At 67.6% G+C, this 56,210-nt stretch carries 54 protein-coding genes and 1 pseudogene (2 of these 55 only partly in view); 28 read left to right on the top strand and 27 right to left on the bottom strand.

The annotated features are described in order from the left end of the window. Positions 1–117: the final stretch of a winged helix-turn-helix transcriptional regulator gene (locus ACGFNP_RS34495; protein WP_393325772.1), read on the top strand. It extends 825 nt beyond the left edge of the window; the window shows 117 of its 942 coding nt (coding positions 826–942); its start codon lies beyond the left edge, outside the window; it ends in the stop codon at positions 115–117. Here the strand turns inward: ACGFNP_RS34495 and ACGFNP_RS34490 are convergent. Then, positions 95–1,657, bottom strand: coding sequence for a class I adenylate-forming enzyme family protein (locus ACGFNP_RS34490; RefSeq protein WP_393325770.1), 1,563 nt, complete (start codon positions 1,655–1,657; stop codon positions 95–97). The genes ACGFNP_RS34495 and ACGFNP_RS34490 overlap by 23 nt on opposite strands. A 78-nt stretch (positions 1,658–1,735) precedes the next feature. Between ACGFNP_RS34490 and ACGFNP_RS34485 the strand changes: the two genes are divergently transcribed. From ACGFNP_RS34485 to ACGFNP_RS34465, 5 genes are all read left to right on the top strand, one after another. After that, on the top strand, positions 1,736–3,169 hold the full coding sequence (locus tag ACGFNP_RS34485; RefSeq protein ID WP_358331704.1) for a carotenoid oxygenase family protein: 1,434 nt from the start codon (positions 1,736–1,738) through the stop codon (positions 3,167–3,169). Continuing rightward, a complete protein-coding gene (locus ACGFNP_RS34480; protein ID WP_393325767.1) occupies positions 3,166–4,119 on the top strand; it encodes an LLM class F420-dependent oxidoreductase in 954 nt (317 codons plus the stop codon). Before ACGFNP_RS34485 ends, ACGFNP_RS34480 begins: the two co-directional genes overlap by 4 nt. A 62-nt stretch (positions 4,120–4,181) precedes the next feature. Continuing rightward, positions 4,182–4,706: a hypothetical protein gene (locus ACGFNP_RS34475; RefSeq protein ID WP_393325765.1), complete on the top strand. Its 525-nt coding sequence runs from the start codon at positions 4,182–4,184 to the stop codon at positions 4,704–4,706. 112 nt (positions 4,707–4,818) lie between these two features. Continuing rightward, complete coding sequence (locus ACGFNP_RS34470; protein ID WP_393325763.1) at positions 4,819–5,619, top strand: alpha/beta fold hydrolase; 801 nt, start codon at positions 4,819–4,821, stop codon at positions 5,617–5,619. Then, a complete protein-coding gene (locus ACGFNP_RS34465) occupies positions 5,619–6,842 on the top strand; it encodes a PP2C family protein-serine/threonine phosphatase (protein ID WP_393325761.1) in 1,224 nt (407 codons plus the stop codon). The genes ACGFNP_RS34470 and ACGFNP_RS34465 overlap by 1 nt, the downstream gene beginning before the upstream one ends. 6 nt (positions 6,843–6,848) lie before the next feature. On the opposite strand, the gene ACGFNP_RS34460 is transcribed toward ACGFNP_RS34465, so the two are convergent. From ACGFNP_RS34460 to ACGFNP_RS34405, 12 genes are all read right to left on the bottom strand, one after another. Further along, the gene (locus ACGFNP_RS34460; protein ID WP_393325759.1) at positions 6,849–8,243 is read right to left on the bottom strand and encodes a GH1 family beta-glucosidase; all 1,395 of its coding nucleotides are present in this window, start codon (positions 8,241–8,243) and stop codon (positions 6,849–6,851) included. 1 nt (position 8,244) lies between these two features. Continuing rightward, positions 8,245–10,518 carry an alpha-xylosidase gene (yicI, locus tag ACGFNP_RS34455; protein WP_358331686.1) on the bottom strand — a complete coding sequence of 758 codons (2,274 nt, stop codon included), beginning with the start codon at positions 10,516–10,518 and terminating at the stop codon, positions 8,245–8,247. A gap of 25 nt (positions 10,519–10,543) precedes the next feature. Next, positions 10,544–11,383 carry a carbohydrate ABC transporter permease gene (locus ACGFNP_RS34450; protein WP_219527979.1) on the bottom strand — a complete coding sequence of 280 codons (840 nt, stop codon included), beginning with the start codon at positions 11,381–11,383 and terminating at the stop codon, positions 10,544–10,546. After that, positions 11,380–12,276 carry a sugar ABC transporter permease gene (locus ACGFNP_RS34445; protein WP_358331683.1) on the bottom strand — a complete coding sequence of 299 codons (897 nt, stop codon included), beginning with the start codon at positions 12,274–12,276 and terminating at the stop codon, positions 11,380–11,382. The genes ACGFNP_RS34450 and ACGFNP_RS34445 overlap by 4 nt, the downstream gene beginning before the upstream one ends. Next, positions 12,273–13,598, bottom strand: a complete 1,326-nt coding sequence (locus tag ACGFNP_RS34440; protein WP_393325755.1) for an ABC transporter substrate-binding protein — start codon at positions 13,596–13,598, stop codon at positions 12,273–12,275. Before ACGFNP_RS34440 ends, ACGFNP_RS34445 begins: the two co-directional genes overlap by 4 nt. Further along, positions 13,591–15,648 (bottom strand): beta-galactosidase, encoded by a 2,058-nt coding sequence (locus ACGFNP_RS34435; RefSeq protein ID WP_393325753.1) that lies wholly within the window; start codon positions 15,646–15,648, stop codon positions 13,591–13,593. Before ACGFNP_RS34435 ends, ACGFNP_RS34440 begins: the two co-directional genes overlap by 8 nt. Beyond that, complete coding sequence (locus ACGFNP_RS34430) at positions 15,645–16,670, bottom strand: LacI family DNA-binding transcriptional regulator (RefSeq protein WP_358331674.1); 1,026 nt, start codon at positions 16,668–16,670, stop codon at positions 15,645–15,647. The genes ACGFNP_RS34435 and ACGFNP_RS34430 overlap by 4 nt, the downstream gene beginning before the upstream one ends. A gap of 132 nt (positions 16,671–16,802) precedes the next feature. Continuing rightward, the gene (locus tag ACGFNP_RS34425; protein WP_393325750.1) at positions 16,803–17,909 is read right to left on the bottom strand and encodes an ABC transporter permease; all 1,107 of its coding nucleotides are present in this window, start codon (positions 17,907–17,909) and stop codon (positions 16,803–16,805) included. Continuing rightward, positions 17,902–19,503, bottom strand: coding sequence for a sugar ABC transporter ATP-binding protein (locus ACGFNP_RS34420; RefSeq protein ID WP_358331668.1), 1,602 nt, complete (start codon positions 19,501–19,503; stop codon positions 17,902–17,904). The genes ACGFNP_RS34425 and ACGFNP_RS34420 overlap by 8 nt, the downstream gene beginning before the upstream one ends. Then, the gene (locus tag ACGFNP_RS34415; RefSeq protein ID WP_358331665.1) at positions 19,500–20,537 is read right to left on the bottom strand and encodes an ABC transporter substrate-binding protein; all 1,038 of its coding nucleotides are present in this window, start codon (positions 20,535–20,537) and stop codon (positions 19,500–19,502) included. Before ACGFNP_RS34415 ends, ACGFNP_RS34420 begins: the two co-directional genes overlap by 4 nt. Before the next feature lie 97 nt (positions 20,538–20,634). Continuing rightward, positions 20,635–21,822, bottom strand: coding sequence for a hypothetical protein (locus ACGFNP_RS34410; protein WP_393325747.1), 1,188 nt, complete (start codon positions 21,820–21,822; stop codon positions 20,635–20,637). 61 nt (positions 21,823–21,883) lie between these two features. Continuing rightward, positions 21,884–22,855, bottom strand: a complete 972-nt coding sequence (locus ACGFNP_RS34405) for an SDR family oxidoreductase (protein WP_393325745.1) — start codon at positions 22,853–22,855, stop codon at positions 21,884–21,886. Positions 22,856–22,929: 74 nt separating this feature from the next. Between ACGFNP_RS34405 and ACGFNP_RS34400 the strand changes: the two genes are divergently transcribed. The 4 genes from ACGFNP_RS34400 (at position 22,930) to ACGFNP_RS34385 (ending at position 26,074) form a co-directional block, all read left to right on the top strand. Continuing rightward, entirely contained in the window at positions 22,930–23,514 is a 585-nt protein-coding gene (locus tag ACGFNP_RS34400) for a helix-turn-helix domain-containing protein (protein ID WP_358331656.1), read from the top strand. A 99-nt stretch (positions 23,515–23,613) separates the two neighbouring features. Continuing rightward, the gene (locus ACGFNP_RS34395) at positions 23,614–24,834 is read left to right on the top strand and encodes a cytochrome P450 (protein ID WP_358331653.1); all 1,221 of its coding nucleotides are present in this window, start codon (positions 23,614–23,616) and stop codon (positions 24,832–24,834) included. 83 nt (positions 24,835–24,917) lie between these two features. Next, positions 24,918–25,703: an ArsR family transcriptional regulator gene (locus ACGFNP_RS34390; protein ID WP_393325742.1), complete on the top strand. Its 786-nt coding sequence runs from the start codon at positions 24,918–24,920 to the stop codon at positions 25,701–25,703. Further along, positions 25,700–26,074: a VOC family protein gene (locus ACGFNP_RS34385; RefSeq protein ID WP_393325740.1), complete on the top strand. Its 375-nt coding sequence runs from the start codon at positions 25,700–25,702 to the stop codon at positions 26,072–26,074. The genes ACGFNP_RS34390 and ACGFNP_RS34385 overlap by 4 nt, the downstream gene beginning before the upstream one ends. Before the next feature lie 16 nt (positions 26,075–26,090). Here ACGFNP_RS34385 and ACGFNP_RS34380 read toward each other — a convergent pair whose 3' ends face one another. The 3 genes from ACGFNP_RS34380 to ACGFNP_RS34370 all read right to left on the bottom strand — a co-directional run bounded on the left by ACGFNP_RS34380 (position 26,091) and on the right by ACGFNP_RS34370 (position 28,042). Beyond that, a complete protein-coding gene (locus tag ACGFNP_RS34380) occupies positions 26,091–26,795 on the bottom strand; it encodes an expansin EXLX1 family cellulose-binding protein (RefSeq protein WP_393325738.1) in 705 nt (234 codons plus the stop codon). Positions 26,796–26,894: 99 nt separating this feature from the next. Further along, positions 26,895–27,671, bottom strand: coding sequence for an SDR family oxidoreductase (locus ACGFNP_RS34375; protein WP_393325736.1), 777 nt, complete (start codon positions 27,669–27,671; stop codon positions 26,895–26,897). 188 nt (positions 27,672–27,859) lie between these two features. Continuing rightward, on the bottom strand, positions 27,860–28,042 hold the full coding sequence (locus ACGFNP_RS34370; RefSeq protein WP_358331638.1) for a hypothetical protein: 183 nt from the start codon (positions 28,040–28,042) through the stop codon (positions 27,860–27,862). 247 nt (positions 28,043–28,289) lie between these two features. Between ACGFNP_RS34370 and ACGFNP_RS34365 the strand changes: the two genes are divergently transcribed. Beyond that, positions 28,290–30,785 carry a polysaccharide lyase family 8 super-sandwich domain-containing protein gene (locus ACGFNP_RS34365; RefSeq protein ID WP_393326276.1) on the top strand — a complete coding sequence of 832 codons (2,496 nt, stop codon included), beginning with the start codon at positions 28,290–28,292 and terminating at the stop codon, positions 30,783–30,785. 145 nt (positions 30,786–30,930) lie between these two features. After that, the gene (locus tag ACGFNP_RS34360; protein ID WP_358331635.1) at positions 30,931–32,085 is read left to right on the top strand and encodes a glycerophosphodiester phosphodiesterase; all 1,155 of its coding nucleotides are present in this window, start codon (positions 30,931–30,933) and stop codon (positions 32,083–32,085) included. On the opposite strand, the gene ACGFNP_RS34355 is transcribed toward ACGFNP_RS34360, so the two are convergent. After that, complete coding sequence (locus ACGFNP_RS34355; protein ID WP_393325733.1) at positions 32,076–32,711, bottom strand: TetR/AcrR family transcriptional regulator; 636 nt, start codon at positions 32,709–32,711, stop codon at positions 32,076–32,078. The two genes, ACGFNP_RS34360 and ACGFNP_RS34355, sit on opposite strands and share 10 nt — an antisense overlap. A 69-nt stretch (positions 32,712–32,780) precedes the next feature. Here ACGFNP_RS34355 and ACGFNP_RS34350 point away from each other — a divergent pair, with 69 nt between their 5' ends. The 3 genes from ACGFNP_RS34350 (at position 32,781) to ACGFNP_RS34340 (ending at position 36,143) form a co-directional block, all read left to right on the top strand. Next, positions 32,781–33,146: an SgcJ/EcaC family oxidoreductase gene (locus tag ACGFNP_RS34350; RefSeq protein WP_393325731.1), complete on the top strand. Its 366-nt coding sequence runs from the start codon at positions 32,781–32,783 to the stop codon at positions 33,144–33,146. An 85-nt stretch (positions 33,147–33,231) separates the two neighbouring features. Beyond that, on the top strand, positions 33,232–33,936 hold the full coding sequence (locus ACGFNP_RS34345; RefSeq protein WP_393325728.1) for an SDR family NAD(P)-dependent oxidoreductase: 705 nt from the start codon (positions 33,232–33,234) through the stop codon (positions 33,934–33,936). A gap of 167 nt (positions 33,937–34,103) precedes the next feature. Beyond that, a complete protein-coding gene (locus ACGFNP_RS34340) occupies positions 34,104–36,143 on the top strand; it encodes a GxGYxYP domain-containing protein (protein WP_393325726.1) in 2,040 nt (679 codons plus the stop codon). Here ACGFNP_RS34340 and ACGFNP_RS34335 read toward each other — a convergent pair. The 6 genes from ACGFNP_RS34335 to ACGFNP_RS34310 all read right to left on the bottom strand — a co-directional run bounded on the left by ACGFNP_RS34335 (position 36,110) and on the right by ACGFNP_RS34310 (position 41,862). Then, positions 36,110–37,576 (bottom strand): serine/threonine-protein kinase, encoded by a 1,467-nt coding sequence (locus tag ACGFNP_RS34335; RefSeq protein ID WP_393325724.1) that lies wholly within the window; start codon positions 37,574–37,576, stop codon positions 36,110–36,112. The genes ACGFNP_RS34340 and ACGFNP_RS34335 overlap by 34 nt on opposite strands. 1,034 nt (positions 37,577–38,610) lie before the next feature. Next, positions 38,611–39,390 (bottom strand): macro domain-containing protein, encoded by a 780-nt coding sequence (locus ACGFNP_RS34330; RefSeq protein ID WP_358331617.1) that lies wholly within the window; start codon positions 39,388–39,390, stop codon positions 38,611–38,613. Between the two features lie 122 nt (positions 39,391–39,512). Beyond that, on the bottom strand, positions 39,513–40,397 hold the full coding sequence (locus ACGFNP_RS34325) for a hypothetical protein (protein ID WP_358331614.1): 885 nt from the start codon (positions 40,395–40,397) through the stop codon (positions 39,513–39,515). Beyond that, the gene (locus ACGFNP_RS34320) at positions 40,381–40,881 is read right to left on the bottom strand and encodes a protein-export chaperone SecB (RefSeq protein WP_358332257.1); all 501 of its coding nucleotides are present in this window, start codon (positions 40,879–40,881) and stop codon (positions 40,381–40,383) included. The genes ACGFNP_RS34325 and ACGFNP_RS34320 overlap by 17 nt, the downstream gene beginning before the upstream one ends. An 87-nt stretch (positions 40,882–40,968) precedes the next feature. Further along, positions 40,969–41,412, bottom strand: coding sequence for a helix-turn-helix domain-containing protein (locus ACGFNP_RS34315; protein WP_393325721.1), 444 nt, complete (start codon positions 41,410–41,412; stop codon positions 40,969–40,971). Positions 41,413–41,523: 111 nt separating this feature from the next. After that, positions 41,524–41,862, bottom strand: a complete 339-nt coding sequence (locus tag ACGFNP_RS34310) for a hypothetical protein (RefSeq protein WP_358331608.1) — start codon at positions 41,860–41,862, stop codon at positions 41,524–41,526. A gap of 801 nt (positions 41,863–42,663) precedes the next feature. Between ACGFNP_RS34310 and ACGFNP_RS34305 the strand changes: the two are divergent. The 3 genes and pseudogenes from ACGFNP_RS34305 to ACGFNP_RS34295 form a co-directional block, all read left to right on the top strand. Then, positions 42,664–42,846, top strand: a pseudogene (locus ACGFNP_RS34305) (hypothetical protein); the annotation flags it as partial. Positions 42,847–42,854: 8 nt separating this feature from the next. Beyond that, complete coding sequence (locus ACGFNP_RS34300) at positions 42,855–43,088, top strand: hypothetical protein (protein ID WP_393325719.1); 234 nt, start codon at positions 42,855–42,857, stop codon at positions 43,086–43,088. Between the two features lie 171 nt (positions 43,089–43,259). Further along, a complete protein-coding gene (locus ACGFNP_RS34295) occupies positions 43,260–43,436 on the top strand; it encodes a hypothetical protein (protein ID WP_393325717.1) in 177 nt (58 codons plus the stop codon). A gap of 236 nt (positions 43,437–43,672) precedes the next feature. Here the strand turns inward: ACGFNP_RS34295 and ACGFNP_RS34290 are convergent, their stop codons facing one another. Beyond that, positions 43,673–44,899 carry an RNA polymerase sigma factor gene (locus tag ACGFNP_RS34290; RefSeq protein ID WP_393325715.1) on the bottom strand — a complete coding sequence of 409 codons (1,227 nt, stop codon included), beginning with the start codon at positions 44,897–44,899 and terminating at the stop codon, positions 43,673–43,675. Next, positions 44,896–45,267, bottom strand: a complete 372-nt coding sequence (locus ACGFNP_RS34285) for a YciI family protein (RefSeq protein WP_358331596.1) — start codon at positions 45,265–45,267, stop codon at positions 44,896–44,898. Before ACGFNP_RS34285 ends, ACGFNP_RS34290 begins: the two co-directional genes overlap by 4 nt. Positions 45,268–45,453: 186 nt before the next feature. On the opposite strand from ACGFNP_RS34285, the gene ACGFNP_RS34280 reads away from it, so the two are divergent. The 4 genes from ACGFNP_RS34280 (at position 45,454) to ACGFNP_RS34265 (ending at position 49,437) form a co-directional block, all read left to right on the top strand. After that, positions 45,454–46,947 (top strand): MFS transporter, encoded by a 1,494-nt coding sequence (locus ACGFNP_RS34280; RefSeq protein WP_393325712.1) that lies wholly within the window; start codon positions 45,454–45,456, stop codon positions 46,945–46,947. A 45-nt stretch (positions 46,948–46,992) separates the two neighbouring features. Beyond that, on the top strand, positions 46,993–47,250 hold the full coding sequence (locus tag ACGFNP_RS34275) for a CopG family transcriptional regulator (protein ID WP_393325710.1): 258 nt from the start codon (positions 46,993–46,995) through the stop codon (positions 47,248–47,250). Then, positions 47,247–47,669 carry a hypothetical protein gene (locus ACGFNP_RS34270; RefSeq protein WP_358331587.1) on the top strand — a complete coding sequence of 141 codons (423 nt, stop codon included), beginning with the start codon at positions 47,247–47,249 and terminating at the stop codon, positions 47,667–47,669. Before ACGFNP_RS34275 ends, ACGFNP_RS34270 begins: the two co-directional genes overlap by 4 nt. A 217-nt stretch (positions 47,670–47,886) precedes the next feature. After that, entirely contained in the window at positions 47,887–49,437 is a 1,551-nt protein-coding gene (locus ACGFNP_RS34265; protein WP_393325707.1) for a carbohydrate-binding protein, read from the top strand. Here the strand turns inward: ACGFNP_RS34265 and ACGFNP_RS34260 are convergent. After that, positions 49,434–49,559, bottom strand: coding sequence for a hypothetical protein (locus ACGFNP_RS34260; protein WP_393325705.1), 126 nt, complete (start codon positions 49,557–49,559; stop codon positions 49,434–49,436). The two genes, ACGFNP_RS34265 and ACGFNP_RS34260, sit on opposite strands and share 4 nt — an antisense overlap. A 345-nt stretch (positions 49,560–49,904) precedes the next feature. Here ACGFNP_RS34260 and ACGFNP_RS34255 point away from each other — a divergent pair, with 345 nt between their 5' ends. Together ACGFNP_RS34255 and ACGFNP_RS34250 are read left to right on the top strand one after the other, a co-directional pair. Next, positions 49,905–50,735, top strand: coding sequence for a potassium channel family protein (locus ACGFNP_RS34255; protein WP_393325703.1), 831 nt, complete (start codon positions 49,905–49,907; stop codon positions 50,733–50,735). 247 nt (positions 50,736–50,982) lie between these two features. After that, positions 50,983–51,459 (top strand): inorganic diphosphatase, encoded by a 477-nt coding sequence (locus ACGFNP_RS34250; RefSeq protein WP_358331571.1) that lies wholly within the window; start codon positions 50,983–50,985, stop codon positions 51,457–51,459. Between the two features lie 991 nt (positions 51,460–52,450). On the opposite strand, the gene ACGFNP_RS34245 is transcribed toward ACGFNP_RS34250, so the two are convergent. Next, the gene (locus ACGFNP_RS34245) at positions 52,451–52,975 is read right to left on the bottom strand and encodes a GNAT family N-acetyltransferase (RefSeq protein WP_393325700.1); all 525 of its coding nucleotides are present in this window, start codon (positions 52,973–52,975) and stop codon (positions 52,451–52,453) included. 97 nt (positions 52,976–53,072) lie between these two features. Here ACGFNP_RS34245 and ACGFNP_RS34240 point away from each other — a divergent pair, with 97 nt between their 5' ends. From ACGFNP_RS34240 to ACGFNP_RS34225, 4 genes are all read left to right on the top strand, one after another. Next, the gene (locus ACGFNP_RS34240) at positions 53,073–53,342 is read left to right on the top strand and encodes a hypothetical protein (RefSeq protein ID WP_393325698.1); all 270 of its coding nucleotides are present in this window, start codon (positions 53,073–53,075) and stop codon (positions 53,340–53,342) included. A gap of 50 nt (positions 53,343–53,392) precedes the next feature. Next, positions 53,393–54,490, top strand: coding sequence for a serine hydrolase domain-containing protein (locus ACGFNP_RS34235; protein ID WP_393325696.1), 1,098 nt, complete (start codon positions 53,393–53,395; stop codon positions 54,488–54,490). A gap of 109 nt (positions 54,491–54,599) precedes the next feature. Further along, positions 54,600–55,280: a hypothetical protein gene (locus ACGFNP_RS34230; RefSeq protein WP_393325694.1), complete on the top strand. Its 681-nt coding sequence runs from the start codon at positions 54,600–54,602 to the stop codon at positions 55,278–55,280. Between the two features lie 318 nt (positions 55,281–55,598). Continuing rightward, positions 55,599–56,210, top strand: the 5' portion of a protein-coding gene (locus ACGFNP_RS34225; RefSeq protein WP_393325692.1) for a DUF1963 domain-containing protein. Its footprint extends 195 nt past the window's final position; 612 of the gene's 807 nt are visible here — the first part of the coding sequence; it begins with the start codon at positions 55,599–55,601; the stop codon falls past the right edge of the window.

The raw sequence follows: 56,210 nt of genomic DNA, 5'->3' as shown, positions 1-56,210 counted from the left end.
GCGTGCGGGCAGCCGTTCCGCCCCTGTCTACGGTGCCGGTCGTGCGGGCAGGCGCTCAGCCGGACCGAGGTGCACTTCGTCATCCCCGAGCGGATCACAGCTTCAGCTCCCTCTTGAGCACTTTGCCGACGGGGTTCCGGGGCAGCGCCTCGACGATCTCCAGCCGCTCCGGGAGCTTGTACGAGGCGATGCCCTTGTCCCTGAGGAAGGCGACGACCGACTCCAGGTCGATCTCCCCGTTGGGGACCACGACCGCGCAGACCTTCTCGCCGAGCACGTCGTCGGGGTAGCCGGCGACCGCCGCCTCGGCGATCGACGGGTGCCCGGCGAGCAGGGCTTCCAGCTCGGCGGGAGCGATGTTCATGCCGCCGCGGATGATGATGTCCCTGGCGCGGTCGATGTAGCGCAGGTACTGGCCCTGGTCGCCGGCGATCTCGAACAGGTCGCCGGTCCTGAGGTAGCCGTCCTCGTCGAACGGGTCCGCCTCGGCCGTGCCGGGCAGGTAGCCCGCGAAGACCGTGGGGCCGATCAGCCGCAGCTCGCCGGGGATCCCCGGCTCGGTGATCTCCTTCCCGTCCGGAGTGACCAGCTTGGTGCGTACGCGGTCGAGTAACTCCGGTGCCCCCGGCGCTCCGGGACGGGGGAAGAAGCGGGCGCGTACCTCCGGGTCGGGCATGTGCGCGGGGTCCGACAGCAGGGCGATGCCTTCGTTGGAGCCGAAGAAGTTGATGATCGCGATGCCGTGCCGGTCCTGCCAGCCGCGCACCATCGGCGGCGGCAGCGGGACGGAGCCCGAGCCGATGCGGGTGAGCGAGGAGATGTCGGCCTCGGCCAGGATCGCCTCCTGGTGCAGCAGCAGGGTGAGCAGCGCGGGCGGGGCCAGGGTGTAGGTGACCCGCTCGGCCGCGATCTGGGCCAGGAAGGTGGGTAGGTCGAAGGGGTGATGCTGGACGAGCGTGGCGCCGACCCGCAGCCACGGCAGGAAGACGCCGCCGATCCCGGCCATGTTCACCATCGGGAACGGGTTGAGGATCACGTCCTGGTCGGTGAGCGCGGGTGCGGCCGTGCAGATCGCCTCGACCGCGAGCCAGTCGTAGTGGCACCTCGGCACGCCCTTGGGAGTGGCCTCGGTGCCGGAGGTCCAGCAGATCGTCACCCGCTCGGCGGGGTCGGCCGCACGCCGCGGCGCCTCGGCGCCGGTCACGCCCTCCAGGTCGCCCGGCCACGACAGCGTGGGCGTGCCCTCCGGCGCTCTGGACTCCCGGCCGGTGATGAGCAGCCCGGCGCCGGACAGGGGTAGTAGTTGGGCCAGCTCGTACTCGCGGTACTGCACGGGGAAGGGTGTGACGGTCGCGCCGAGCCGGACGATCGCCAGGAAGCTCACCGCCAGCTCGACGCTGTTGGGCAGTTGTACGGCCACCACGTCGCCGGGGCCGATCCCCCGCGCGTGCAGGACCCCGGCGACCCGGTCCACCTCCGCGCCGAGCTGCCCCCAGGTCAGCCGCTTCACCGGACCGTCGAGCTTGTTGAGGGGGTCCACGATCGCCGTGTCGCCGGGCCGGGCCGCCACCTGCGTCGTGAGGAGCCGGTCAATCGTGTCACCGGTCCACCAGCCCTTGGCGGTGTAGCGGGCGATCCGGTCGGCGGAATGCGTCATCGCGACTCCCGTGGGGGTGATGGCCCCAACAATACGCCGTCAATTGACTCCTGACTTCGCTTATCGTAGCTTCCAGATATGGCCGAAAGTGTCGTGATGGTGGATGAATCCGGCGAGTCAAACCCGTACCTGCTGGGCGTCTACGCACCGGTCCAGGACGAGGTCACCGCGGACGAGCTCACGGTGATCGGGCAGATCCCCGCGGACCTCAACGGCGTCTACTTACGCAACGGGCCCAACGCCCGCTTCCCGGTCAAGGGGCGCTACCACTGGTTCGACGGCGACGGCATGGTGCACGCCATGCACTTCGAGAACGGCCGGGCCCGCTACCGCAACCGCTGGGTGCGTACCAGGGCCTTCGAGGCCGAGTCCGCCGCCGGCCGGTCGCTCTGGACCGGCGTGATGGAGAACCCGAAGGGCAACCCGTTCGGCAACGCGCGGGGCCTGCCTTTCAAGGACACGGCCAACACCGATCTGATCTTCCATCGGGGCAAGGTGCTGGCCTCGTGGTACCTGTGCGGCGCGCCGTACGGTCTGGACCCGCTCTCGCTGGAGACGCTCGGCGTCGACACCTTCCTCGACACGCTCAACGGTGACTTCATGGCGCATCCGAAGGTGGACGAGCGCACCGGTGAGCTGTTCTGGTTCGACTACGGGCCGCGCCCGCCGTACCTGCGCTACGGCGTGGTCGGACCCGGCGGCGCAGTGGAGCACTGCGTGGAGCTGGACCTTCCGGGGGCGCGGCTGCCGCACGACATGGCGATCACGCGGGACCACGCGATCCTCATGGACCTGCCGCTCTACCAGGACCTCGACGCCGCCCGGCAGGGGCGCTACAAGCTGACCTTCGACCGGGAGCTGCCCGCGCGCTTCGGCGTGATCCCGCGGCGGGGCCGGGCGATTCGTTGGTTCGAGGCGAAGCCGTGCTACATCTACCACGTCGTCAACGCCTGGGAAGAGGGCGATGAGATCACCCTGGACGTCTGCCGGGTCTCGCGCCCGACGCCTTCCACGACCGGCTCGCCGCTGGCGCGGATGATCTCCTATCTCAAGCTCGACGCGCGGATGTACCGCTACCGCTTCGACCTGCGGACGGGACGCACGTCGGAGGGGTACGTGGACGCCGACCAGAACACCGAGTTCCCCTCGATCGACGCGCGCTCCACCGGATACCCCACGCGGTACGCCTACAACGTCACCGTGGCCGACGCCGAGACCAACCTCTTCGACGGCCTGGTCCGCTACGACAACGTCACCGGCGCCAAGGAGACCTACCGCTACGGCCCCGGCCGATACGGCAGCGAAGCGCCCTTCGCCCCGCGCGACGGCTCGACCGCCGAGGACGACGGCTACCTGGTCAGCTTCGTCACCGACGAGCGGGAGGGCCGCTCCGAGGTGCAGATCCTGCACGCCGCCCGGCTCGCGGAGGGACCGATCGCCCGCGTGCTGCTGCCGCGGCGGGTCCCGCTCGGCTTCCACGCCACCTGGGTACGGGCGGAGCAACTGCGGTGAGCCCTTCGCTCGGCGTATCTCTTGGGTTGTGGCAGGACCGGCCCGCGGAGGAGGCCCTGCTGACGGCCCGGGCCGCCGATGAGCTGGGCTATCCGTCGCTGTGGATCGGGGAGATGGCCACGTACGACGCCTTCGCGCTGGCCACCGCTATCGGGCTGGCCACCACGCGGATCGGGCTCACCATCGGGCCGCTGGCGGTGGCCGTACGCGATCCGATGATGATCGCCATGGGCGCGGCCTCGGTCGCCGGGCTGACCGGGCGGCAGGTGGACGTCGCCGTGGGCACCTCCAGCCCGCTCGTCGTGGAGGGGTGGCACGGGCGGTCGCGCGCTCGATCCGCGACCGCGTTGCGGGAGGCCGTCGAGGCCCTCCGCCCGTTGCTGGACGGCGAGCGCTCCGACTTCGCCGGATCGTCCGTGGCGAGCAGCGGCTACCGGCTCCGCCTGCCCGCCCCGCGGTCACGGCTGTCCGTCGCGGCCTTCGGGCCGTCGGCCGTCCGGACCGCCGCCATGGCCGACCGTATGGTGCTCAACCTGATCACGCCCGCGTCGGCCGGGCGGCTGGTCGCCCAGTTGCGTGCGGTGAACCCGGCCACCTCCGTGACCGCCTGGGTCACCGCCGCCGTGGATCCCGACCGCGAAGCCATCGATCGGATCCGCCGGGCCGTCGTCGGCTACCTGCCCGCTCCGGGGTACGGAGAGATGTTCGCCGAGGCCGGCTTCGGCGACGTCGTCGCCTTCGCCCGCACCCGGCCGCATCCCCGGGAACTGCTCGCCGCCGTGCCCGACGAGCTGGTCGCCTCGGTCGCGCTGCTCGGCGATGTGGATACGGTCGGTGCGCGGTTGTCCGCGTACGCCGAGGCCGGGGTGGATGAGGTGGCTCTGGTACCGGTGAGCACGGACCGCGACCCCGGCGGCACGGCCACCCTCAAGGCTTTCACCGGCATCTAGGCGATCGCGCCGGGCTCTTCTATGTTCGGTCTGAACGTACGCCCTCCAAGGAGATGTTCACTGTGAAGAGACTTCTCGAAGGAACCCCGTTACGTGCCGGTGTCGTCGCGGCCGTCGCGCTGGCCGGTGGACTGCTGGTCGCCGCCCCCGCCACCGCAGGTGAGCGTGCCGTCGTTTCGGGGGTGCAGACGGCCGCCGCGGCGCGCCCCGGCAATGGCAAGATCCTTTACCACCGCCTCGGCGGTGGGCTGGGCACTCTCAAGATCAAGAACGGTACCCCCAGGGACGGGGTCGTCACGCTGGTCAAGGGCAAGGCCAAGGCGGTCAGCATCTACGTTCGCGCCAGATCCACCGCCAGCGTCAAGGACGTCAGGGACGGGACGTACCGGGTCTACTTCACCACCGGCTCCCGGTTCAGCACGTCGAAGGGCAGGTTCAGCCGGAACGCCGTTTACCAGCGGTTCAACGATCGGCTGAAGTTCGCCACGACCGCTACCTCGACGAGCATCTGGACCCTGACCCTCAACCCGGTCAAGGGCGGCAACGCGCGGACCAGTTCCATCAATCCGAAGGACTTCCCGGCTTGACCGCGGTAGATAGTCAGAGACCGTAACTTGTCCCCGGTTTGATGTGAAAAGTCACTGCCGGGGGCAAGGGGGTTCCAGCGAGTGTTCTCCTGCCGGCGGAAGGGTGACCGTTATGGGGGATATCGGAGCCAGGAACCATGTGGTGGTGAGCGGCCGTACGGATGGGCCCACGGTGATGTTGGCCCACGGGTTCGGCTGCGACCAGAACCTGTGGCGCCTGGTGGCGCCGGCGCTGGCCCGTGACTTCCGGGTGGTGCTGTTCGATCATGTGGGGGCGGGCCGGTCCGATCTGTCGGCCTGGCGGCCGGAGCGCTACGCCACGCTGGACGGCTACGCCGAGGACATCCTGCGGATCTGCCGGGAGCTGGACCTGTCGGACGTGGTCTTCGTCGGTCACTCGGTCAGCGCGATGATGGGCGTGCTCGCGGCGATCCAGGAGCCACAGCGGTTCGCCAAGCTGGTGCTGCTGGTCCCCTCGCCCTGTTACATCGACGACGAGGGTTACCGGGGCGGGTTCAGCCGGGCCGACATCGACGAGCTGCTGGAGTCGCTGGACAGCAACTATCTGGGCTGGTCCGCGGCGATGGCGCCGGTGATCATGGGCAATCCGGACCGTCCCGAGCTGAGCGAGGAGCTGAAAAACAGCTTCTGCCGTACCGATCCGCTGATCGCGCGGGCGTTCGCCCGGGTGACGTTCCTGTCGGATCACCGGGCCGAGCTGGCCAAGGTGAGTGTGCCGACGCTGGTGATCGAGTGCGCGGAGGACGTGATCGCGCCCCGCGAGGTCGGCGCGTTCGTCCATGCCCAGATCGAGGGGAGCCGGCTCGTCACGCTGCCCGCGACCGGTCACTGCCCGCAGCTCAGCGCTCCGGAGGTCACCATCGAGGCGATCGCCTCCTTCGCCGCTCGGTGATGAACGCGCCCGGGCACGGCGAGCGGGGGGAGGCGGTGGTGTTCTCCTCGCTGCTGGAGGACAGTGCCGAAGACCTGTACGAGAACGCGCCCTGCGGCTACCTGTCCACCCTCCTGAACGGCCAGATCGCCAAGGTCAACGCCACCCTGCTGGGCTGGCTCGGCTACGCCCGCGAGGAACTCGTCGGCCGCCGAACCTTCTCCGACCTGCTCACCGTCGGCGGCCGGCTGTACTACGAGACCCATTTCGCACCGCTGCTGACGATGCAGGGCGAGGTCGGCGGGGTGGCCCTGGAGCTGCGGACCGCCGACGGCGAACGAATGCCGGTGCTGGTCACCTCCAAGGTCAAGTCCGGCGCCGACGGACGGCCCCAGGTCATCCGCACCACGATCTTCGACGCCTCAGACCGCCGCGCCTACGAACGCGAGCTGCTGCGGGCCCGCCAGGAAGCCGAGCGCGACCGCGAGCGGCTCCAACGGCTGGTCACGACCCTGCAGCGCAGCCTGTTGCCGTCCTCGCTGCCGCAGGTGCCCGGCCTGCGGGCCGCCGCCCACTACCACACCGCCTCCCGCGACGAGGTCGGCGGCGACTTCTACGACCTGTTCCCGCTGAGCTCCGAGCGGTGGGGCTTCTTCCTGGGAGATGTGTGCGGTAAAGGCGCCGGGGCGGCAGCGGTGACCTCGCTGATCCGCTACACCCTGCGCGCGGCCGCGGTCTACGACTCCGACCCGGTGACCGTACTGGACACCCTCAACACCGCCCTGCACCAGGAGTATCGCGGTGACGACCCCCGCTACTGCACCGCGATCTTCGGGATCCTCGCCCCTGACGGCGACGGCTTCTCCATCACGCTGGCCAGCGGCGGCCACCCTCCGTGCCTGCTGCTGCGCGCCGACGGCACCGCCGACTACCAGCACACCCCGGACGGCCTGCTCATCGGCATCCTGCCCAGCGCCACGTTCACCTCCAGAGTGATCCACCTGGGACCGGGCGACACGCTGCTGCTGTACACCGACGGTTTGACGGAGGCCCGTACCGGCACCCCCGACGGCCGCTACGGAGACGAAGCCCTGCACGCCTTCGCCACGGGCCTCGCCCCCACCACCGCGAGTGCGGCCGTCGCCGCCCTGGCCGATCTGCTCGAAGGCTTCGGCACCGGTCTGGACGACGACACCGCCATCCTCGCGCTCAGCGTCCCTTCGCCCGAGGAACCCCAGCCGTGACCGGGCTCAGCTCACCGGCAGCTTGCCCGAGGCGACCACGTCGCGGTACCAGTACGCGCTGTCCTTCCAGGTGCGCTCCATCGTGTCGCGGTCCACGCGGACGATGCCGAACCGCTTGGCGTAGCCGTGCGCCCACTCGAAGTTGTCCATCAGCGACCACACGAAGTAGCCGCGCACGTCGGCCCCGCCGGCGATCGCCTCGGTGACGGCCGTCAGGTGGCGGTGCAGGTAGTCGATGCGCCGCTCGTCCCTGATCCGGCCGTCATCGTCCACGACGTCGGCGAACGCGGCGCCGTTCTCGGTGATCATCATGGGCAGGTCAGGGTGGTCGCGGTGCAGGCGCAGGAGCAGCTCGGTCAGGCCGGTCTCGTCGATGTTCCAGCCCATCTCGGTGTACGGGCCGGGCTGGCGGACGAACTCGATGTCCGCGCAGGCGATCCACGGGGAGGCGGCGCCGTCGGCGTGGCCGTCGGCGGTCTCCCGTGAACTGACCCCGTCCCACTGGCGTACCAGGACGGGGTTGTAGTAGTTGACGCCGAGCAGGTCCAGCGGCGCGCACGCGGCGGCCTCGTCGCCGTCGCGGACGAACGACCAGTCGGTCACCGAGGCGGTGTCGGCGATGAGGTCACGCGGGTAGGCGCCTTCCAGCATCGGGCCGAGGAAGGCCCGGTTGGCCAGCGCGTCCGCGCGCCGCACCGCGTCGGAGTCGCGCTCGGACACGCCGCGTACGTGGTGCAGGTTGAGCGTGACCGACATTTTCGCGGCCGGGTCGGCGACCGAACGCAGGGCCTGGACGGCCAGGCCGTGGCCGAGGTTCAGGTGGTGCACGGCGGCCAGGGCGGCCGCGGGGTCGGTCCTGGCCGGCGCGTGCACGCCGGAGGCGTAGCCGAGATAGGCCGAGCACCACGGCTCGTTCAGGGTGATCCAGGTGTGGACGCGGTCGCCGAGCGCCTCGCCCATGAGCGTGGCGTAGTCGGCGAAGCGCAGCGCGGTGTCGCGGTGCGGCCAGCCGCCCGCGTCCTCCAGCTCCTGCGGCAGGTCCCAGTGGTAGAGGGTGGCCACCGGGGCGATGTCCCTGGCCAGCAGCCCGTCGACCAGGCGCGAGTAGAAGTCGAGGCCGGGCCGGTTGACGGCTCCGCGACCGCCGGGCTGCACGCGTGGCCAGGAGATGGAGAAGCGGTAGGCGCCGACGCCCAGTCCGGCGAGGAGGTCCAGGTCCTCCTCCAGGCGGTGGTAGTGGTCGCACGCCAGGTCGCCGGTGTCGCCGTTGGTCACGAGACCGGGCGTGTGGGAGAAGGTGTCCCAGATGGAGGGGCCGCGGCCGTCCTCGTCCCAGGCGCCTTCGACCTGGTAGGCGGCGGTGGCGGTGCCCCACAGGAAGTTCTCGGGGAAGGTGGGCATGTCACTCCTTCGAGCTGAGGGTGATCTCGATGTGGTCGGTGTCGGAGGCGGCGTGGACCCCTGCGTACCGGAGGTTCCAGGGGGCGGGCGCGCCCTGGACGCGGCGGGCGTGGACGCGGTCGCCCGTGCGGGCCACCTCGAACACGGCCCCGGTGCCGCCGTCCATGGCGGGCACGGTAACGGTACGGGACGCGCCGTCGGCGAGCTCGTAGGCGGTCAGGGTGACGCCGTCGGCGTAGTCGTAGTCGGGCCGGTCCGCGCGGGCGCCCGTCGCCAGCACCGCTCCTGGCCGCACCAGCAGCGGCAGGCTGTCGAACCCGTGCCGCTCGGTACGCCAGCCGGGCCCGGTGACGGTCTCGCCGTCGAGCAGCCGGGTCCACACGCCGTTAGGGACGTAGTAGGAAATTTCACCATCCGCCGACAGCACAGGGGCCACCAGCAGATCGGGCCCGAGCATGTACTGGGCGTCCAAATGGTCGCAGGCCCGGTCGCCGGGGAACTCCAGGTGCATCGCCCGCATCATCGGCAGGCCCTCCTGGACGGCCTGGACGGCGACACCGTACAGATAGGGCATCAGCCGCAGCTTCCGCTCGGTGAAGGAGCGCAGCACGTCGACCGACTCCTCGTCGAACAGCCACGGCACCCGGTACGACCCGCTCCCGTGCAACCGGCTGTGCGACGACAGCAGCCCGAACGCGACCCACCGCTTGAAGACGGCAGGATCCGGGCGCCCCTCGAACCCGCCGATGTCGTGGCTCCAGAACCCGAACCCGGCCAGGCCCAGCGACAACCCGCCGCGCAGGCTCTCCGCCATCGCCTCGAACGTCGACTCGCAGTCGCCACCCCAGTGCACCGGCAACCGCTGCCCGCCGACCGTGGCCGCCCGCGCGAACAGCACGGCCTCGCCCGCGCCCCGCCGCTCGGCCAGTACGTCGTGCACGGTCTGGTTGTAGAGCAGGCTGTAGTAGTTGTGCATCCGCTCGGGGTCCGAGCCGTCGGCGTAGACCACGTCGGTGGGGATGCGCTCGCCGAAGTCGGTCTTGAACGCGTCCACCCCCAGGTCGAGCAGCCCGCGCAGCTTGTCCGCGTACCATTCGCGGGCCGCCGGGGAGGTGAAGTCCACCACCGCCCGCCCCGCCTGCCAGTGGTCGTCCTGCCAGACGCGGCCGTCCGGGCGGCGCAGCAGGTGACCGGCCGCCGCCCCCTCGTCGAACAGCGCGGACGCCTGCCCGATGTACGGATTGAGCCACAGGCAGACCCGCAGCCCGCGCTCCTTGAGCCGGGCGATCATCCCCGCCGGGTCCGGGAACACCTCGGGATCCCACTCGAAGTCACACCATCGGAACTGCCGCATCCAGAAGCAGTCGAAATGGAACACGCTCAGCGGCAGCCCCCGCTCGGCCATCCCGTCCACGAACGACGCCACGGTGGCCTCGTCGTAGTCGGTCGTGAACGACGTGGACAGCCACAGCCCGAACGACCACGCGGGCGGCAGCGCCGGCCGGCCGGTCAGCGCCGTGTACCGGCGCAGGATCTCGGCGGGCGTCGGCCCGTGAATGATCAGGTACTCCAGATCGTGGCCCTCGGTGCTGAACTGCACCCGCGACACCGTCTCCGAGCCGACCTCGAACGAGACCCGCCCCGGATGGTTGACGAACACCCCGTAACCGCGGTTGGTGAGGTAGAAGGGGATGTTCTTGTAGGCCATCTCGCTGCTGGTGCCGCCGTCGTCGTTCCAGATGTCGACCGACTGCCCGTTGCGTACCAGTGCGCCGAACCGCTCGCCCAGCCCGTACACCAGCTCCCCGGCGCTCAGCCGCAGCTGCTCGACCATGAAGTGCCGTTCGTCGGCATCGTGCATGACGCCCAGGCTCTTGCCGGCGCTGCGGGTCAGCTCCCGGCCGTCCGCGCTGAAGGACATCTCCCACGGCAGGTCCCTGCGCACCTTGACGGTCAGGGCGCCGCTGGTCAGGCTCGCCTCCTCGCCGTCCACGGTGATCTTCACCGCGGGCGCCTCGTCGCGTACCTCGAAAACCGGCGCGGCCGGTACGGACCCCGCGAAGTGCACCGTACGGACCCTGATCACGTCCGGCATGGGAGACGACAGGTCCACCCGCAGGACCGGTCCGTCGATGGTGTTGCCGCGACGGGTGATCGGCCTGGTCGGCGCCAGCACCCGCAGCGAGGCGGCGTCCGCGGTCACGTCGTGGGCCGCGGTGGCGTAGTCGCCCCGCACCCCGGGACGCATCCGCCAATAGCCGTCTTTGAACTTCATGATGATCCGTCCGTGAGTGGGGTGGTCAGCCCTTGACGCTGCCGGCCACGAGATCGAGCCGCCAGAACCGCTGCAGGAACAGGAACAGCGCGATGATCGGGATGATCGACAGCAGCGAGCCACTGATCACCAGGCTGTACAGGGCCGGCTGCGAGGCCCCCCGGTTGAGCAGCGAGTAGAGCCCTACGGTGAGCGGGAAGCGGTCGTCGTTCGCCAACATGATGTACGGCAGCAGGAAGTTGTTCCAGATGCCGATGAACTGCAACAAAAACACCGTCACCAGCCCCGGCGTCATGATCGGCACACCGACCGACCACAGCAGCCGGAACTCGCCCGCCCCGTCCACCCGCCCGGCCTCGAGGATCTCGTCCGGCACGGCCGCGGCGGCGTAGATGCGGCACAGGTAGATGCTGTACGGGCTGATGACGCTGGGCAGGATGACCGACCAGTAGGTGCCGACCAGCCCCATGTCCGACAGCAGCAGGTACTGCGGGATGGCCAGGGTGATCTGCGGCACCAGCACCCCGGCCAGCAGCGCCCCGAAGATCAGCCGCTGCCCGGCGAAGCGGAACTTGGCCAGGGCGTACCCGCACGCGGCCGACACGACCACGGTCAGGAACGCGCCGCCGCCGGCGTAGATGAGGCTGTTGAGCATCCACAGCCAGAACCGCCCGTTGCCGTACGCGCTGAGCGCGGCGATGTTCCCGGTGAAGCCGCCGTTGAAGCTGGGCCAGCCGGAGAACGTGGTGAACAGCTCCTCCGGGCCCTTCGTCGCCGCGATCACCACCCACAGCAGGGGCAGCAGGGCGTACACGCCGCCGAGCGCCAGGATCAGCGTAGGCACGATCTTGGTGCGCGCTCTCATCGATCGCTCCTCACGCTACGGGTCCTGAAGACGGCCAGCGCGCCCAGCGACAGCAGCACCGTCGCGCCGGCCAGCAGCACCGAACTGGCCGCGCCCAGGTAGATGTCGTTGTCCACGAACGCCTGCTGGTAGATCCGCATCAGGGGCACCCAGTCCTGGCTGATGGCGTTGGTCATCGGCCGCAGCGTGGCCGGTTCGCTGAAGACCTGCAGCATGCCGATCAGGGTGAAGACCGAGGTCATGGTGAGCGCCGGGCGCAGGAGCGGCACCTTGATCCGCAGCGCGATCCGCCACTCACTGGCGCCGTCGAGGCGGGCGGCCTCGTACAGCTCCTTGGGGATGGCCCGCAGCGTGGTGTAGAGCACCACCATGTTGAACCCGACCGAGCCCCACACGGCGATGTTGGCCACCGAGAAGAAGATCGAAACATCGCCGAAGAAGTCCGCGGCCGGCAGTCCGGCCCCCTTCAGGGCGGCGCTGATCGGGCTGACCGCCGGCAGGTAGATGAACCCCCACAGCAGGCTGGCGATGACGCCCGGCACCGCGTACGGCAGGAAGATCGTGATCCGCGAGGCGCGCTTGCCCCCGACCCTGGGCGCGTCCAGCAGCAGCGCGAACAGCAGGGCCAGGCCCATGGTGGCGGGCACCATGATCACGCCGTAGCCGAGCATGCGCCGCATCGCCTCGTACAGCGCCGCGTCCTGGATCGCCTCCAGGTAGTTCGCCAGGCCGATGAACACCTCGGTCCGGATGCCGAACCCGGCGCCCCGCACCCGCATGGCGTGCAGGCTCAGCCAGATGGCGTATCCGATCGGCACCACGATGAAGACCGTGAACAGGATGACGGCCGGCGCCGCCATCAGGTAGGGCGCGCGTTTCTGCCTTCCGGTCATCCGCCGACGACCTGGTAGCCCTGCTTCTTCAGGTCGGCGACGCTCGCCTGCTGCACCTGCGTGGCCACGGCCGCGAGGTCGGCCTTGTTCTTGACCGCGGTCGGCAGTTTGTCCTCGAACTGGCCGTAGGTGACGTTGGTGTTCGGCCCCCAGCTGTCGAAGCCGCGCGCCGTCTTCGAGATCTTCGAGGCCGACTCGTAGTAGTCGGGCTGGCCGGTCATGTACGCGGGCGCGGCGTCGAGCCCGCCGGAGGTCTGGCCGAGCGTGGCGGCCGGATAGAGGCCGATCTCGACGAGCACCTTCAGCGCCTCGGGGTCGGTGCTCAGCCACCTGGCGAACTTCGCCGCCGGCGCTTTCTGCTTGGAGGTGGCGCTCACCGCGGTGGACGAGCCGCCCCAGAAGCCGGTGACGTTCTCGCCCGCGCTCCACTGCGGCAGCGGGGCCATCTTCCACTTGCCCTTGCTGGAGGGGGCGACGCCCGCCAGGACGCCGGAGCCCCAGACCGCGCTGGGCCAGGCGATGATGGTGCCGTCGTTCATCTGGCTGTTCCACTGCGGGGTGTACATCGGGTCGCCGAGCACCGCGCCCGAGTTGACCAGCCCACCCCAGAAGCTCAGCACCTTGCGGGTGGCCGGGTCGTCGATGGCGACCTTCCACGCCTCCTTCTGGTTGGACCACCAGTTGGCCCCGGCCTGCTGGGCGAACCCGGCCACCCAGCCGGCGTCGCCGGGGGAGAACGTGGTCAGGTAGCGCTTGGGGTCCTTCTGCCGGACCGTTTCGGCGAGCGCGCCGAACTCCTCCCAGGTCTGCGGCACCGCAAGGCCCAGCTTCTCGAACAGGTCCTCGCGGTAGAAGAGCATCATCGGGCCGACGTCCGCGGGAATCGCGTAGGTGGCGCCGCCGAAGGAGGTCAGGTTCCAGGTGCCTTCGGGGAAGGCGGACTTGACCGGGGCGATCGAATTGGTCAGGTCCTGCAGGGCGTTGTTGGTGATCAGGGTCGGCAGCGACTGGTACTCCGCCTGTAGGACGTCGGGCGCGTTGCCCGCCTTGACCGCGGTCAGGAACTTGGCGATCAGCTCGTCACTGGCGGCCTGCCCGCTGAGGGTGACCTGCTGGGTGGGGTTCTTCTTGTTCCAGAGGTCGACGACGCGCTGGATGTTCTCCGCCCAGCTCCAGAAGACCAGGGAGGCCGCGGCGTTCTCGTCCCCGGCGATGGGCGAGGGAGCCGGGGCGGTGGCATCGGAGCCGGAGTCGTCGGTGCTGCCGCAACCGGCCAGGAGCAGCGTGGCGGCCGACGAGGCGAGGAACGTTCTTCTACGCAAGGGGATCTCCAAACGGTGGTTGAACTCGGGGGCGCAGCGCGGCGACCGCGCGCGGCGTGAGCGTGACGTGGCCCGTCGCGGGGGATCCGGTCAGCAGGTCATCGGCCGCGTGGGGGATCGGCACCCGTACGGTGGCGGTGCCGTGGTTGAGCAGGAACAGGACGTCGCCGCGGCGTACCGCCTCGACGCCCGGCGGCAGGTCGGGCAGGACCCCGCGCACGTCCGCGTCGGCCAGCAGCCGCCCGGCCAGCGCGCCGAGCGCGGCCGGCTCGGGCATGGTCGCCACGTACCAGGCGACGCCCTGCCCGGCGCGGTGCCGCAGCACGGCGGGGTGCCCGGCGAGGTCGCCCTCGGCGAATTCGGCCACCGTCTCGGCGCCCTCCGCCTCGACCAGTTCGGTCCAGGTGTGCGCGGTGAACTCGGCGCCGCCGGTCAATGCGTGCGCGGCGAACTCGCCGCCGGTCCACCGGCAGTGCACGGGCCGGTCCTCGGGCGCGGGCAGCCACTCCTCGCCGGACGCGCCGAGCACCTCGCGCAGCGGCGCGGGGAACCGCCCGGTACGCACGTGCGCCCGCGGATCCACGATCCCGGAGAACGGCCCGACCATCAGCACGCCGCCGCCATGTACGTACGCGGTCAAGGCGGCGGCGTCCTGATCGCTGACGAGGTAGAGATTCGGCACCACGACCAGCGGGTAACCGCTCAGCTCGGCCGAGGGTGGCACCAGGTCCACGCTCACGCCGCGTTCCCAGAACGGCAGGTAGTAGCTCAGGAGCTGGTCCGGTGCGTTGAGGCGGTCACTGGGCCGCCCGCGCTCCTCCAGCGCCCACCAACTCGCCCAGTCGAACACCATCGCCACCCGCGCCGGCACCGGCTCGCCCGCCACGGAGGCGAGCTCGCGGAGTTCCTGGCCGTGCGCGCGGACCTCGGCGTGCAGGCGCGTGTCCGGGCCCGCGTGCGGCACCATCGCGGCGTGGAAGCGCTCGGCGCCGAACCGCGAGGCCCGCCACTGGAAGTAGCAGAGCCCGTCCGCGCCGCGGGCCACCGCCTGCAGCGATTCGAGCCGGAACTGCCCCGGCGGCTTGGGCAGGTTGTGCGGGCGCCAGTTGACGCCGTTGGTGGCCTGCTCCATCAGCAGCCAGGGCCGCCCCTGGCCGAGCCCGCGCATCAGGTCGTGCGTGAGCGCGGTCCGCGCGGGGGAGAGCGGGTCCGCCGGGTCGGGGTAGCAGTCGTTGGAGACGATGTCCTCTTCGCCGGCCCACGACCAGTAGTCGACCGGCTTGAACAGCCCCATGAAGTTCGTGGTGACCGGTGTGCCGGGGGTGCGGCCGCGCAGGATGTCGCGTTCGGCCTGATAGTGGGCGAGCAGCGCGTCGGAGCAGAAGCGCTGCCAGTCGAGCCGCTGCGTGGGATTGATCAGGTACGGGGCGCGGCGCGGGGGGATGATCTCGGCCCAGTCGCTGTAGCGCTGGCTCCAGAACGTGGTGCCCCACGCCTCGTTGAGCGCGTCCAGGTCGCCGTGGCGGTCCTGGAGCCAGGTGCGGAACGCCGCCGCGGACTCGTCGCAGTGGCAGATCTGGCCGTACTCGTTGCCCACGTGCCACAGCGCCAGGGCGGGGTGGTGGGCGTACCGGTCGGCCAAGTCGGTCACGATGGCCAGCGCCCGCTCCCGGTAGACCGGCGACGACGGGCAGAACTGGTTGCGCGAGCCGTACCAGAGGCGGTGCCCCGACTCGTCGACCGGCAGCGTCTCCGGCCAGCGGTGTCCCAGCCACGGCGGCGGCGAGGCGGTCGGCGTGGCCAGATCGACCGCGATCTCGGCCGAGCCGAGCAGGTCGAGCACCCGGTCCAGCCAGCCGAAGTCCCGCGCGCCCGGCTCCGGCTCGATCCGCGCCCAGCTGAACACGCCGACGGTGACCAGGTTGACCCCGGCCGCCTTCATCAGCTCGACGTCCTCGGCCCAGACCGCCTCCGGCCACTGCTCGGGGTTGTAGTCCCCGCCGAACAGCAGCCCACGCCCGTCGGTCAGCGTGTGCGTTCCCAGCCTCATGGTGTCCTCTCTTCGCGAGGTGGTGCGGAGCTGTCGCCGATCACCAGGCGGCAGGGCACGAGCCGCTGCTGTGGCGGGCCGTCGCCCTGCAGCCGGTCGATGAGCATTTGCGCGCCGAGCCGGCCCAGCTCGGCGCTGGGCGGCTCCAGCGTGGTGAGCCTGGGGTGGAACATCTCGGCGACCCGCGCCGACGACAGCACCAGCAGCAGCGTCAGGTCCGCGGGGATCCGCCAGCCGCGCGCCGCCACGGCGGCGATCACGCCGACCGCCGCGTGATCGTCCATCACGGCCAGCGCCGTCACGTCGGGATGTGCGGCGACCAGCTCCTCGAACGCCTGCCGGCCCTCCTCGGCCGAGCCGGGGCGGAAGTCGTCCACGTAACCGATCCCGGCCGCGCGGGCGGCCCCGGCGAACTCGATCTCGGCCCGGATCGCGGGCCCGTACTGGGCCGCGTACGTGTCGGTCGACAGGTTGAAGAAGGCCAGCTTGCGATGCCCCAGCCCGGCCACGTGCGCCACGGCGTCCCTGGCCGTCGCCGCGAAATCGATGTCGGCGTAGTCGATCGAGCCGGGCTCGCGGGTCCGCCCTATCATGCTGAACGCGACCCCGGCCGCCGACAGGAACTCCGGCCGCTCGTCGTCGAGGCCCACCTCCATCAGCAGTACGCCGTCCACCAGCCCCAAGCCGGTGAGGTGGCGCAGCTCCTCGATCGGGTCGGCGTTCTCGGGCGAGAGCAGCAGGTGATAGCCCAGCTCGCTGGCCGCCTCGGCGGCACCGGTGGCGAACTGCATCTCGGTGAGCCCGAACCCGCTGCGCGGCGCGGGGAACAGCAGCGCCAGGATGCGCGTCCGCTTGCTCTGCAGGCCCCGGGCCAGCAGGTTCGGGCGGTATCCGAGCTCGGCCGCGGCCTGCTCGATGCGCCGCTTGGTCGCCGCGGCCACCGGGCGGGTGCCGTTGAGCGCGGCGGAGACGGTGCTGACCGCCACCTGCGCCCGCTCGGCCACGTCATGTATCGAAGACATTCCACTCCGGCCCTGTGCCCGGCCGCCGATGACCGGCCTGTACGGTTGTCGAAACGTTTCGCACAACCTAGAGTCCGTTTTGTGGAGATGTCAATATCGTTAAATCTGCTGTCCTAAATACGGCTTGCGTGGTCAGCCGCTCGCGGCTGACCGCCTGGTGTTGAGCTGGTCGAACCCGACCGCGACGAGGATGAGCACGCCGATGGCGATCTGGAGGTAGAAGGCGTTGATCGCCAGGAGGTTGCCGCCGTTGTTGAGCACGCCCATGATCAGCGCTCCGGTGGCGGCGCCGATCGCGCTGCCCTTCGCGCCGAACAGGCTGGCGCCGCCGATGACGCAGGCGGCGATCGCGTTGAGCTCGAAGCCGGTGCCGGCGGTGGGGATGCCCGCTCCCAGGCGGGAGGCGAGCAGCACCCCGCCGAGACCGGCGAGCAGGCCCGAGATCATGTAGACCGAGATCGTCACCATCCGGACGGGGACGCCCGCGAGGCGGGCCGACTCCGGGTTCGAGCCGACGGCGTAGATGTAGCGGCCGAAGACCGTCCGGGCGAGCACGAACCACATCACGGCGGTGATCGCCGCGGCGATGATGAGGAGGTTGGGGATGCCCAGGATCGTGCCGTTGGCGATGACCTGGAATGCGTCCGGTACGCCCTGAATAGTCTGGGCGTCGGTGGTGACCAGGACCAGTCCGCGGGCGATGCCGAGCATGCCCAGCGTCGCGATGAACGGCGGCAGCAGGGCCCGGGTCACCAGCAGGCCGTTGACGATCCCGAGCACGGTGCCGATCGCCACGCCGAGCAGGATCGACGGCAGGATCGGCATGCCCGCGACCAGGAACTGCGCGGTGGAGGCGCCGGACAGGCCGAGAATCGAGCCGACCGACAGGTCGATCCCGGCGGTCAGGATGACCAGGAGCTGGCCGACCGCGATGATCCCGAAGATGGCGACCTGACGGGCGAGGTTGGCCAGATTGTTGCCGGTGAGGAACTCGTCGCTGGCGAGCGTGAGGGCGCCGATCGCCACGAGCAGCACGACGAGCCCGCCGCTCTCCCGTCCGGCGATGTCTCCCAGCGTGATGACCCGTCGCTTGGGCTCGGCCGTCGCCTCGGCCGCCTGCCTGGGCTGCGGCACCGTCTCCAGCGCGGCCGCCTGGTCTGTTTCGCCTGTTCCGGCGGTGGGTGGCCGGTTGGTGATCGTCGTGGTCTCGATCGGCTCGCGCCAGATCAGCTTAGGCATCTCGGCTCACCTCTCCTGGGTCGCCCGTGCTCTCGCCCGCGGTGGCCGGACTCTCGTCCGCGGGGGCCGGATGCTCGTCCGCGGCGGGCGGAGGCCCGGCGCCTCCGGTGCCGCTCGCCAGGTGGAGCACCTCCTCCTCGGTGGCGGTGCCGGGCAGCTCGCCCGCGACCGCCCCGTCGCGCAGCACGAGGATGCGATCGGCGAGCCCCAGCAGCTCCGGGAGGTACGACGAGACCACGATGATCCCCAGCCCGCTCGCCGCCAGATCACCGATGACGGTGTAGAGCTCGCCCTTGGCCCCGACGTCGATGCCCTTCGTGGGCTCGTCGAACATCAGCACCTTCGGCTTGGTGAGCAGCCATCGGGCGAGCAGGACCTTCTGCTGGTTGCCGCCGGACAGCGTCGACACCGGCTGGTCGTAGGAACCGGCACGCAGCCGCAGGCTGTCGAGCAGCCGGTCCGCCTCCTCGGCCTGTTCGCGGCCGGGCAGCAGACCGTGGCGAGAGCCGCTGCGCAGGCTCGCGATGGTGACGTTCTCCCGGATCGACAGCTCCGGCAGCAGGCCCAGCACCTTTCGGTCCTCGGTGAGGAGCCCTACCCCGGCGTTCATCATCGTGCGCGGCCCGGACGGTTTCACCGGCTTGCCCCCGACCTCCACCTGACCGGCCACGATGGGAGCGGCGCCGAAGATGGACAGCAGCAGCCCGCTCCGTCCCGCCCCCAGCAGCCCGCCGATGCCGAGGATCTCCCCGGCCCCGACGTGGAGGTCGATGCTCGGCGAGCCGTCGAACCGGCGCAGCCCCCGGACCTGGAGCGCGGGCGTTCCCGCGTGCCGGTGGGTCTCCGGATAGAGCGAGCTGATCTCCCGGCCGACCATGGCGGTGATCAGCCGGTCCTCGTCGTACCTGCTGATCGGCCCGGCCTCGGACAGGCCCCCGTCCCGCAGGACGGTCACCCAGTCGCCGATCTCGAACATCTCCTCAAGCCGGTGGGTCACGTAGAGCATCGCGATACCGCGCTCGCGCAGCCGCAGGATGTGCTGGAGCAGTCGTTCCGACTCCGCCTCGGTGAGCGCCGTGGTCGGCTCGTCGAAGACGATCACCTTGACGGAGTCCGCGGTCAGCACCTTGGCGATCTCCACGAGCTGGCGGGTGGCCGCCGGGAGCCGTTCCACGATCGCCTGCGGGCTGAGCTCCGTCAGGCCGACCTCGTCGAGGGCCTTCCTGGCGCGGGTCTGCAGCCGGCTCCTGGCGATGATCCCGGTACGCGAGGGAAGGCGGCCCATGAACAGGTTCTCCGCGACCGACAGGTGGGGCAGCAGGCTGAGCTCCTGGTAGACGGCCTGGACGCCGGCCGCGCGTACGGATGCCGGGGTCGGCGTGGTGACCGGCCGGCCGTCGATCTCGTAGCTGCCGCTGTCCCGGCGCAGCGCGCCCGTCAGGACCCGGATCAGGGTCGACTTCCCGGCGCCGTTCTCCCCGGCGAGGCAGTTCACCTGGCCGGGGATCAGCCGGAGCGAGACGTCATTGAGTGCCTGGACGGGGCCGAAGGCCTTGGAGACGCCGTGCAGTTCGACGACGGGATCGGCCATCATTCCGCCTTCATCGTCGGCGGGTTGAGCAGCTGCTTGACGTCGGGTTCGGTCATGTTCGTCTTGTCGGCCACGACCGCCCCGGGATCGATGTCACGCGGCGGGATGCGGTTGACCGTGGCCATCCCGGCGGCCAGGACGCCCTGGTAGCCGAAGAAGTAGGGGTTCTGCACCACCAGCGCGTCGATGGTGCCGGCGGACAGCGCGGCGTTCTCCTGCGGGTCGGAGTCGAAGGCCACGACGGGGACGGTCTCGGCGGCGTGGTTGTCCTGGATCGCCCGAGCTGCGCCGACACCTGAGGTGTTGTTGTCCGCGAACACCCCCGCCAGGTTCGGGTTGGCGGTCAGCGCGTCGTTGACCTGCGAGGCTGCGGTGTTGATGTCGTTGTTGTTGAAGCGCTGCATCGCCACCTTGACCTGCGGGCAGTTGATCGCGATGCCCTGCTTGAAGCCGGCGTCCCGATCGACGAGTGACTGGATGCCGGCCACGGAGGACTCGATCATCACGCTGCCGCTCGTCTTGTTCTGCGCCTTGAGCAGCGCGCACATGCGCTTGCCCGCCTGCATCCCGGCCTTGACGTTGTCGGTGCCGATGAACCCCTCCGAGGGGGTGGTCACGCGGCTGTCCACGGTGATGACCTTGAGACCCGCCTTGCGCGCCCGGTCGATCGCCGAGTTCAGGGCGCTGGAGGAGTTGGGCGCGATGACCAGCCCGTCAGCGCCCCGGGAGATGGAGTTCTCCACCAGCTGGACCTGCTGGTCGATGTTCGTCTCGGACGTCGGGCCGAAGGTGCTCACATTGAGCCCGAAGTCCCCACCCGCCTGTTTGGCGCCGGCGATCATCGTCTGCCAGAACGAGGAGTCGCTCGCCTTGATGACCACGTCGATCTTCTTGCCGCTGGCCACCCCGCCCTTGCCGCCGCCCGACGCCTGTACGGCCGAGCTTGTCGCCCGGCCGCCCACCACCCCGAGTACCAGCGCCACCAGCGCGATGGCCGCGACCAGTGAGAGCGAGAAGACGATACGAGAACGAGCCATGACGGCCCCCCGGAGAAATCTTTATTTCCTTCCAGCAAAGCCCGGTAATTCACTGGGTGGAGCTAGCAAAGAGAAAAGAACGCATTACCCGCGCGTCCTACAGCAGGATGCGTCTGTGCCTCACGTCCTGGCGGGGAAGCTGGACCCTGGCGAGTTCGCGCAGTGCTCGCAGCGCGCCGCTCCGCCTGGCCAGGGCAAGAGCCTGACGGGCGGTCTCGGCCGACCGCTCCCTCTCGTGGGCGTCGGCGTACGCGTGGGCCATGCGGGCCAGGGCGTAGGCGACGGCATAGGTCGGCTGCGCCTTCGGCGGTTCGTGTTCCAGGATCTCGATCGCGCCGCCGGCCTGGCCGAGATCGACGAGACAGCCGGCGCACAGCGCGTTGTGCGCTTCTGTCGGGTATGGCGGCGCGGCGCCGCATTCCTCCAGCGACTGTGCCGACTCCTCCAGGCGGCGATGACACATGTCCACGTCCCCGGCGAGGGCGTGACCTTGCGCTTCGTGGTCCCGCGACAGGGCGTCCACCCACGGCGGCAGGTGGGCGCGTTCGCGGGCGGCGACGGCGAGGTGGACGAGCCGGCCGGGATCGCCGATGTCGGAAAGACCGCCCCGCTGGGCGAGCGTGTAGGCCTCCAGCAGCGCGTCCGCCGCCTCACGCGCGTCGCGGATGGCCTCGTCCGACCACGCCAGCGCCTCGTCGGGGTCGCCGGCCTCGTGGTGCATGCGACTGATCAGCTCCGCGTTCTCCGCGGCGAGCATGAGGAAGGCCCGCCGGACGGGCGGACCCGCCTCGCGATGGAACTCCTCGATCCCGGCGAACACCGGCCGCAGCACGTGGATCAGGTCGGCGGGCCGGAGATCGGCCCGGGTGTAGGCGTCGATGGTGGCCTTGAAGTACTGGACGGTTCCTTCGTCGGCCCGCTGAGGTGCCTCGATCGCCCGGCCGGTACGCTCCTCCTCCTCGGCGGTGAACATCCCCGACCGCAGCGGAATGCCGGTGAGGTAGTGCCACAGAGTGGTGCCTGCCGCGTCCCCGACGAAGAGGTCCGACTCCGCCACGCCGAACGCCCGGCAGAGCAGCGCCGCGTACGCCTCGTCGGGCCGCCGCTCCCCGCTCTCCCAGAGCCGAATCATCGAGCTGAGCGTCTCCGGTTCGGGCAGTTGATCGCGCGACGTCTCGTCCGCCGCGTCGGCCAGCCGCCTCCCGAGCTCCCGGTGGCTCCACAGCCGTCCCCGGCGCAGGACCCGCAGACGCGCGGCCCAGATCGGAACATCGATGTCGACCATTGGCGTTCCCCCGACCGCCTAGGTGATTTGTATCTATTGTCCGCTTTCGGGGGTCGTCTCGTCAGTCCTGAGTCGGTAGATCAAAGTAGTGGCCCTTCTCGAGGTCGTCGATGAGCCCGGGTTGAGTCGGCTGCCAGCCCAGGAGTTCCCGGGTCAGCGTGCTCGAGGCCGGGCTGTCGGCCGAGAGGGGGCCGGCCAGCCAGCCGAAGTGCGCGCCCGCCTCCTCGGGAGAGATGGCGGCCACCGGCATGCCGAGCTGCCGGCCGATCACTTCGGCGACGGTCCGGATCGGCACGCCCTGGTCGGCGACGGCGTGCAGCACCGATCCCGCCGGGGCCTTCTCCAGCGCCAGGCGGAACAGGTGCGCGGCATCGAGCCGGTGCGCGGCGCACCAGCGGTTGGCCCCGTCGCCGGGGTAGCCGGATACGCCCTTGTCGCGGGCGATGCCGACCAGCATCGCCATGAAGCCGTAGTCTCCTTCGCCGTGCACCGTCGGGGGGAGTCGTACCACCGACGAGCGGACGCCGCGGGAAGCGAGGGCGAGCGTCAACTGCGCGGTGGCCAGCCGGCCCTGCGCACCGCCGCCCGGCAGCGCGGTGGCACTCTGCGCGCCGCTGCTCGGCTGCGCCGCACCTGAGTCGGGACCACGCCCGTCCTGTTCGGTCGCCACTCGCCCCGGCGCCAGCCCGAGCATCCCGGAGGCGAGCACGAACGGCCGATCGGAACCCGCGAGTGCCTCGCCGAGAGCCTCGACAGCGCGCCGATCCGCGTCGACGGCGCCCTGGAAGTCGCCCGAGAAGGCGATGTCGTGCTTGAACGCGAGGTGGATCACGCCGTCCGACGCGGCAGCCGCACTGCGCAGGCTGTCGAGATCGTCAAGCGTGGCGCGATGCACCTGCGCACCGGCCTTGGTGAGGGCGGCGGCCGAGGCGTCCGAGCGGGCCAGCCCGGTGACCTGATGGCCCGCGCCGATGAGCTCGGGGACGACGGCGGAGCCGATCCAGCCGGACGCGCCGGTGACGAAAACATGCATGAGAGAACCTCCGATGTCAGGTACTGACATCACTGTATGGCATGTCAGTCACTGTCATCAACTATGATCTGGGCATGGGGCGATGGGAGCCGAACGCGCGCGGCAGGCTTGAGCAGGCGGCACTGGAGCTCTATGGCGAACGCGGCTACGAACAGACCACGGTGGCCGAGATCGCCAAGCGGGCGGGGCTCACGGAGCGAACGTTCTTCCGGCACTTCGCCGACAAGCGCGAGGTTCTGTTCGGGGGGCAGGGCGCACTTCAAGAGCTCTTTGTGCACGCCGTCGCCGACGCGCCTGATTCCGCGGCGCCGATCGACGCGATAGCCGCGGCCCTGGAGGCCGCCGGTGCCCTGTTCCAGGAGCGCCGCGAACACTCCCAGCGGCGCCAGGCCATCATCGCCGCGAACGCGGAGCTTCGAGAGCGTGAGCTGATCAAGCTCGTATCACTCGCCTCGGCGCTGGCCGACGCGTTGCGCCTGCGTGGCATCACCGACCCGGCCGCGAGCCTGGCCGCCGAGGCGGGGATCGCCGTCTTCAGGATCGCCTTCGCCCGCTGGATCGACGAGACCGGCCAGTCGGACTTGTCGCAAGTCATCCGGGAGTCGATGGACGAGCTGAAAGCCGTGACCGCGGGCAGCTCTAGGGTGGACACAAGGTAACCATCTCGTTACTGATCACTGATATCTGTTGTTTGTAGACCCCAACCGCTATGTGATGTGATCACTGGATATTTACCGAGTTCCTGACTAAGGGGTCAAATGACGACTAGCCTCCCCTCCTTCCCGGTCATGGGCGAAAACCCGCTCGACACCTGCATCCGGTTCCGGGAGATCGCTCCTGTGGTCGAGGTGGAATTCCCGGGGGGCGTACCCGCCTACCTGGCACTGACCCACAAGGCGGTACGGGAGATCCTCGCCGGCGACAACAAGACCTTCCTCAGGGATCCCCAGCACTGGCCCGCGCTGCACGACGGCTCGATTCCCGAAGACTGGCCGCTACGCGCCATCATTCAGGGCGGTCACCTGTCCACGATGGACGGTGGCGACCACAGGCGGCTGCGCGGCCTGATCAGCAAGGCGTTCACGCCCGCCCGGGTGCAGGCCATGGAGCCGCGGATCCAGCAGATGATCGATGACTTACTGGATGAGGTGGCGGCCGCCGGTGACGGCGTCGACCTGGTTCCCGCCTTCACCGAGGCGCTGCCGATGTGGGTGATCTGCGAACTGTTCGGCGTGCCCGCCGAGGACCGGCTCCGGCTGCGAAAGTGGACCGCCACACTGCTGGCGCACACCACTCCGCCGGAGGTGGCGTTCGCGACGCAGAACGACCTCATGGCCTTCCTGCACGACCTCGTGGAGCGCAAGCAGCGCGAACCGGGCGACGACCTCACCACCGGCCTGGTTCAGACCCGTGACGAGGGTGACCACCTCACCACCGACGAGCTGGTCGGCGTACTGTGGATCATGCTCGTGGCCGGCCACGAGACCACCGTCCACCTGCTCGGGTACGCCATCGTCGCGCTGGCCCAGAACCCCGGCCAGTTGGAGCTCGCCAAGGCCGAGGACCGGTGGGCCGACGTGGTCGAGGAGACCGTGCGCTACCGCCACTCGGTGATGATGACCAGCTTCCGTTTCACGGCGGAGGACGTGACCATCGCCGGGGTGCACATCCCCCGAGGCAACGCCGTGGGTGTGGTTTACCAGGCGACCGGCGTCGACCCGGCGGAGCACGGCGAGAGTGCCAACCAGTTCGACATCACCCGCGAGCAGACCGGACACCTCGGCTTCGGTCACGGCCCGCGGTTCTGCATCGGGGCGCCGCTGGCCCGGATGGAGGGCCGTTTGGCGCTCGCCTCGCTGTACCGGCGTTTTCCGGAGCTCAGCCTCACGATCGACCCCGACGACATCCCGTACTCCCCGTCGTTCTTCACGATCGGCCCGCTGTCCCTGCCGGTCGACCTAGGTACAGCCACTCACTGACGCGCTGACGTCTGGCCCGGACAGCCCCTGGTTGCCGGGCCAGCCGAAAATCCATCAAACAGGTTTGATGTAACCTGCTGAGTGTGGTGTCCACGGATAGCACGGCCCCGGCGTTCGTACGCATGGCCGCCCACCCGCTGCGGTGGCGGCTGCTGACCGTGTTGGCCGCGAGCGACTACCGGGTCCGTGAGCTTGTCGACCTGCTCGGCCACCCGCAGAACCTGATCTCCTACCATCTGCGACTGCTGCGTGGAGCCGGGCTGGTCACCGCCCACCGGAGCAGCTTCGACGCCCGTGACAGCTACTACCACCTCGATCTGGAGCGCTGCGCGCACGCGCTGACCGCCGCCGGTGCCGCCCTGCACCCGGCGCTGCGCCTCGATCCCGCTCCACCATCGGCCACGACCGCCGAACTCTCGGCCCGGCCTCGCGTGCTGTTCGCCTGTACCGGCAACAGCGCCCGCTCGCCCATCGCCGAGGCCCTGCTCCGCCACCGCACCAGCGGTCAGGTGGAGGCGGCCAGCGCCGGCAGCCACCCCAAACCCCACGTGCACCCCAACGCCGTGCGAGTCCTGCGCGAGCACTACGGCATCGACATCGCCGGCCAACGGCCACGCCATCTGGATACGGTCGCCCACCACCATTTCGATCACCTGATCAGCCTGTGCGACAAGGTCCGCGAGGTCCGCCCCGAGTTCGGTGATCAGCCGCGACCGATCCACTGGAGCATCCCGGACCCCGCTGCCACCAACGACAACGATCAGGCGAGCTACCCCGCCTTCAGACACATGGCGGCGGACATCGACACGCGCATCCGCTATCTGCTGCCCGTTCTTTCCCACGTCACGAATACGGAGGTTCAGCCGTGACAACAGAGCTCGCCAGTGTCCGCTACATCGTCGACGACGTGGCCGCCGCCGTCCACTTCTACACCACTCATCTCGGCTTCACCCTGCGTACCAACCCCGCGCCCGCATTCGCCGACGTGGTCCGCGGCCCGCTGCGCCTGCTGCTGTCCGGGCCGGCGAGCTCCGGCGCCCGGGCCACGCCCGGCGACTCCACCGCGCCAGGCCGCAACCGCATCCATCTCGTCGTCGACGACCTCGACGCCGAGATCGACCGGCTGCGCACCGCCGGGCTGTCCTTCCGCGGCGACGTCATCGCCGGCCCCGGCGGCCGCCAGATCCTGCTCACCGACCCGGCCGGCAACCTCATCGAACTATTCGAACCGGCCCGCTGAACCGTAGCGGCCGGTGTCAGTACATCTTCGTGGTGGTGCGCTGGACCGCGGCGGGGGTCAGGCGGATGCCCTTGGCCGTGACCTGGTGGCCACGGGTGTCGGTGACCCGCACGGTGAAGGGGCCCTGGCCCGCGCCGGACTCGGCGATCCAGTAGTTGTAGTCGGCCCGGGCCAGTTTGCGCCACGCGCCGCCGGCGCTCTTCACCTCGACCGACGTGAGCGGGTTGCCGTGGTCGATGACCAGCAGGGCCAGCCACCACTGCGACGACCCCTCCTTGACGCGGAAGGACAGCGGGCTGCCGACGCGCGGGTTGGAGACCGGGCGGTAGGTGACCCCCACCAGGCCCTTGACGGGGTCCGCGACGCGGGCGAAGGCCGTACGGCTCAGGTCGATGTGCCCCGCGGCGCACTCCGGGCACTGGTCGACGACCTTGACCCGGACGGTGCCCTTCGGTCCGGTGACGTCCAGGTAGCCGCCGCAGGCGGCCGCGGCGGCGTACTCGCCGGGGGAGAGCGCGACGTAGAGGTTGCCGGCGGGAGGTGACGGATACGAGCAGTTGCCGCCTCCCGACTGGAGCTCGTACATGGTCGCCTGCCCCTTGATCGCCTTCGCCGTCACTTGGGCGGTCTCTTCGCTCCGGGTGGGTTGCGCCAGGGCAGGGGATGGGAGGAGGGAGATCGCGGCGAGCGCGGTGGCGAGAACGGAGGGTAAACGTCGCATCCGGGGTTCCTCTCGTACGGGACGGATGCGACAGTAGCGAAATCAGTGGATCACGGTACGGTAAAGCACTAGATATCCAGATGTGATGCTCAAGGCTTGTCACGTGAACAGTTCGCCGCCATTGACGTCGATGGTGGCGCCGGTGACGGCCTTGGCGTGGTCGGAGGCGAGGTAGACGACGGCGCGGGCCACGTCCTCCTCCGTGGCGATGCGGCGCAGCGCCATCGCCGAGACGTCGCGGGCGAGGATCTCCTCGAACGGCACGCCTTCCGCCGCCGCCCGGGTACGCATCCACTCCTCCAGCACGTCGCTGGCGATCCAGCCGGGCGCGACGCAGTTCACCCGGACCCCGTACGGCCCGAGTTCGTCGGCGAGGCAGTGCGACAGCAGGTGCGCGGCGGCCTTGCCAGCGGCGTAATCACTGCGCCCCGCGTAGCCCGTGCGGGACGACATGGAGGTGATGTTGACGATCGAGCCGGACCCCTGGGCCACCATGTGCGGCGCGATGAACCGGCAGGCCAGCAGCGTCCCATAGCCGCCGGTCTCGACGGCCCCGCGCCAGGTCTCTAGGTCGTCTACCGACATGTCGAGCACGTTCCTGCGGTGCGATCCGGGAAAGGCGGCGTTGACCAGCACGTCCACCCGGCCGAACTGCTCGATCACGGTGTCGGCCAGCCGCCGTACGTCGTCGATCCTGGTCACGTCGGCGGGGACGGCCAGCGCGCCCGGCACCTCGGCGGCGGTCTTCGCCACGGTCGCCGCGGTACGGGCGGCCACGACGACCCTGGCGCCCTCCTCGCTCAGCAGCCCGGCCAGCGTCCGACCCAGCCCGGGGCCTGCCCCGGTGACGACCGCGACCTTGCCCTCCAGCAGCACGCCACAACACTACCAAGCGTTTGCTCGATCTCCGCCGACCCGGCCGCATTTACCGCGTGCCCTGCCTGGGCTGCGCCACGCCATCCACAACGCGGACGGCTCACCCCGCGATGACTCGCACCACGGGGTGGCCGCGATTCCGTTGGAACGCGATCACGACGGATCGTCCACCGCAGCGGTCGCCTGGGTCAGCGTGCTCTGTCCTCGTCGTCATCGTCAGGGATGGGAGGCTCCGCCATGGTGGCGGCGGCCTGGGCGGCGATGGTCGTGCTCGGCGTGTCGGCCGCGCTTGCGGCCAGCGTGGTGAGCGCGGTCGAGCCGATGATTGCGGATGCCACCACGGCGGCGGCAACAAGAAGTCGTTCGAACATCAGAGATCACTCCGTAAGGTGATGATGATTCAGGGCTGACGGAGCGTCGACTTGGGCCCCCGGGAAGCGCCAGAACGGCGCATCGGACATTTCTCACTTTAGCGGGGGTGGTCCGCGGGGTCTCTCGGCAAGCGGCAAAGCACTGCAAAGTCCGCATGTCGCATTTTTCCCACCTTGGCCGACGGAATAGATCATGTAATGTGAGCCCGGCATATCCTCCAATGGCCTGGAGTCCGCCGTGCCGCACATGTCTCGCCGCCAGGTTCTCGCCCTGCTCCCCGCCGCCGGTCTGCTCACTGTCACCTCCCCCTCGCGTGCCGCGGCGGGCGTCGATCACGCGCGGCTGCTCGCCAACACGGTGGCGATCTTCGCGGGAACCCCGGAGATCAACGCCCGGCCCGAGGTCGCCGGCAATCTCGCGGCGATCCTCCGGACCGCCAAGCAGCGGCTGGCCGCCATGGACCAGGCGGGCGACGGCGAGCTGTTCTCCGGCCTGCGGCTCGGCACCGACGACGCCAACCTGCGACTGGCCTTCCAGTACCTGTACGAGATCGCGCTCGCGACCCGCACACCAGGCGGCGAGCTCGTCGATGACGCAGCCGTCCAGCGGCGGGTCGTCGACGGCCTGCTGTGGTTGCACCAGCGCTATTACGGCAACCAGTCGGCGGGCTACTACGGCAACTGGTTCAACTGGGAGATCGGCATCTCCACCCAGGTGAGCAGGACGCTGGCCCTGCTGGCCGAACGGCTCCGGGCGGAACGGCCCGACCTGACGGCGACCTACATCGCCTCGATGGACGCCTACCTGCGCAACGGCAAGAACGGCGACGTCGACCTCGACTCGCGCTTCCACACCGGGGCGAACCTGGCCGACATCACCGGCAACCGGATCCTGCAAGGCGCGCTCACCGGCGACGACGCCCGTGTCGGCAAGGCCATCTCCGACCAGGCCACCGTCTTCGCCACGATCGACCCCTACAACCTCCAGCACGGGGTCACCGACGGCTACTACCGCGACGGCTCCTTCATCCAGCACGACTCGGTCGCCTACACGGGCTCGTACGGGAAGGCCCTGCTCACCCGCGTCGTCCAGACCCTCAAGATGCTCGAGGGCGCGACGAGCGGCGGCACCTCCGACCTGGCCGGCGTGGTGTACCGCTGGGTCGCCGACGGCTTCGCCCCGTTGATCTTCGAGGGGTGGATGATGGAGATCGTCAAGGGGCGGGCGGCCTCGCGCACCACCACCGGCTACGCCGATGTCGGGGTGGTCGTGGAGGCCATCACCGACCTGGCCGACCACGTCGAGGGCGCGGGCGCGCTCGCCCTGAAGAAGTACGTCAAGTTCCTGCCGGCCGTCGACCCGGCCGCCTTCGTCTCCCCGATCAGTGTCGCCCGGTACGCGGCCATCCGCGCCGACTCCGCCATCCCGGCCGCCGACCTGAACCCGCCCGAGCGCTGCGTGGCGTTCAACGCCATGGACAGGACCGTCCACCGGCGCCCCGGCTACGCCTTCGCCCTGGCGCGCAGCTCCGACCGGATCAGCAAGTACGAGTACATGAGCGGCGAGAACCTCATGCCCTGGTTCCAGGGCGACGGCGCCTACTATCTGTACCTCGCGGGCGAGGACCAGCGCGAGGTCTTCGGCGTCGACTACTACACGACCGTCTCGCCGTACCGGCTGGCCGGGATCACCGCGCCGGTGCAGGAGCGGCGGACGGTTCCCGAGCTGTACGGCCGGCTCTGGTACGAGAACCCGGGTCACCCGCTGAACTTCACCTCCTCCTCGGAGTCCCAGAACACCTACGTGTACTTCCCCCGCGCCGGGAACGCCTTCTCCGGCGGCGCGACGCTCGGCGCGTTCGGCGCGGCGGGCATGGTCCAGTCCGACGACGCCGCGTACACCGCCAAACAGGCGGGCATCCTGCCGGACGACTTCGTCGCCTACCAGAACGCCCGCGCGACCAAGTCCTGGTTCATGCTCGACGACGAGATCGTGGTGCTGGCCGCGGGCGTCTCCGGCGAGGGCGGCCGCGACGCGATGACCACCGTGGACAGCCGCATCGCCGCTCCCGGCGACGCGGTCGTCCTCACCGGCGAGGGCTGGAACGGCAAGGCCTGGCAGACGGGCGACACCACACCCCCGCGCTGGCTCCGCTACGCCAACGGCACCCGCCGTACCGCGGTCGGCTACGCCTTCCTCACCCGGCAGCCCGTCGCGGCCGGGCTGGAGACGGTGACCCGCAGCCGCAGAGTCGTACGCACCTCCAATCCCGACACCAGCGTGACCAAGAACGTCTTCACCGCCTCGATCGCCCACCCCACCACCGGCTCCGTCCCCGCCCTCGCCTACGCCCTGGTCCCGAACGCGACCGAGGCCCGCCTGCGCGGCTACGCGGACGGCCGGCTGGTCGTCCTGGCCAACGACCGGCACGTACAAGCGATCAAGCACAAGACGCTCGGGATCGTCGCCGCCAACGTCTTCTCCGACGGCCCGCGCCACGCCGAGCGCCTGCTCATCGACGGCCCCGCCTCGGTCATCGTCCAGTCCGGCAAGCGCACGGTCGTCGCCCTGTCCGATCCCACGATGAAACGCGACCGCGTCTCCGTCGTCCTCCTCGGCGCGCCCCTCAGGCTCGACAAGGCCGACGAAGGGGTGACGGTACGACACGTACCGGGCGGCACCCTGATCCAGGCGACGACCCGCCACACCCACGGCCGCACCTTCACCGCCACCCTGCGCTGAACCGGCCCCCGGCGCGCGGTCTCACAGTGGGTTGTCACCGGAAATTTCGCCGTTATTGGCCCGAAGGCAGATTTCGGTCCTTACCATAATGCCCGCGGTGATCACCGGTGAAAGTCTCCGGTGCGGACACCGCCGGGAGTCTCACGTGCGAAAGATCGCAGCCACCACCCTAGCCGTCCTCATCCCCCTGGCCGGAGCGAGTGCGGCTCCGGCTTCGGCCGAAGCCGCACCCGACCGGTCCCAGGTGGTCATCATCGGCCACCGCGGCGCGGCGGGTCACCGTCCCGAGCACACGCAGGGCGGCTACGAGCTGGCCGTGGCCATGGGCGCCGACTGGATCGAGCCCGACCTGGTGCCGACCAAGGACCACGTGCTGGTCGTCAGGCACGAGAACGAGATCTCCGGCACCACCGACGTGTCGCTGCGCCCCGAGTTCGCCGCACGCAAGACCACCAAGGTCGTCGACGGGCGCAACGTGACCGGGTGGTTCACCGAGGACTTCACGCTGGCCGAGCTGAAGACGCTGCGCGCGGTCGAGCGACTGCCCGCGATCCGCCAGCGCAACACCGTATACAACGGCTACTACCAGGTGCTCACCTTCCAGGAGGTGCTCGACCTGGCCAAGCGGCTCTCGCGCCAGTACGGCAAGCAGGTCGGTGTCTTTCCCGAGACCAAGCACCCGACCTACTTCAGGTCGATCGGGCTGCCGCTGGAGGAGCCGCTGATCGAGACCGTCAAGCGCAACGGGCTGAACCGGCCGAACAGTCCGGTGGTGGTGCAGTCGTTCGAGCCGTCCAGCCTGAAGCGGGTGGCCAAGGACCTGCGCGTGCCCCTGTGGCAGGCCCTGGGCACCACCGGCCAGCCGTACGATCTGACGGCGGCCGGAGACCCGACGACCTACGCGGACATGATGAAGCCCGAGGGGCTGGCGAAGATCGCGCAGTACGCGCAGTGGATCGGGCCGGACAAGTCATCGGTGATCCCGCTCAACCCGGACGGCAGCTCGGGCACCCCGACGACACTGGTCTCCGACACGCACAAGGCGGGGCTGAAGATCGGCGTGTACACCTTCCGCAGCGAGAACCAGTACCTGCCCCTGCAGCTGCGCCGCGGCCAGATCGCGACCGACCACGGTGACGCGCTGGCGGAGTATCGTGCGCACCTGGACCTGGGCGTGGACGCCTTCGTTGCCGACTATCCCGACACCGCCGCACTGGCCAAGGCCGAGCGGGGCCAGCCGCACAAGCAGGTGCAGCCGAAGCAGTTCGACAACGGCCTGCCAGAAGAGGGTCAGGAGTAGCTGGACAAGGAGTCTTCCTCGGCGCGGCCGGGAACGGTGGCGCCGAGAAGGGCCAGGCAGTTCGTCCACAGGGCGTCGAGGCGTTGTGTGTTGTTGTAGAGCTTGGCGAAGAGCACCTGGCCTTCGAGCTGGGCGACGACGGATCGCGCGGCCTCATGGGTGTCGGCGGCGGTGACCTCTCCGCGCTCCCGGGCCGCGGTGATGACCTTTTCCACCATGCCGACCTGCGCCTCGAAGATCTGCTGCAGCCGTTCGCGGAGGGCTTCCGTCTGGTTGCTCATCTCCAGGGTCAGGTTCCCGAAAAGACAGCCCGAGACGGTGCCGCAGCTCTGCTGCCCGGCGCGCTGGTCGGCTTCGGTGGCCTCGAACAGCTGCCGGAGCCGCTGGAGGGGCGGATCATCGTTGCCCAGGATGCGGTTCCAGCCGCTGCGCTGGCCGGCCCAATGCTCGTCGATGACGGCCAGGGCGAGCTCCTCCTTGGAGTCGAAGAAGTAGTAGAAGCTGCCCTTCGGCACGCCTGCCGCCTTGCAGATCTCGGCCACTCCCAATGCCGAGTAGCCACGCAGCTCGATGAGTGTCTGCGCGGCGCTGAGGATCCTCTCCTTGGCGTCACTGGTACGTCCCATGTTGCCAGTGTACGACCGGTCGTCTACTTTTACTAGACCGGTCGACTACTCAGCACGAAGGAAGGCACCATGACCGATCCGATGCGCGAGATCCTGAACCGCTGGAAGGCCGCTTTCGACGGCCACCAGGTGGACGCGATGGCCGACCTGTTCACCCCGGACGCCCTCTTCCAGGGCTTCGGCCCCAAGGTCGTCGCCGGCCGCGACGCGGTTCGCGCGTACTACGACGCGGTGCCGGATGATCGCACCGCCGAGGTCACCGTGCTGAGCACGTACGCCATCGGCGAGGAGGTGGCCGGCGGATTCGCGGATGTCACCTTCCTTGACCCGACGGGCTGGGAAGTGCCGGTGCACCTTTCGCTGGTCCTTCGGCGCGATCAGGATGCGTGGCGGATCCGCCAGTACCACGTGTCCAAGGTCATCACGGGACACTGACACTTTGACGATTGTCGACCGGTCGTCTACGTTGATAGACGACCGGTCGGCTAGCACTGAATTCGCAAACACAAAGAAGGTCATCATGAGTCAGAAGGTTGCTGTAATCACCGGTGCGTCGCAGGGTCTCGGTGCCGGTTTCGTCGCCGCCTACCGCAAGCTCGGCTACGGCGTCGTCGCCACCTCACGCACCATCGCCCCCGCCGACGACGCCGACGTGGTAACCGTCCAGGGCGACATCGCCGACCCCGCCACCGCCGAGCGCGTCATCGCCGCAGCCGTCGAGCGCTTCGGCCGGGTCGACACTTTGATCAACAACGCCGGCGTCTTCGTCGCCAAGCCCTTCACCGAGTACACCGCCGAGGACTACGCGACCGTGACCGGTATCAACCTGGCCGGGTTCTTCCGCATCACCCAGTTGGCCATTCCGCACATGCTCGCTCAAGGCGGCGGCCACATCGTCAACATCACCACCAGCCTGGTCGACAACGCCGACTCCAGGGTCCCCGCCACGCTGGCCTCGCTGACGAAGGGTGGCCTGCAGTCCGTCACCAAGGGTCTCGCCATCGAATACGCGACCCGCGGCGTCCGCGTCAACGCCGTCTCGCCGGGCACCATCAAGACCCCGATGCACCCCGAGGAGTCCCACCAGGTCCTCGCCGGCCTGCACCCGGTCGGGCGGATGGGCGAGGTGAGCGACATCGTCGACGCGGTGGTCTACCTGGAGAACGCCCCGTTCGTCACCGGCGAGATCCTGCACGTCGACGGCGGCATGAGCGCCGGACACTGACCGCCTGCCGGCTCGTAGAACCGGCCAGGCGCGGAAACGGGCCTGGCCGGTTCTACGAGTCGGCAGGCGCATTTACACCATGGACAACATTTCGTCAGGCGGTTAGGTTCGCTGCAGATGACAACGATGTCAGTCCCGGTCCCTCCAGCGAGGAGCAGCGATCGCTGATGGTGTCACGACGTACTTTCCTCTGGGCGAATGGCGTGGTCCTCGCGGCCGGCGGCCTCGGAATCACCCTCCCCGGCTCTGCCGCCGCCACAACCCGTACCGCCGCCGCCCCGCTCCTGCCGAATTTCGGCCGTCCCACCCGGCTCGACGTCGCCGACGTCAGCGCGCTTCATGGGAACGACCAGCTTCTGCTGACCACCCTCCAGGGAATCGTCAACCGGCGGCAGCCCCGCCTCTACTTCAACTACGACAGCGCCGGCTACGACCTCCGCTGGCTGTCAAGCACCGGCGCCGCCGTGACGCGCCACGACCGGCCGCTCGACCTCGTGGCCCGCTACAAGAACGAGGTGCGCGGCGCGATCGTGCACGATCCCGCGGTGCCCGACTCCGTGAATGTCGCCACCACGCTGGCCGGGCTGGAGAACGCCGTCGCCGCCACCGCCGAGCAGGCCGGCCAGTACGGCTTCAGAGTCATCACCGACCTGCGCGGCCGTTTCAAAGCCGACGACGTTCTGGGAACGTACCGGTGGCAGCTCGACAACCTCTTCCCCCGCTGCACGCACGCGCTGCTCACCGGACTCCCGCCGACCAGGACGGCCCGGGTGGACGGCGTTCAGTGGCGGGAGATCGCCCGCGAGAGCGAGCGCGTCCGTGACGCCTCCAACCGGGCGGTACGCACCTTCGACCTGAGCCAGGAGCTTTCCGGTCAGGACGGCGTCTACCTGCGTTTCCAGGATTCCCTCGGCGACGACGGCTGGGGCGCCTCGGTCGGTTCGGTGAAAGTGAAGGCCGACGGCAAGGAAATCGTGTCCTTCATCCCGGGTACGGCCGCCGAAACCCCGTACCTGTTCGACGGCCTCAACTCCTCCATCGGCGGGGACGCCAACCGTTTCTCCGACGGTGGCGGCTATTTCATCTACCGATTCACCGCCCCGGCCGGTACCCAGCAGTTCCTGGTCGAGGTAGACCTGTGGAACCAATACCTGGTCACCGCCGCAACCACCGCGCCCACCCGCGTGGAGCCCTTCCCGTATTTCCGCGACTACGCGGCGGCGATGCGCGCGATGGTGTTCTGGCTGCCGCCCTCAGGCGAGACGGGCACATTGCTCGACGAGATCCTCAGCAAGGTGAAGCCCACCACCCCTTATGCGGGCTGGTTCTCCAACGACGTGGCGGGCGAATGGGGCGGCGTGGACCGCGCCTCGCAGCACGCCGTCGAAGTCGTGCCCGCCGACTATTACATGAACGCCACCGTGCACGCGGGCGTCCCCGCGAAGGTCTCCAACCGCGTGCGCCCAAGACCGGCGGCCACCCTACGCGACCGCGTCTACCTCACTCTCACTTTCGGCGAGGGCGACAACATCCAGTACTGCCAGCGCAGAATGCGCGAACTCTGGAACGACCCGAAACGCGGCGGCGTGCCGGTGAACTGGACCGTCAGCCCCCTGCTGGCCGACATCGGCCCCGCGCTCCTGGCGTACTACCAGCGCACGGCCACCGCCAACGACCTGCTGATCTCCGGCCCCTCCGGCGCGGGCTACACCTATCCGGGCTCGTGGCCCGCGAAGGACCTGGACGCCTACACCGAACTCAGCGGACGCTTCCTGCGCGGCACCGGCATGGACCTGGTCTACGCCTACAACTACCGCAACCCGGAGAACACCGGCTGGGTGGCGTTCGACGAGCGCATCGTCGGCTCGTACCGAAAGAACACCCCGTTACGCGGCATCATCCAATCGTGGGAAAGCGGCGACCTGCGGACCCGCCCGGCCGGCATCCCGCTGATCGGCAATTTCTCCCCACAGGGAAAAGCCCAGGAGTATCGCGACACGCTGCTGAAGCACATCGAGGGCTGGGACGGGAAGTCGCCGCTGTTCATCGCCGGCGCGATCAACGCCTGGAACTGGACCCCGTCCGACGTCGCCGAGCTCGGCGCCCTGCTCACCGACCCCTTTGAGATCGTCCGCGGCGACACCTTCTTCAAACTGCTGAACGACGACTTCACTCAGCGTTTGGCCTCCAACGCCTCGACGACGTAGGCGGTCGCGCGATCCACGGCGGTGTATCCGGCCCGCGGACCCCAGTAGTCCACGGATACCAGGATGTTCGTCAGGCAGAACGTCGTCCCGGAACGGTGGAACCCCGTGCTTATCTCAGGAGCCTTGCGCGTGTAGGCGAACGTCCGGTACCCGGCCGTCGAAGCGGACCGCTGCTTGGTCTTCGGATAGCGCATCTTCTCGTCCTTCATCGGGGTGCCGTCGAAGTTCGCCTTGCAGCCCTTGACCGTGGGGGTGCGATACGTGGTCAGCGTGATGCTCGCGCCATCGGCGCTCGACCATTGGCAGCGCATGGTGGAGATGAGCGGGCGCGTCACTGTACCGCTGAGCATTGTGCGTGCCTGCGCGGTGCTCAGCAGCGGGCAGGTCTTGGGCTGTTTGCGGAACAGTTTCACGGCCGTGGGCGAAGGGGCGGAGGAGGTGGAGCCGGTCGAAGGCAGCGTCTCCGTGCCGGGATCTTGGGGCACGCCACGCGTGTTCATCCAGATCACCAGCCCCGCCACCACGCTGAGCGCCGCGGCGGCCGAGCCGCCCATCAGGGCGATCCGGCGCTTCTTCACGGCACGCGGCCGGCCCCGTGGGACCGTCGGCACGGACTCGGGCACGTCGCCCCGGGCGACGTCCCGCAGCCAGACGGCCGCCTGCTCGGGAGTGCAGCGCCGGCCCGGATCCTTCTCCAGCAGCGCGGCCAGGACGGGCGCCAGCGGCCCCGCCAGGCGGGCGGGCGCGGGCTCGTGGAGCAGGACGGCCGCCATCACCGCGGCCGAGTTCATGCCGGAGAAGGCCGGGCTGCCCTCCACCACCGTGTACAGGGTGGCGCCGAGCGACCACAGGTCGGCCGACGGGCCGTCGGCTTCGCCGCGCAGCCGCTCGGGAGCGATGTAGCCTGGCGAGCCGTTGAGCAGGCCGGTCTGAGTCAACGCCACATCTCCGGCGAGGGTGGCGATCCCGAAGTCGGTGAGCAGAACGCGCCCGTCCTGGGTGATGAGCACGTTGCCGGGCTTGACGTCACGGTGCAGCACGCCCATGGAGTGCGCGGCCGTCAGGGCGTCGAGCACGTGCTGCCCTACCCATGCGGTCCGGCTGGGGGAGGTCGGCCCGTCCTGGCGGACGATCTGGTCGAGCGAGCGGCCGTTGATCAGCTCCATCACGATCCATGGCCGTCCGCCGTCCATGACGACGTCGAGGACGGTGACGATCGACGGATGGGAGCGCAGCCGCGCCGCGGCCCGCGCCTCGCGCAGGGTGCGCTCGGTCAGCTCCGCGCGGGCGGCCTGATCGAGCTCCGGCGGCAGACGCACTTCCTTGACGGCTACTTCTTGCCGCAGCAGCTCGTCAACGGCCCGCCAGACAGTCCCCATACCGCCCTGGCCCAGAGGTGACAGCAGGCGGTAGCGGTTCGCGACGACGGTCACGTCGTGTCGTAACCGGTGATCGGCGCCGTCCGTTCGTGGGCTAATCGCCTCTCCACGTTCATCTGCTCCCCCTCAGCTTTCTCGTCGTTCTTGTGTCAGCAGCTCTAGAACCCGATCGGCCCGCCACCTGCGTCCGGTGCACATGGTGATTGGACACGCGTGCGGCAAGGCTGCCACAACCCCCGCTGTGCGGCCTGAAGATCGGCATTCTACGGGTTCGTCCGCTTGGTCGCCTGGCCGGCGGACAGCAGGATCACCGGGCATCCCGGCAGTGCTGGTGTGCTGTGCCGCTTACCCAGTCCTTGTCGGGCTTGTCGCCATCCTTGAACTCCACGACGACAAGGTGGGAGGGGCCGGAGAAGTCGGCCATCACCGTGAAATGTTCCAGATGGCCTCAGGCCACGGGAACGACAGTCCCGCCAATGCGCCCGCCTCTTGTCCACGATGACGAGTCCCTGAGTGCCCACGGTGAGCAGGTCGTGGCCGTCCGAGCCCCTATCGAACGCCCACTCTAGCGCGATGGCGCCCGCAAAGAGCCCTAACATCCAGCCCGCCCGACCGGTATCCCGATGATCGGCTATTTCTCCCCTCAGGGAAAGCCCCGGAGTATCGCGACACGCTGCTGAAGCACATCGAGCGCTGGAACGGGAAGCCACTGTTGTTCACCGCCGGCGCGATCAACGCCTGGAACTGGACGCCGCCGCCCTGCTGGGCTGACCGCTTTGAGCTCGTCCGCAGCGACACCTTTTGAAATTGCTGAACGACGACTTCGAACGACGCGCCACCCACTGATCCGCCCCCTACACGACGGCCAGGCGTCTCGGCGGTGGTGCTGGATCGCGACGAGCGGATCTCGAAAATCCGGTGCCGGGAACCAGCCTGGGCGATTTGTCGAGTGCGCTGCGTGCTGTGGCATGCCACGTGCTTTGGAGCCCTCGTCGCTGGCTGTCGCAGATGGGCGTTGCAGCATGTCAGTCGGTATGTTTATTCTGACAAGCCTAGGTCGGTCCCAGGTGGGCCAGCGGGATAGCCCACTATTGTGACTGGATAAAATTGAAGAGAGCTCCTATATCGATAGCAGCAGCGTCTTCGGGTCTCAATACTATGCGTAACTCGCCAGCCACTACCTGCTGTCTTGATGCGATTAAGAATGACATAGAAATAAGCTTGACTAGATCTACATGGGACAAATTATTCGACAGCCGCGCCAAACCTGACCCAACAACGGCGATGGAAACCGTGCCGAGGTGTGCTCTCGCCCTAACAGCGACCCACAGCGAAGTTAGGCTATTCCATAACTCATGCACGGATGTTTCTACTACACACCGGTTGTCCATCTTCGCGTATGCCACGCAAAAGAACAGTCGTTGCCCATCTCCCAGAACCGCGACAGTTCCTATGGGATATCTAGCAAGTTTTCCTAGTGGCTTGTCGAATCGTAGCTCTGTACTGCCCACCTGCTCTTTGCCAAGAGCTGCTTCTATTTCGCTATCCAGCTTCCGGACGTTGCCACCGTAAAAATGCGAAAGAAATTGCCCTTGAACGCTCTCTTCGCTGATAATTATAGGGGGTTCAGTATCGAAGGTATCAGACATGCCGATGACTAGATGGCCTTGCTGGGCGAAAAGATCACCAATGAGCAGGGTGATATTCGAATTGGGATGACCTAGATGCTTCGTAACTTTAAGCTTCGGCCAAACTCGAATGCAGGCAAAAAGGAGAGTGAATAACATAAGGATGCCGAGGTAGATTAATCCTCGAGATCTGAGCTCATCCGGAAAGAAGGCGGCAAGGGCACCTACAAGGGCCGCCAAGGCACCGAAAGCTGCCAGTGAATTGATCGCGAAAAGACGCCACGTCCGCGGCGATAATATGTATCGCTTGTATATAGAACGTCTCACTTGAAATCCGCCTATGACGAATTGCTGTGATCCTCTTATTCTCTTGGAGGTTCCCTGTCCAGATCAGAGGATGGAGCCTCCGCCATTAGTCTAACTGTCTTGTCAGCCTGATAGCTTTCCAAGCCTGCGTCTTCAAGGACCAGTATGAGTTCGCGACCGAAAATTCTCAACTCATCGAGATTCTTGTCGCCGGGCGCACGCAAGATTGCCTCGAGCAAGACATGGTGGAATCGCCGATATGCCCGGCGAACTTCCGGCAGGCGAGTTACTTGATGCGGTTGATACCTAGTCAGAATCCAAAGAAAGTAATCTGGGGGCAACAGGTTAATTGGAGTGGTGAGCAACTTCTGGTTACTCCGGGATAGCTCAAGAACTTCATCCAAGATATCTTCTCGAGAACGAGTAGCGACAATGCTTGCGCTAGGCTGAGCGGCAGCCTCGCGCCTGACGGTCCCGATCTTCTCCTCAAGATCGGGCCACCATTTTTCAAAGACATTTTGTAGCCGGCCAGAATCGTTGATGCCCTGGTCGCCCGCGCACTTGTTGATGCTCTCTATAAGGGCGTATACATCTTTTTTCTCTAAAACCGTAGATTGGAATTGAAGCAGTGGCCCTACGACCTCTTTTCGTTCGATGTCTACGAGAAGAGGGGACACTTGGCTTTTTTGGAGGGATTTAGAAAGAGCTCCGGCTTCGAAATTTATCCAGGGCTGACTTATATTTTCGGTAGTGACGATTATGACACCGAAAGTTGACGCCTCTAGCTCTTGTGAAATATCAACACTCCACCGTGTTCCCTTGTCTATATCTTTGCTCGAGAAGTACGGTTCGGCGAACTGGAGTACACAGGGAAGCCAGTCCTTCAGTATTTCTGCGACTGATTGACTCAACTGGCCGGACCAACTAAGGAATATCTTCATATTGTAAACCAGCCCCTGAGTCGAAACGCCAATACAGAAGATTTGCAACTTCCTGAGGGAGGTGCATCTCCTCAAGTATCAAAGGAGGCAGTCCAGATTTCCCCGACAGGTCAAAAACAAGCTCGCGTACATAAGGATGAAGCGTATACGGTAACACTACCCTCGCGAATGCATCAAAGTCTTCAGATTCAACTACCTGGCTCTGATGCTGATATGTCGAGTTATCCAATTCGATAGCATATGCTACGTCGTACCTGCAATCGATCTGCGCTATTCTTTCGGGTCCTTTTGACGCTACTATTTTGTAATTTAGTGAGCATACTATGAATTTATCTGGAATAAGTATGCGTGGAGTTATAGTTACGGCGATCTGGTAGGGAGGATTCGTCTTTTCGTCGCTCGACCAGAAGTTTAGGGCCGATAGTCGGATGTTTTGTAGCCTAAGTAGGCTTCCAACTCTGACAGAGCGCGCGACATAATGCATTTCGTCGCTGACGGCTTCGCTGTTCTCTGACGCTCTGCGACTCTTTCGATTCATCGGCCATTATCCAGACTGATAACTGATATGTTGTTAGCGCTGCGGTGGTTCTACTGATATCGATGTCCGAGTAGTAGTGCATCGGTCTCGGGGCCGCATGAATCGCTTCGGAGTTTGTGCCCAAGGCTCGCTAGCTAATTTCTGCGTTGGTTCAACGAGTAGTTGAAAATCATCTACCTGGCTCGGTTCGGTTGCGAAAACCAGGGTTAGGGATGCACCTACGGAGCGTGCGAAACGCTGTAAGGTTGATAAACGTGGGTCAGCTCGCTCATTTTCTAAATCGGAGATCGCAGATTGAGTCGTCTGCATGCGATCGGCAATAGTTTTCTGCGTAATCTTCAATCGCTTACGTTCTGCAACTAAGGAGCGCAAAATCAAGGAGCGGGCTCTTGCATCCTCGAAGGCCGCTCTGACCTGGGCATCTTGGAGGCGCTCTTGGAGGAAATGATCAAAGCTTCCTTCGACGTGGTCGCTCATAGTCACCTCGGGCCGTCTTCGTTGAACTCTGTGTCACGGACTATACCCAGCGACAGGCACGATCAGTATCGCTTTTAACCGATAATCTTTGCAAGGGCTTGGCAGATAGTCTCACCCGTGCCGCTCGATCCAGTCCTCCCAACGGCTGCGAGCCACGGCCACTCCTCTGGCTCTCACGATGGGCGGGTACCTATCTGATCTGCATACATGCAGGACAATGTGGTTCTTGGCTCGATCAGTCGCAAACACGACGCCATACGACAGGCTCTCATATAGCACCCACGCGATCTGGATAAGTTGATCTTCGCCGACGAACGTGATGCGGGGATCGTTGTGCTCCAGTTGGCTCATGAAGTGCAGAAGTACGCCCTCGCCAACCCTCCCCAGGTCCAAGAACTCCTTGGCAACAACCGTGGCTCCTGAAGCCGCTATGTACAGTCGCCAGTCCATGCCGTTCAGCGTTACCCCCGGGGGGCTACTAGTTGTCTTAGATGGCTGCACACGCGTTGCTGTCCGTGGCCTGCGGAGATCCGCTGTCGGTGAAGCTGGGACCTTGCCTCTGGACTCGTTCTCTCGATTGCTGTTCTCATGAGGCGTTTGTCGGCCAGCCCCACTGGATACAGCCGGCACGCTATACCGACCAATATCGGTCTGCTTGGTGCTAATGCACACAAATCGGACATTGCTCACATCGGGCTTGGTTGAACATTGACCTTGGGATTGTAGTGGGGAAACCTACACGATCCTATCTTTTCGCCAAGAACTAGTGCTGCTTGACCGCTAGATCTGGACTTGGCGAGATAAGGCGGAGCTTAAAGCATGTTTTAGGGCAGGTCGGTTGAGATGGGCTCCTTGGACTGCCTAGTCTCGATGTGCTAGAGAGCTTAAAGGCTGAGGTTATGGCGGCTTGCTGTCGAGGCTGGTCTTGGCGATGAGGCCGCTGATCAGCTGGGGGCGGTATTGCATCTTCTTGGACGGTCTTGATCAGTCGTGCGAGTTCGTTCAGGGACTTCTTGGCCTGATTGGTCAGGAATGGTTTCAGCTGCGCCCAGACGGCATCGACCGTGAGGTCGGGGGCGTAAGAGGGCAACTGGATGATCGTCAGTCAGGCACGCCGCCCCAGCAGCTCGCGCATACTGGCGCTGAGGTGGGTGTTGAGATTGTCCCAAACGAGCACGATCGGGCCGCGAAGTTGGCCTCGGGGAAGGACGTGCGCTCGCCCTTGCGGCCCCGGCGCAGCCCTGCCGCTTCTCCGACCTGCGACGCGGGTTTCCTGGCATCGCCAGCAATCTGCTGGCCGAGCGCCTACGCGGGATGGAGTCGGACGCAGTGATCGCTCGGCACGACCCAGCTGCCATCGGTCGCCGCGACGCTGATCAGCCTCACCGACCGCGACCGCGAGCTGACTCGCTGGGGCGCATCCTTGATGATTGACCCGCCGAATGAAGACGAAGTTCAAGGTGCATTGGTTCTCGCTGCTACCGCGTTACCTGCGCCGGGACGGCTCACTCGATGAGTCGGCTGGCACCGTGCGCGTCGGCGCCCCGTACGACGGCTGCGAGATCATCGCCGAGCACGGCCAGGTCGACGTGCGTCCCTGTTCTACCAGGCGGCAACCCGGCGCGACGATCACGGCGCCACCGCAGGTGCTCGTTCCGCTATTACCTGACAGATGACCCTGCGGACGGCCGAGGCCCAGGGGCCTGGTCGTTCATGGCTCCGCGGCGGCTCTCGAACGCCTTCTGCCGGCGAGAGGGCAAACCGATGACTGACGGTCACAACTCGCTGGCTCTCCTGGAGGAGATCGCCGGTGACTTCAGGAACGAACCAGACGTGTCCTGGGGACGATGTTCCGCAACCCGGGGCTGCGAACCGGCGACAAGACCTTCGGGTTCCTCGGTCATGACGGAGAACTCATCGTGAAAGTCCCCAGGATCGAGCTCGGCAGTATGTCGACCGGGAACGCCGAACAGGTGACCATGGGAAAGCGGACCATGCGTGAATGGGTAGTGTTCGCGGCCTAGCAGAGGGACGAGCGTAACGATCGGCCCCTGCTGACCGGTGCTTTCCAGACAACCCACGGCCTCGTTGCGGACACCGTCTCCAACGAGGCCGCCCAGGTCAGAGGCCCCGCAAAGATCAGCGGCTCAAGATAATGTTCGCCCATGAAAAAACCCGGCCCGGAGGCGTCGATCACCACACCGGCGGCCACTCACACCCGACGGTGGTTCCGGCAACAGGTCAACACGACAGTCGCCGGCTAGTGACTGTCGTGTGATGCTCTCACCCGGCTGGCCCGGGACTCCAGGTAGCGTTGCTCGGCGAGGCTGGCGGTGGCCTTCGCGGCGCGCCGGTAATGCTCGTACGCCCCGGCCAGGTCGCCGGTCTTCTCCAGCAGATGCGCCCGAACGGACAGCAGCCGATGATGCCCCGCCATCCGCTCGTCACCGTCCAACGTGGACAGCAGAGCCAGCCCGGCCGCCGCCCCCTCGGTCTCGGCGAGCGCGATAGCCCGGTTGAGGGTGACCATCGGGTTGGGCGCGATCCGTTCCAGGACCAGGTAAAGGGCGTGCACCTGCGTCCAGTTGGTCTCCTCGGCCGTGGCCGCGTCGGCATGCGTGGCGGCGATGGAGGCCTGCAACTGGTAGGGCCCCAGCACCGAGCCGGCCAGCGACGTCTTGACCAGCTCGGTGCCTTCGTCGATCAGCCCGCGGTCCCACTTCGTACGGTCCTGCTGGTCCAGCGGCACCAGATCGCCGGCCGCCGTCGTACGCGTCTCCCGGCGGGCATGCGTGAGCAGCATCAGCGCGAGCAGCCCGGTCACCTCACTGTCCTCGGGCAGCTGCGCGTGCACCATCCTGGTCAGCCGGATCGCCTCGCGCGCGAGGTCGGCCCGGTGCAACTCGCTGCCCGAGGAGGCGGTGTAGCCCTCGTTGAAGATCAGGTAGAGCACGTGCAGGACGACCCGCAGCCGCTCCTCGCGTTCCGCGCCCTCCGGCAGGCTGAACGAGCTGCCGGCGGCCTTGATGCGCTGCTTGGCCCGGCTGATCCTGGCGGCCATCGTGGCCTCCGGCACCAGGAACGCGCGGGCGATCTCGGCGGTGGTCAGGCCGCCGACCGCGCGCAGCGTCAGAGCGGTCTGGGAGGCCGCGGTCAGCGTCGGATGGCAGCACAGGAACAGCAGGACGAGCGTGTCGTCGGTGTCCGGTACGTCCTCGGGCACCACCTCGGTGGCCGTCGCCGACTCCCGCTCGCGGCGCGCGTGTTCACTGCGCAGCTGGTCGATGAACCGCCGGGACGCGACCGTCACCAGCCAGCCGCGCGGGTTGTCCGGCACCCCCTCCGCCGGCCACTGCACGGTCGCGGCGAGAACAGCCTCCTGTACGGCGTCCTCACACCCTTCGAACTGGCCGTTCCGGCGTACCAACGTGCCGAGGACCTGCGGCGTGAGCTCACGCAGCAGGTCCTCGATGGCAGGTGCAGTCATGCCTCCAATTGTCCGTCAGCGAACATCACCTGCCGCACCTCGACCCCGAGCCCCTGGATCGCGCAGTCCGGGATCTGCGCCGCCAGCTCGATCGCCCGCTCCTTGTTCTCGCAGTCGATCAGGTAGAAGCCGCCCAGATACTCCTTGAACTCCAGGAAAGGTCCGTCGGTCACCACCGGCTGGCCGTTGCGTACGGACACCACAGCCGCCTGCGACGGATCGACCAGCGCCTGCGTGGTGATCAGTTCGCCGGACTTCTTCAGCGCCTCCATGAACTTGCCGTGGCCGTCGCCGATCGCCGCCTTCTCCTCGTCGGTCAGCGCGTCCAGCACGGCCGGGTTGATGTGCAGGCTGATCAGGAACTTCATCTCGTACTCCCTCGTGGTTCGGCTGGTCCCTTCGACTGGTTGGTCGGAGCCATTGCCGCAGTCTTGACATCCCCCGCCAGAACTTTCGCATGAGTTCTCACCGCCGCGTCGCCGGGACCGATGTCAAGAAGCTCCCGACTGTTCCGACCATCCGCCGAACCGTCGAGAGAACAGGAAGTTACAGATATGCGAGTCAACCGGGCGTGGCTGGGACTGATCATCCTCATGCTGCCGACCTTGCTCGTCGCCATGGACATGACGGCGCTGCTCCTCGCGCTCCCACAGCTGAGCGCCGACCTGGGGGCCACCAACGTCCAGCAGTTGTGGATCAGTGACAGCTACGGATTCATGGTGGCCGGCCTGGTCATCACCATGGGTACGCTCGGCGACCGGATCGGCCGTCGACGCCTGCTGATGATCGGCGGAGCGGCGTTCGCGGTGCTGTCGGTCGCGGCCGCCTTCGCGACCGGCCCGCTGATGCTGATCGTGGTGCGTGCGCTGCTGGGCGTCGCCGGGGCGACCCTGGCGCCGTCCACACTCGCCTTGATCACCAACATGTTCCGCGACGAACGACAGCGCGGGCAGGCCATCGCGATCTGGGCGACCTGCCAGTTCACCGGCGGCGCGCTCGGCCCCGTACTCGCCGGATTCCTGCTCGAACACTTCTGGTGGGGATCGGTGTTCCTGGCCGCCGTACCGGCGATGGCGCTGCTGCTGCTCGTCGGGCCGTTCCTGCTGCCGGAGTTCCGCAGCGACCAGGCCGGCCGGCTGGACCTGGCCAGCGTCGGGCTGTCGCTCGTGGCGGTCCTTCTGATGGTCTACGGCATCAAGCAGCTGACCGTCGAGAGCGTGCCGATCGTCCCGGCGCTGGCCCTCGTCGCCGGTGCGGCCATCGGATTCGTGTTCGTACGCCGGCAACTGCGGCTGGAGACGCCGCTGCTGGACCTGCGACTGTTCCGCAACCGCCCGTTCACGGCGGTGGTCGTCGCGCTGGTCTTCGCCGGTATCGCCATGGCCGGTACGGGCCTGCTGGTGACCCAGTACCTGCAGAGCGTCCTGGGCTTCTCGCCGGTCGCGTCGGCGCTGCTGTTCGCACCGATGGGCCTGGGCGTGGCGGCCGGCACCATGGCCGCGCCGGCGCTGGCCCGGCGGATCAAGCAGACGACCGCGATCGCCGGCGGCCTGGTGGGGTCGGCGCTGGGCGGCCTGCTGTTGGTCGGGGTCGACGTCGACGGTGCGATCGCCCTGCCCCTGGTGATGATCGGCATCGCTGTACTGGCGCTGGGCACAGGCCCGCTGTTCGCGTTGGGCACCGGGCTGGTCGTCGGGTCCGTATCGCCGGAGCGCGCCGGTTCGGCGGCATCGATGTCGGAGACCGGCAACTACTTCGGCGGTTCGTTGGGCTTCGCGCTGTTCGGGGTGCTGGCCGCGGTGGTCTATCGCAGCGGGATGGCCGGCACGTCCGACTCGCTGGCTGGCGCGGTCGCCGCCAGCCGGCACCTTCCCGCCGACCAAGGCGCGGAGCTGCTGCACAACGCGCGGGAGGCCTTCACCGCCAGCCTGCACGTCACTGGCGTGGTCGCCGCGATCATCTTCGCCGGACTGGCCGTGCTGGTTTTGGTCCTGCGCCCGGCAACCCGGACGTCCCCAGCCGCACTCCCCTCGCTCATAGAACCCTGACGAGCATGGACAGCAGCTAGCTCGATGGCGACTAAGAAGATTACGGTGACAGTCCCCGAGGAGCTCCTTGACGAGATCCGCGCAGATGCCGCCGATCGGGGCCTGTCGGCGTACGTCGCCGAGGCGTTGCGCTTCAAGCGCGACCGGGACCGGTTGCTGGAGCTGGCGAACTGGCTGGCGGAAGAGTACGGCCCGGTCACCGACGAGGAGCGCGCGGCAACGATCGAGGAGCTGGAAGATCTCGACGCCGAGCACGAACGCCGCCGCGTCGGCGGAAAGCGCGACGTGGGAGAGACTGCGTGAGCAAGCCAAGCGCTGAGCATGGGCAGCCGCTGCGGATCTTCGTACTCGACTGCGAAGCCTTGTCCCTGGCCGTGCGGGGCGACCGGAAGATGATCGCCTGGCTCGACCTGGCGGCTCGTGGTCAGGCGGAGGTTGTGGCGTCTCCGATGACGGTGGTCGAGGCGTACGACGGCAGGATCACCGAGCAGCGCTGGGACTGGGTGCTGTCCCGGCTCAACGTCGCCGACATCGGCAAGGATGAAGCCCGTCAGGCCCGCCGGCTCCTGGCCGACGCCAAGCTGCACGGCCACAAGTACGCGATCGACGCGGTGCTCGCCGTCATCGCCCGCCAGCAGAAGGGGCAGGTCACCGTCTTCACCTCGGATGTGGACGACCTGGAGAAGCTGGTCCCGGACTCGATCGTCGTCAAGAAGGTATGACCTTCCGCAGAGCAGGTGAAATTTTCACGGCTGCACAGAAGCACAGCATGAGGATGAGGCCCCCTCCCCGCCTGTGACCTCGGCTGACTTGCCGCCTCCCAGTGAGGGTGCCGCGCTGCGGGTGGTCCCGTCACGCCAGGGCTTCCCGCGCTCATCGGTGCGTGCTTAGCTTCGCTCGTCCACCGGAAAGCGCTTACCAAGCCCATGGAGACGAAAGATGCGCCTAAAAGCCGTCATCGCATGCGCCGGCCTGTTAGCCACCGGACTCGTCGGACTTTCCCCATCCGCCGCCAATGCCGCAACCACCCGGTACGAGGCCGAGACCTCCCCGGCGCTCTGCACCGGCACGATCGACTCCAACTGGGCCGGCTACTCCGGCAGCGGCTTCTGCAACGGCACCAACGCCGCGAACGCCTACGCCCAGTTCACGGTGAACGCCTCGGCAGCCGGCACGGCGACGCTGGGAGTACGGTTCGCCAACGGCACCACCACCGGCCGTCCCACCGGCCTGATCGTCAACGGTACGACCACGCAGTCGCCGTCCTTCGAAGGCACGGGCACATGGGACACCTGGGTCACCAAAACGCTGACCGTCAACGTGAACGCGGGCAGCAACACGATCCGGTTCAACCCCACCGGCAGCACCGGCCTGCCGAACATCGACTACATCGACTTCACCTCCGGCACCACGCAGCCTCCAGGCGACACCCTGTACGCATCGCCCAGCGGCAGTGCGAGCGCACCCGGCACAGAGTCGAACCCCACAACCCTCGCCTCAGCGATCACCCGCATCACCGCCGGCGGGACGATCTACGCGCGCGGCGGCACCTACAGCCTCTCCCAGACGCTCACCATCGCGCCGGGCAACAACGGCACCTCCAGCGCCCGCAAGAACCTGTCCGCCTACCCAGGCGAGACCCCGGTACTGAACTTCTCGGCCATGAGCGAGGACTCGGCGAACCGCGGGCTTGCCCTGAACGGGTCGTTCTGGCGCCTGTACGGCATCGTCGTCGAGCGTGCCGGTGACAACGGGATCTTCGTCGGCGGCAGCAACAACATCATCGAGCGCACGGTGACGCGCTTCAACCGTGACTCGGGACTGCAGATCTCCCGGATCGCCTCCGACACCCCCCACGACCAGTGGCCGTCCAACAACCTCGTCCTGAGCGCGGAGTCGCACGACAACGCCGACTCCGACGGCGAGGACGCCGACGGATTCGCCGCCAAGCTCACCTCCGGCCCCGGGAACGTCTTCCGCTACGCCGTCTCCCACAACAACATCGACGACGGCTGGGACCTCTACACCAAGACGGACACGGGCCCCATCGGCCCGGTGACCATCGAGGACTCCCTCTCGTACGGCAACGGCACCCTCAGCAACGGCACCCAGAACGGGAACGGCGACCGCAACGGCTACAAACTCGGTGGCGAGGACATCGGCGTCAACCACGTCATCCGCCGCAACATCGCTTACCACAACGGCAAGCACGGGTTCACCTACAACCGCAACCTCGGCACCATGTCGATCTCGAACAACGTCAGCATCGACAACACCGAGCGCAACTACTCGTTCGACGGTGGCACCTCGGTGTTCCGGAACAACGTCTCATGCCGCAGCAGCAGCGGCACGAACGACCGGATCGTTGGCGACGCCGACAGCTCGAACCAGTTCTGGTCCGGCTCCAACGGATCCCGATGCTCCTCCTACACCGGCGCCCTGCGCTGGTCCTTCGCCGCGGACGGCCGCCTCGTCGTGACCTTCGGCTAGCCCGGCGACGCCGTAACCGCCCCCCGCCGCACAGCCCACGAGCCCCCGACCAGCACCCCCAGCCCGACCATGCCGCCGAGCATCGACGACTTCGAGGACAGCAACGCGAGCGGCTGGGCCATGACCGGGGGCTCCTGGGCCGTCTGGTCGAACGAGTCAAAGGCGCAGCCGAGGACAAACGACCTCGACGCGGGACGAGAAGCGGTCATAGTCATCACGTCGAGGAAGAAGCGTTGAGCACGGGCAGACGCCAGCGCATCTCCGGCTCCCAAGCCTGTCTCTGACCATGCGCTCTTGCGTGTCCCCCGTCGAGTTGCAGCGACCATCATGGATACGGCGAGTCTGCGTTCGCCAACGGTGCCTGCGGCCTAGGCTCCAAGCGCGGCCCGGTTCGGGCTGCAGGTCACCCCGGCCTTGGCCGCACAGTCGCCCCCCGCTCCACAGGACAGCCACTGAGGGAGGGATGAATGGAGTGGTTGGTCTCACTGCTCGGAGCCGCCCTCATCATGACCGCCCTACGAGACCTGTTCCACACGCTCTGGCACCCCACGCGCCATGGAGGCTTGAGCCGACTCGTCATGGCGACGTTGTGGAAACTGGCCCGGCATCTCCGAGCGCGTAGGCGTGTGGTGGGGCTCGTCGGTCCGCTCGTCACGGTCGCCACCCTCGGGCTCGGGGACATCGTGCCTGCCGAAGGATGGCTCCGTGTGGTCTCGCCCCTGGAAGCTCTCATCGGCTTCGTCCTCCTGACGGCCACCGTCTCCTGGGTGCTGGAGATCTATCCGACGCTGACCCGCCGACGGGTGCTCGCGATCCGGCTGGCGCTGCTGGACCGCTCGGCCCCGTCCGTGCAGCAGCTCGACTGCGCTGCAGGTGCGTCATTGCTGGAAAGCCTGGCGACCGAGGTGGTACGTGTCCGTATCGACTTCACCCAGTACGCCGAGGCCTACTACTTCCATGACGGTGAGGATCACTCGTCCCTTGCGGCAACGATCGGCTATGCCGCTCACCTCGCCCAGCTCGGGCAGGCAGCCCAACGAGCAGATGTGCGTCTGACGGCCGCCCTGCCCGTCCATTCGGCCTGCCTTCCTGTCAAGCTCCTGACTGAACGAAGGCGCCAAGTTCGAGGCCTTCGTCCATATCGATCGGATCCTCGGCCTCGAACTCGCCTGCCACATCGGGAGGCTCTGACCGGCCGGCACGCGGCATATGATGGAAGTGCTCGGTGGTGGATCTTGCCGAGGTCGCTCCGCAGAGTGCCGCTTGGCCATACCAGCCAATGGGTCCTGTCCTCGTGATGAGGGGGGATGCCTGTGAGCGCGATGTTCCAGTCGAGCGATCGGCCTTTCGATCGGTCCTATTGGCTGTCCCGGGGACGGGCACGGCAATGGTCTGTCCAAATCGCCGCCTGGGCGGCCTCAGGCCTACCGCCTGCGTGAGGCTGAGGCGTCGTACGCCGGCTCCCTATCGGGTGTGGGTAGACACCTGGATGCATGCCCTGGCCGAGGATGTGGCCAGCCGAGAGCTGCGGCGCAGGAGGTTGTGATGCAATTCGATGTGATCGTGGAGACGCCGCGGGGATCGCGCAACAAGTACGAGATGGATCAGACCAAACAGCGGATCAGGCTCGATCGAATGCTGTTCACCGCGACCGCCTACCCCTACGACTACGGGTTCGTGCCCGGAACGCTGGCCGAGGATGACGATCCGCTGGACGCGCTGGTGCTGGGCGAGGTGCCGACCTTTCCTGGATGCACGATCAGCGCGCGTCCTGTGGCGGTGTTCTGGATGCACGACGAACAGGGGCCGGATGCGAAGATCCTTTGCGTGCCCGCCAACGACAGCCGCTACGCGCACATCCAGGATCTGTTGGACGTCGATGTCCACGTACTTGGCGAGATCAGCCACTTCTTCGACGTCTACAAGGACCTCGAACCGGACAAGGACACCGACACCCGAGGCTGGGAACCACGCGCGCAGGCAGAAGACGTGATCATGCGCGCCGCCCACCGGACAGCATGAACGACGGCAGCGTCCAGGCAACGGCATAGGCGAAACCCGCGCCGGCCCGATGCCGCCATGCGGCAAAATCAACCACGCCTTGGCCCGATAGCCACATTTATCCATTTCCGGCCCTGTTTGTTCCGGGCCCGGTTCGTCGTGCACGGCCTTCTTTGCCGAGTCGCTTCCGCTGGACGTGGCCGCGCTGCGGCACGCTGGCAGATACGGGCAGTGAGTAGGGAGGATCATGCACGAAGGTCAAGACCATCCCGCTCCCTCACCCGAAAAGCCCCGCCCAACACGGCGCCCGCCGTACGGCCTGCCGCTCCACGACCGTCCCCGACTCCGCGCCGCGTCCGACTCCGTCGGCTGGAGAAGGTACGCGACCCCAACTCCACCAAGACGATCACTCCTGCGTAAGCGACTTCGTCTGGCCCGGCCGACGCTCATCGCCGGCTTCCTGACCTGCGTGGGCTTCGGCATATGGTCGAGTGGGTGGGCCACTGACAGTGCCTCGCCTCGAACGAATGTCGCCTCTGCGCCGACACCTCGCCAGAGCGTTGCCGGCCGCTCGCTTGTGGCCACCGCCCCGCCGACGCCCAAGCCCAAGCCCAAGCTGAAGCCCAAGCCCAAGCCCAAGCCTCGGACGCTGTCCTCGGCGACACCCAGCTCAAGTTCCAAGGCGCCGAAGAACAAGGCGATACCGCCGGGGAATCGTCACCGACCCGCGGTCTCGGCTGTGCCGCGCCAGCGTCATCAGCCTGTCCCGTCGGCCCCGCTCAGGAAGACCAGGACCACGATCCCCGCTGACCGTGTGAGAAAGACCAGGAGCGTCGATCCGAAGGACAGCGATAGGGAGCGCGCGGTCCCGCCAATCGCCGCGAAGTGCGACGAACTGTTCCCGCCTGCCCGCCCCGAGTTCCAGATTCGCAATCAAGCCTGCCATGAGTTGTTGGGCTAGCCTTCGGTCCGTCTCACCGACGCCGACGAGCCCGGCCACGCATGTCAGGAGTTAGCCGATATCCGGCCACTCCGGCGCCAGGATGGAGTGAATGACGGAGTCACGCCATCCATCATTCAGCCTCAAGTGCCCGCGGATGCGGCCTTCCTCCACCATGCCCGCCTTGGCCATGACCCGAGCGGATGCCTCGTTCCGAGGATCACGAGCTCCCCAGATCCGATACAGGCCGAGCTCGTCGAACCCGAGTCGTAGCAGGAGCCGCACCACTTCACTGCCGAGCCCACGTCCCCATTGGTCGGCCCTTAGCGCGAAGCCGATCTGCCCGCTGCTTTGCAACGGATGGCCGACGTCGATCGAGAGCCGGGCGAACGCCACCAGCTCTCCGTCCGGGAGCACGCCAGCCAAGGAATAGTCGAGCCGCTCGTCGGCGCGGGCTGCCGCGATCACACTCTCGATGGTGTTCTGGACCTGGTTGAGAGTTCGTGATTCGAAGCTCATGTACCGCGTCACGGCCGGGTCGCCGTAGATGGATAGGAGCGGCTCCACGTCGGCCGGGGTGAACTCCCGGAGGCCCATCCGCGCGGCCGTGATCGTTACCGGGTACATGCGGTCACGTCCTTTGAGATGAGATCAGCGTTCGGCACTCTCGGGCCAGAACACCCCGATGGGGTTGATGCTCGATCCGAGTAGCTTCCGGCGCAAGGTCACGCGTGCCGATCGGTTCCTGGAGGCGACGGGGGAACAGCGGTTCGCGGAAATGGGCTGTCCCGCCATGCTCTACCGCTGCGGCCCCGCCGGTCTCCTGCATCCGCCGCTGCTCCGCGGGAGCCGCGGGAGCCGCGGGAGCCCGGTCGCGCTGAGCACGGGTCGGGGGATCCCGCTCGGGTGCCGCCAGGCGATGTTCGCCCGCGCCTCGCTGGAATGGCTCTTGCCAGAGAAATGACAGAAAAACAGGTCACCATCCGTCCGAACTGATCCTTCGGAGGAGATGACATGCGCATCACCCATTACGCGGTCGCGGTCGCGCTCGCACTGTCCCTGCCGGCAGCGGCAGCGGCTGCGGCCTCAGCCGAGACCGTCGACGTGCCGCGGCCATCGGCGGCCGCGGCCGAGACCGCTGACGTGCTGAAACCGTCGGCGCACCCCGTCAAGCTGCGCAGCGCGCCCAGGAAGCTCTCGGTGACCTACACCTACCAAGGCCAGGAACACACCTTGGACGACTTCCTCACCCGTACGAGGACCAACGGCTTCCTCGTCCTGGACGGCCAGGACATCGTCGCGGAGCGCTACACCGGCGCGAGCCGTGACACCCGCTTCCAGTCCTGGTCGATGGCCAAGTCATTCACCGCGACCGCCGTCGGCATCGCGCTCAGAGAGAAGCACATCCGATCGATCGACGACCCCGTGGACAAATATCTGCCTGAGCTGACCGGCTCCGGCTACGCCGGGGTGTCCATTCGCGAGCTGCTGCGTATGTCGTCCGGCATCGACTGGGACGAGGCCACCGACGCACCACGCCTGCAGGCCGCAGCCAACAAGGGCTACTCGATCAGCAAGATGGCCGCCCGCCAGAAGCGCGGCTGGGAGCCCGGCGCCCGGTTCGAGTACACCAGCATGAACTCCTTCGTCCTGGCCCGGCTCATCACCAAAACCACCGGAATGCCGTACCACGACTACGTCGAGCGCAAGATCTGGCGGCCCGCCGGCATGGAGTCCACGGCGACCGTCGGCAACGACTCGCACGGCGACAGCCTGGGCTACTGCTGCTACTACGCCACCGACCGTGACTTCGCCCGCTTCGGCCTGCTCTACCTGCACGGCGGCAAGGCGAACGGCCGCCAGGTCGTCCCGGCCTCCTGGGTCAAGCTGTCCACCAAACCGTCGCCGGCCAATCCGCACTATGGCCTGCACTGGTGGCTGGGCGAGGGAGGCGATTTCATGGCGGCCGGGCTCGGTGGCCAGTACATCTACGTCTCACCCCAGCAGGGCGTTGTCATCGTCAAGTCGTCCATCGCCGGAGGCGCTCCTGATCAGGAAGAGGCCCTCATCGCGTTCCGCGCCGTGGCGGCCGAGGTGGCCAGGACCCGCTGACGGTGAACGAGCAAGGAAGGATGACGCAAATGGGCTTGGTTGAAAGCCGATTGTCCGACTCGCTGTCCATCAAGCGGGTGAGGCGAAGCAACAGTCACTGGGGGGCCGCGTGAGTCTCCGGCTTCTGCGCTTCGTCGTCGCCGCCGGCGTGCTGACGCTCGCGATCGGGCTGGGCAAGCTCGTGGACGGCGACGTCCGGGCGGGTCTTCCGCTGTTCGTCGTCGGACTCGTTCTCGCCGGGGTGCCGGCGGGCCTGCTGATCCGTCAGGTAATCGCCGGCTGGATGCCAGATTTCAGGCGCTCACCGGCGATGGCGGATCCCACGCTACGGCGCAATTTCCGCAGCGTCGCCGTGTTCCTCATCGCCTACAGCGTGCCGTGGTTCCTCGCGGCCTTCGCGATCCTCGTCTCGGCCTATCGGATCCCACACGACAACGGCAGCAGCGCCGGAGCGATCGTCGCCGTGATGGTCGTCGGATGCTTCATCGCCGGGATCCCGACGCTGCTCGGCATCCAGTTCCTGCGCTGCGGGCAATTGGTGCTGCACGGAGCCACTGACGGCATCGCGCCCGGCCTGCGGCTTGGCTGGATCGTCGTCGTCATCGGCGGGCTCGCCACCGTGGGCTCGCTGGCTGATGACCGCCCCGGCTACGGCATGGTCGCGCTCGTCGCCGGCTGCCTGGTCGCCGTCACGCTGGTCAGCAACCTCCGATTGCTCATGCTGAACGCCCGGGTCATCGAGTACGAGCGGCAGGCGCGGGCGCCGAGGCCGACGACGTCAGATACATAGGCGCAATGGCACATGACCGTGTTGGAGCAGGCAGCCCTGCGATGATCGCAGCCCGAACGTCGACAGGGTTACGGGCACGGCCGACGGTACGGCAGTCCGGGGAAATGCTGGTCCCATTCGGCTGCGATGATCGGCGGATGGGCGGTCCGGCAGATCTGCGTAGCCAGGCGCCCCACGTCCGACTCACTTGCGTTTCTTGATGTCGCCGCCGAACGCCTTGGCCGCGAGCCTAATCAGTGAAGTACTGGGTGCAGGGGTATCACCCAAAGATCAGGAAGATTGAGAAATCTGTCGTGTGCGTCTGCTGAAATTCGGCCCATGGACCAGCAGAGCACCTTGGCCGAAGTCCGCGAACTCTGTATCCAGCTGTTGGGTGAGCGGCTCGGCCAACAGATGGCCGCTCTTGCCCAGCCGGGGTTCGTGCTCAAGCCCAGCAGCCCCGACATGCTCCCGGCCGGCCGGTCCCGCGCAGGGGGCCCAGCGCTTCTGGAACCGGGAACGCCATGGCCGCAGGCCACGGACGGAGCTCCGCTCAGCCTGTTCGCCGTGCTGGACACCGACGAATTGGCCCCATCGCTCGGTGACCGACTGCCCGCCCGGCTTGGCCTGGTCAACGTCTTCAAGGCCGTCCGATGGGGCATCGACGAATGCACGATCATCTGCGCAGACCCAGCCCATGCCGTGGAGACGCCGACGCCGGCGCGGGGGGAGGTCCTCACCATGGTCGAGCTGCATGCGGCACCAATCATCACTCTGCCGTCGGTTTCGGGCGAATACGGCACAGGCGACCCGGTCCTGGAAACATTCGATTACCGCGCCGAACCCGGCTACGACGAAGACCACTGGGAGTCCCCAACCGAACGGTTCGTTCAGGGACCGCTCCGTGAGGAGTGGCACTACTACTGCCGGGACCGACAGGGATTCGCGCCT

This window comes from Nonomuraea sp. NPDC049269 (assembly GCF_043197155.1).
Classification (GTDB): domain Bacteria; phylum Actinomycetota; class Actinomycetes; order Streptosporangiales; family Streptosporangiaceae; genus Nonomuraea.
Note: the sequence above shows the minus strand (reverse complement) of the source record. Positions and strands in the feature narration are given on the sequence as shown.

Bases quoted from the DNA above. Each gene is read 5' to 3' on its own strand.
- ACGFNP_RS34490 (WP_393325770.1), bottom strand. From the start codon at position 1,657: ATGACGCATTCCGCCGACCGGATCGCCCGCTACACCGCCAAGGGCTGG.
- ACGFNP_RS34485 (WP_358331704.1), top strand. From the start codon at position 1,736: ATGGCCGAAAGTGTCGTGATGGTGGATGAATCCGGCGAGTCAAACCCG.
- ACGFNP_RS34470 (WP_393325763.1), top strand. From the start codon at position 4,819: ATGGGGGATATCGGAGCCAGGAACCATGTGGTGGTGAGCGGCCGTACG.
- ACGFNP_RS34465 (WP_393325761.1), top strand. From the start codon at position 5,619: ATGAACGCGCCCGGGCACGGCGAGCGGGGGGAGGCGGTGGTGTTCTCC.
- ACGFNP_RS34460 (WP_393325759.1), bottom strand. From the start codon at position 8,243: ATGCCCACCTTCCCCGAGAACTTCCTGTGGGGCACCGCCACCGCCGCC.
- yicI (WP_358331686.1), bottom strand. From the start codon at position 10,518: ATGAAGTTCAAAGACGGCTATTGGCGGATGCGTCCCGGGGTGCGGGGC.
- ACGFNP_RS34450 (WP_219527979.1), bottom strand. From the start codon at position 11,383: ATGAGAGCGCGCACCAAGATCGTGCCTACGCTGATCCTGGCGCTCGGC.
- ACGFNP_RS34445 (WP_358331683.1), bottom strand. From the start codon at position 12,276: ATGACCGGAAGGCAGAAACGCGCGCCCTACCTGATGGCGGCGCCGGCC.
- ACGFNP_RS34435 (WP_393325753.1), bottom strand. From the start codon at position 15,648: ATGAGGCTGGGAACGCACACGCTGACCGACGGGCGTGGGCTGCTGTTC.
- ACGFNP_RS34430 (WP_358331674.1), bottom strand. From the start codon at position 16,670: ATGTCTTCGATACATGACGTGGCCGAGCGGGCGCAGGTGGCGGTCAGC.
- ACGFNP_RS34425 (WP_393325750.1), bottom strand. From the start codon at position 17,909: ATGCCTAAGCTGATCTGGCGCGAGCCGATCGAGACCACGACGATCACC.
- ACGFNP_RS34420 (WP_358331668.1), bottom strand. From the start codon at position 19,503: ATGATGGCCGATCCCGTCGTCGAACTGCACGGCGTCTCCAAGGCCTTC.
- ACGFNP_RS34415 (WP_358331665.1), bottom strand. From the start codon at position 20,537: ATGGCTCGTTCTCGTATCGTCTTCTCGCTCTCACTGGTCGCGGCCATC.
- ACGFNP_RS34410 (WP_393325747.1), bottom strand. From the start codon at position 21,822: ATGGTCGACATCGATGTTCCGATCTGGGCCGCGCGTCTGCGGGTCCTG.
- ACGFNP_RS34405 (WP_393325745.1), bottom strand. From the start codon at position 22,855: ATGCATGTTTTCGTCACCGGCGCGTCCGGCTGGATCGGCTCCGCCGTC.
- ACGFNP_RS34400 (WP_358331656.1), top strand. From the start codon at position 22,930: ATGGGGCGATGGGAGCCGAACGCGCGCGGCAGGCTTGAGCAGGCGGCA.
- ACGFNP_RS34395 (WP_358331653.1), top strand. From the start codon at position 23,614: ATGACGACTAGCCTCCCCTCCTTCCCGGTCATGGGCGAAAACCCGCTC.
- ACGFNP_RS34380 (WP_393325738.1), bottom strand. From the start codon at position 26,795: ATGCGACGTTTACCCTCCGTTCTCGCCACCGCGCTCGCCGCGATCTCC.
- ACGFNP_RS34370 (WP_358331638.1), bottom strand. From the start codon at position 28,042: ATGTTCGAACGACTTCTTGTTGCCGCCGCCGTGGTGGCATCCGCAATC.
- ACGFNP_RS34365 (WP_393326276.1), top strand. From the start codon at position 28,290: ATGTCTCGCCGCCAGGTTCTCGCCCTGCTCCCCGCCGCCGGTCTGCTC.
- ACGFNP_RS34355 (WP_393325733.1), bottom strand. From the start codon at position 32,711: ATGGGACGTACCAGTGACGCCAAGGAGAGGATCCTCAGCGCCGCGCAG.
- ACGFNP_RS34350 (WP_393325731.1), top strand. From the start codon at position 32,781: ATGACCGATCCGATGCGCGAGATCCTGAACCGCTGGAAGGCCGCTTTC.
- ACGFNP_RS34345 (WP_393325728.1), top strand. From the start codon at position 33,232: ATGAGTCAGAAGGTTGCTGTAATCACCGGTGCGTCGCAGGGTCTCGGT.
- ACGFNP_RS34340 (WP_393325726.1), top strand. From the start codon at position 34,104: ATGGTGTCACGACGTACTTTCCTCTGGGCGAATGGCGTGGTCCTCGCG.
- ACGFNP_RS34325 (WP_358331614.1), bottom strand. From the start codon at position 40,397: ATGAAGATATTCCTTAGTTGGTCCGGCCAGTTGAGTCAATCAGTCGCA.
- ACGFNP_RS34320 (WP_358332257.1), bottom strand. From the start codon at position 40,881: ATGCATTATGTCGCGCGCTCTGTCAGAGTTGGAAGCCTACTTAGGCTA.
- ACGFNP_RS34315 (WP_393325721.1), bottom strand. From the start codon at position 41,412: ATGAGCGACCACGTCGAAGGAAGCTTTGATCATTTCCTCCAAGAGCGC.
- ACGFNP_RS34310 (WP_358331608.1), bottom strand. From the start codon at position 41,862: ATGGACTGGCGACTGTACATAGCGGCTTCAGGAGCCACGGTTGTTGCC.
- ACGFNP_RS34300 (WP_393325719.1), top strand. From the start codon at position 42,855: ATGAAGACGAAGTTCAAGGTGCATTGGTTCTCGCTGCTACCGCGTTAC.
- ACGFNP_RS34295 (WP_393325717.1), top strand. From the start codon at position 43,260: ATGTTCCGCAACCCGGGGCTGCGAACCGGCGACAAGACCTTCGGGTTC.
- ACGFNP_RS34290 (WP_393325715.1), bottom strand. From the start codon at position 44,899: ATGACTGCACCTGCCATCGAGGACCTGCTGCGTGAGCTCACGCCGCAG.
- ACGFNP_RS34285 (WP_358331596.1), bottom strand. From the start codon at position 45,267: ATGAAGTTCCTGATCAGCCTGCACATCAACCCGGCCGTGCTGGACGCG.
- ACGFNP_RS34280 (WP_393325712.1), top strand. From the start codon at position 45,454: ATGCGAGTCAACCGGGCGTGGCTGGGACTGATCATCCTCATGCTGCCG.
- ACGFNP_RS34265 (WP_393325707.1), top strand. From the start codon at position 47,887: ATGCGCCTAAAAGCCGTCATCGCATGCGCCGGCCTGTTAGCCACCGGA.
- ACGFNP_RS34260 (WP_393325705.1), bottom strand. From the start codon at position 49,559: ATGGCCCAGCCGCTCGCGTTGCTGTCCTCGAAGTCGTCGATGCTCGGC.
- ACGFNP_RS34255 (WP_393325703.1), top strand. From the start codon at position 49,905: ATGGAGTGGTTGGTCTCACTGCTCGGAGCCGCCCTCATCATGACCGCC.
- ACGFNP_RS34250 (WP_358331571.1), top strand. From the start codon at position 50,983: ATGCAATTCGATGTGATCGTGGAGACGCCGCGGGGATCGCGCAACAAG.
- ACGFNP_RS34245 (WP_393325700.1), bottom strand. From the start codon at position 52,975: ATGGGCCTCCGGGAGTTCACCCCGGCCGACGTGGAGCCGCTCCTATCC.
- ACGFNP_RS34240 (WP_393325698.1), top strand. From the start codon at position 53,073: ATGCTCGATCCGAGTAGCTTCCGGCGCAAGGTCACGCGTGCCGATCGG.
- ACGFNP_RS34235 (WP_393325696.1), top strand. From the start codon at position 53,393: ATGCGCATCACCCATTACGCGGTCGCGGTCGCGCTCGCACTGTCCCTG.